This window comes from Kribbella sp. NPDC049174 (assembly GCF_043197365.1).
GTDB lineage: Bacteria > Actinomycetota > Actinomycetes > Propionibacteriales > Kribbellaceae > Kribbella.
In genome coordinates, this window is sequence record NZ_JBICSZ010000003.1 from 788,593 (window position 1) to 842,278 (window position 53,686).

59 protein-coding genes (1 of these 59 cut by a window edge) are annotated in these 53,686 nt (G+C 68.4%); 26 read left to right on the plus strand and 33 right to left on the minus strand.

Annotation, left to right across the window (positions count from 1 at the left end; genetic code table 11):
* Positions 1-73 carry the end of an SMP-30/gluconolactonase/LRE family protein gene (locus ACGFIF_RS21125; protein ID WP_393156550.1) on the plus strand. It extends 779 nt beyond the left edge of the window, so 73 of the gene's 852 nt are visible here — the last part of the coding sequence; the start codon falls outside the window, past its left edge; it ends in the stop codon at positions 71-73.
* A gap of 1 nt (position 74) precedes the next feature.
* Here ACGFIF_RS21125 and ACGFIF_RS21130 read toward each other — a convergent pair whose 3' ends face one another.
* Together ACGFIF_RS21130 and ACGFIF_RS21135 are read right to left on the minus strand one after the other, a co-directional pair.
* Positions 75-386: a hypothetical protein gene (locus ACGFIF_RS21130; protein WP_393156552.1), complete on the minus strand. Its 312-nt coding sequence runs from the start codon at positions 384-386 to the stop codon at positions 75-77.
* Positions 387-388: 2 nt separating this feature from the next.
* Complete coding sequence (locus ACGFIF_RS21135; RefSeq protein ID WP_393156553.1) at positions 389-1,129, minus strand: hypothetical protein; 741 nt, start codon at positions 1,127-1,129, stop codon at positions 389-391.
* A 123-nt stretch (positions 1,130-1,252) separates the two neighbouring features.
* Between ACGFIF_RS21135 and ACGFIF_RS21140 the strand changes: the two genes are divergently transcribed.
* The 4 genes from ACGFIF_RS21140 to ACGFIF_RS21155 all read left to right on the plus strand — a co-directional run bounded on the left by ACGFIF_RS21140 (position 1,253) and on the right by ACGFIF_RS21155 (position 4,478).
* On the plus strand, positions 1,253-2,116 hold the full coding sequence (locus ACGFIF_RS21140) for an alpha/beta fold hydrolase (RefSeq protein ID WP_393156554.1): 864 nt from the start codon (positions 1,253-1,255) through the stop codon (positions 2,114-2,116).
* Between the two features lie 337 nt (positions 2,117-2,453).
* Complete coding sequence (locus ACGFIF_RS21145; protein WP_132210208.1) at positions 2,454-2,825, plus strand: FKBP-type peptidyl-prolyl cis-trans isomerase; 372 nt, start codon at positions 2,454-2,456, stop codon at positions 2,823-2,825.
* 262 nt (positions 2,826-3,087) lie between these two features.
* Positions 3,088-3,705, plus strand: coding sequence for a hypothetical protein (locus tag ACGFIF_RS21150; RefSeq protein WP_393156555.1), 618 nt, complete (start codon positions 3,088-3,090; stop codon positions 3,703-3,705).
* Between the two features lie 44 nt (positions 3,706-3,749).
* Positions 3,750-4,478 carry an MBL fold metallo-hydrolase gene (locus ACGFIF_RS21155; RefSeq protein ID WP_393156557.1) on the plus strand — a complete coding sequence of 243 codons (729 nt, stop codon included), beginning with the start codon at positions 3,750-3,752 and terminating at the stop codon, positions 4,476-4,478.
* On the opposite strand, the gene ACGFIF_RS21160 is transcribed toward ACGFIF_RS21155, so the two are convergent.
* From ACGFIF_RS21160 to ACGFIF_RS21170, 3 genes are read right to left on the minus strand one after another with little or no spacing between them, the layout of a single operon-like run.
* Positions 4,475-5,458, minus strand: coding sequence for an ABC transporter ATP-binding protein (locus ACGFIF_RS21160; protein ID WP_393156559.1), 984 nt, complete (start codon positions 5,456-5,458; stop codon positions 4,475-4,477). The genes ACGFIF_RS21155 and ACGFIF_RS21160 overlap by 4 nt on opposite strands.
* Positions 5,459-5,473: 15 nt before the next feature.
* Positions 5,474-6,517 carry a FecCD family ABC transporter permease gene (locus tag ACGFIF_RS21165; RefSeq protein ID WP_393156560.1) on the minus strand — a complete coding sequence of 348 codons (1,044 nt, stop codon included), beginning with the start codon at positions 6,515-6,517 and terminating at the stop codon, positions 5,474-5,476.
* Positions 6,517-7,587: a FecCD family ABC transporter permease gene (locus tag ACGFIF_RS21170; RefSeq protein WP_393156562.1), complete on the minus strand. Its 1,071-nt coding sequence runs from the start codon at positions 7,585-7,587 to the stop codon at positions 6,517-6,519. The genes ACGFIF_RS21165 and ACGFIF_RS21170 overlap by 1 nt, the downstream gene beginning before the upstream one ends.
* A 110-nt stretch (positions 7,588-7,697) precedes the next feature.
* Here ACGFIF_RS21170 and ACGFIF_RS21175 point away from each other — a divergent pair, with 110 nt between their 5' ends.
* On the plus strand, positions 7,698-8,525 hold the full coding sequence (locus ACGFIF_RS21175) for a siderophore-interacting protein (RefSeq protein ID WP_393156563.1): 828 nt from the start codon (positions 7,698-7,700) through the stop codon (positions 8,523-8,525).
* A 56-nt stretch (positions 8,526-8,581) separates the two neighbouring features.
* On the opposite strand, the gene ACGFIF_RS21180 is transcribed toward ACGFIF_RS21175, so the two are convergent.
* Both ACGFIF_RS21180 and ACGFIF_RS21185 read right to left on the minus strand, forming a co-directional pair.
* Positions 8,582-9,781: an alginate lyase family protein gene (locus ACGFIF_RS21180; protein WP_393156565.1), complete on the minus strand. Its 1,200-nt coding sequence runs from the start codon at positions 9,779-9,781 to the stop codon at positions 8,582-8,584.
* Positions 9,782-10,069: 288 nt separating this feature from the next.
* Complete coding sequence (locus ACGFIF_RS21185) at positions 10,070-10,660, minus strand: TetR/AcrR family transcriptional regulator (RefSeq protein WP_393156566.1); 591 nt, start codon at positions 10,658-10,660, stop codon at positions 10,070-10,072.
* An 86-nt stretch (positions 10,661-10,746) separates the two neighbouring features.
* Here ACGFIF_RS21185 and ACGFIF_RS21190 point away from each other — a divergent pair, with 86 nt between their 5' ends.
* Positions 10,747-11,448 carry an SDR family oxidoreductase gene (locus tag ACGFIF_RS21190; protein WP_393156567.1) on the plus strand — a complete coding sequence of 234 codons (702 nt, stop codon included), beginning with the start codon at positions 10,747-10,749 and terminating at the stop codon, positions 11,446-11,448.
* A gap of 51 nt (positions 11,449-11,499) precedes the next feature.
* The gene (locus ACGFIF_RS21195) at positions 11,500-12,399 is read left to right on the plus strand and encodes an SAM-dependent methyltransferase (protein WP_393156569.1); all 900 of its coding nucleotides are present in this window, start codon (positions 11,500-11,502) and stop codon (positions 12,397-12,399) included.
* 1 nt (position 12,400) lies between these two features.
* On the opposite strand, the gene ACGFIF_RS21200 is transcribed toward ACGFIF_RS21195, so the two are convergent.
* Together ACGFIF_RS21200 and ACGFIF_RS21205 are read right to left on the minus strand one after the other, a co-directional pair.
* Positions 12,401-13,012 (minus strand): DJ-1/PfpI family protein, encoded by a 612-nt coding sequence (locus ACGFIF_RS21200; protein ID WP_393156570.1) that lies wholly within the window; start codon positions 13,010-13,012, stop codon positions 12,401-12,403.
* A gap of 78 nt (positions 13,013-13,090) precedes the next feature.
* Positions 13,091-13,411, minus strand: a complete 321-nt coding sequence (locus ACGFIF_RS21205; RefSeq protein WP_393156572.1) for a DUF1330 domain-containing protein — start codon at positions 13,409-13,411, stop codon at positions 13,091-13,093.
* 113 nt (positions 13,412-13,524) lie between these two features.
* Between ACGFIF_RS21205 and ACGFIF_RS21210 the strand changes: the two genes are divergently transcribed.
* Complete coding sequence (locus ACGFIF_RS21210) at positions 13,525-15,645, plus strand: serine/threonine-protein kinase (RefSeq protein WP_393156573.1); 2,121 nt, start codon at positions 13,525-13,527, stop codon at positions 15,643-15,645.
* Positions 15,646-15,657: 12 nt separating this feature from the next.
* Here ACGFIF_RS21210 and ACGFIF_RS21215 read toward each other — a convergent pair whose 3' ends face one another.
* The 4 genes from ACGFIF_RS21215 to ACGFIF_RS21230 form a co-directional block, all read right to left on the minus strand.
* Positions 15,658-16,065 (minus strand): PIN domain-containing protein, encoded by a 408-nt coding sequence (locus ACGFIF_RS21215; protein WP_393156574.1) that lies wholly within the window; start codon positions 16,063-16,065, stop codon positions 15,658-15,660.
* Complete coding sequence (locus ACGFIF_RS21220; RefSeq protein ID WP_393156576.1) at positions 16,062-16,343, minus strand: hypothetical protein; 282 nt, start codon at positions 16,341-16,343, stop codon at positions 16,062-16,064. The genes ACGFIF_RS21215 and ACGFIF_RS21220 overlap by 4 nt, the downstream gene beginning before the upstream one ends.
* A gap of 77 nt (positions 16,344-16,420) precedes the next feature.
* On the minus strand, positions 16,421-17,701 hold the full coding sequence (locus ACGFIF_RS21225; RefSeq protein ID WP_393156577.1) for an adenylosuccinate synthase: 1,281 nt from the start codon (positions 17,699-17,701) through the stop codon (positions 16,421-16,423).
* A 398-nt stretch (positions 17,702-18,099) separates the two neighbouring features.
* Complete coding sequence (locus tag ACGFIF_RS21230) at positions 18,100-19,053, minus strand: diacylglycerol/lipid kinase family protein (RefSeq protein WP_393156579.1); 954 nt, start codon at positions 19,051-19,053, stop codon at positions 18,100-18,102.
* A 75-nt stretch (positions 19,054-19,128) separates the two neighbouring features.
* Here ACGFIF_RS21230 and ACGFIF_RS21235 point away from each other — a divergent pair, with 75 nt between their 5' ends.
* Positions 19,129-19,938 (plus strand): DUF1206 domain-containing protein, encoded by an 810-nt coding sequence (locus ACGFIF_RS21235; RefSeq protein ID WP_393156581.1) that lies wholly within the window; start codon positions 19,129-19,131, stop codon positions 19,936-19,938.
* On the opposite strand, the gene ACGFIF_RS21240 is transcribed toward ACGFIF_RS21235, so the two are convergent.
* The 3 genes from ACGFIF_RS21240 to ACGFIF_RS21250 form a co-directional block, all read right to left on the minus strand.
* The gene (locus ACGFIF_RS21240; RefSeq protein ID WP_393156583.1) at positions 19,923-20,630 is read right to left on the minus strand and encodes a phosphatase PAP2 family protein; all 708 of its coding nucleotides are present in this window, start codon (positions 20,628-20,630) and stop codon (positions 19,923-19,925) included. The two genes, ACGFIF_RS21235 and ACGFIF_RS21240, sit on opposite strands and share 16 nt — an antisense overlap.
* Positions 20,630-21,325 (minus strand): phosphatase PAP2 family protein, encoded by a 696-nt coding sequence (locus ACGFIF_RS21245; RefSeq protein ID WP_393156585.1) that lies wholly within the window; start codon positions 21,323-21,325, stop codon positions 20,630-20,632. The genes ACGFIF_RS21240 and ACGFIF_RS21245 overlap by 1 nt, the downstream gene beginning before the upstream one ends.
* A gap of 200 nt (positions 21,326-21,525) precedes the next feature.
* Entirely contained in the window at positions 21,526-22,011 is a 486-nt protein-coding gene (locus tag ACGFIF_RS21250) for a VOC family protein (protein ID WP_393156586.1), read from the minus strand.
* Positions 22,012-22,068: 57 nt separating this feature from the next.
* Here ACGFIF_RS21250 and ACGFIF_RS21255 point away from each other — a divergent pair, with 57 nt between their 5' ends.
* Positions 22,069-22,884, plus strand: coding sequence for a DUF6597 domain-containing transcriptional factor (locus ACGFIF_RS21255; protein ID WP_393156588.1), 816 nt, complete (start codon positions 22,069-22,071; stop codon positions 22,882-22,884).
* Here the strand turns inward: ACGFIF_RS21255 and ACGFIF_RS21260 are convergent.
* The 3 genes from ACGFIF_RS21260 to ACGFIF_RS21270 all read right to left on the minus strand — a co-directional run bounded on the left by ACGFIF_RS21260 (position 22,871) and on the right by ACGFIF_RS21270 (position 25,427).
* Entirely contained in the window at positions 22,871-24,076 is a 1,206-nt protein-coding gene (locus ACGFIF_RS21260; protein ID WP_393156589.1) for an MFS transporter, read from the minus strand. The two genes, ACGFIF_RS21255 and ACGFIF_RS21260, sit on opposite strands and share 14 nt — an antisense overlap.
* Positions 24,077-24,229: 153 nt before the next feature.
* Complete coding sequence (locus ACGFIF_RS21265) at positions 24,230-24,976, minus strand: 2-phosphosulfolactate phosphatase (protein ID WP_393156591.1); 747 nt, start codon at positions 24,974-24,976, stop codon at positions 24,230-24,232.
* A 43-nt stretch (positions 24,977-25,019) separates the two neighbouring features.
* Positions 25,020-25,427 (minus strand): DUF3151 domain-containing protein, encoded by a 408-nt coding sequence (locus tag ACGFIF_RS21270; protein WP_393156592.1) that lies wholly within the window; start codon positions 25,425-25,427, stop codon positions 25,020-25,022.
* Positions 25,428-25,572: 145 nt separating this feature from the next.
* Between ACGFIF_RS21270 and ACGFIF_RS21275 the strand changes: the two genes are divergently transcribed.
* Positions 25,573-26,022 (plus strand): HNH endonuclease, encoded by a 450-nt coding sequence (locus ACGFIF_RS21275; RefSeq protein ID WP_393156594.1) that lies wholly within the window; start codon positions 25,573-25,575, stop codon positions 26,020-26,022.
* A gap of 78 nt (positions 26,023-26,100) precedes the next feature.
* A complete protein-coding gene (locus tag ACGFIF_RS21280; RefSeq protein WP_393156595.1) occupies positions 26,101-27,075 on the plus strand; it encodes a type IV toxin-antitoxin system AbiEi family antitoxin domain-containing protein in 975 nt (324 codons plus the stop codon).
* Between the two features lie 66 nt (positions 27,076-27,141).
* Here ACGFIF_RS21280 and fbaA read toward each other — a convergent pair whose 3' ends face one another.
* Together fbaA and ACGFIF_RS21290 are read right to left on the minus strand one after the other, a co-directional pair.
* Positions 27,142-28,167: a class II fructose-bisphosphate aldolase gene (fbaA, locus tag ACGFIF_RS21285; protein ID WP_393156597.1), complete on the minus strand. Its 1,026-nt coding sequence runs from the start codon at positions 28,165-28,167 to the stop codon at positions 27,142-27,144.
* Positions 28,168-28,350: 183 nt separating this feature from the next.
* The gene (locus ACGFIF_RS21290; protein WP_132156117.1) at positions 28,351-29,070 is read right to left on the minus strand and encodes a GntR family transcriptional regulator; all 720 of its coding nucleotides are present in this window, start codon (positions 29,068-29,070) and stop codon (positions 28,351-28,353) included.
* Positions 29,071-29,209: 139 nt separating this feature from the next.
* Here ACGFIF_RS21290 and ACGFIF_RS21295 point away from each other — a divergent pair, with 139 nt between their 5' ends.
* The 4 genes from ACGFIF_RS21295 to ACGFIF_RS21310 all read left to right on the plus strand — a co-directional run bounded on the left by ACGFIF_RS21295 (position 29,210) and on the right by ACGFIF_RS21310 (position 32,341).
* A complete protein-coding gene (locus ACGFIF_RS21295; protein WP_393156599.1) occupies positions 29,210-30,229 on the plus strand; it encodes an SIS domain-containing protein in 1,020 nt (339 codons plus the stop codon).
* Between the two features lie 118 nt (positions 30,230-30,347).
* Positions 30,348-30,767 (plus strand): VOC family protein, encoded by a 420-nt coding sequence (locus ACGFIF_RS21300; protein ID WP_393156600.1) that lies wholly within the window; start codon positions 30,348-30,350, stop codon positions 30,765-30,767.
* 50 nt (positions 30,768-30,817) lie between these two features.
* Entirely contained in the window at positions 30,818-31,255 is a 438-nt protein-coding gene (locus tag ACGFIF_RS21305) for a MerR family transcriptional regulator (protein WP_393156601.1), read from the plus strand.
* Between the two features lie 108 nt (positions 31,256-31,363).
* Positions 31,364-32,341 (plus strand): aldo/keto reductase, encoded by a 978-nt coding sequence (locus tag ACGFIF_RS21310; RefSeq protein WP_393156602.1) that lies wholly within the window; start codon positions 31,364-31,366, stop codon positions 32,339-32,341.
* 62 nt (positions 32,342-32,403) lie between these two features.
* On the opposite strand, the gene ACGFIF_RS21315 is transcribed toward ACGFIF_RS21310, so the two are convergent.
* Entirely contained in the window at positions 32,404-33,186 is a 783-nt protein-coding gene (locus ACGFIF_RS21315; RefSeq protein ID WP_393156604.1) for an IclR family transcriptional regulator C-terminal domain-containing protein, read from the minus strand.
* 61 nt (positions 33,187-33,247) lie between these two features.
* Here ACGFIF_RS21315 and ACGFIF_RS21320 point away from each other — a divergent pair, with 61 nt between their 5' ends.
* Genes ACGFIF_RS21320 through ACGFIF_RS21345 form a run of 6 tightly spaced genes read left to right on the plus strand, consistent with a single transcriptional unit; the run spans position 33,248 to position 39,642 of the window.
* A complete protein-coding gene (locus ACGFIF_RS21320; RefSeq protein WP_393156606.1) occupies positions 33,248-34,078 on the plus strand; it encodes a CoA transferase subunit A in 831 nt (276 codons plus the stop codon).
* Complete coding sequence (locus ACGFIF_RS21325) at positions 34,071-34,826, plus strand: CoA-transferase subunit beta (RefSeq protein WP_393156608.1); 756 nt, start codon at positions 34,071-34,073, stop codon at positions 34,824-34,826. Before ACGFIF_RS21320 ends, ACGFIF_RS21325 begins: the two co-directional genes overlap by 8 nt.
* Positions 34,819-35,847 carry a maleylacetate reductase gene (locus ACGFIF_RS21330; protein WP_393156609.1) on the plus strand — a complete coding sequence of 343 codons (1,029 nt, stop codon included), beginning with the start codon at positions 34,819-34,821 and terminating at the stop codon, positions 35,845-35,847. Before ACGFIF_RS21325 ends, ACGFIF_RS21330 begins: the two co-directional genes overlap by 8 nt.
* Entirely contained in the window at positions 35,844-37,034 is a 1,191-nt protein-coding gene (locus ACGFIF_RS21335; RefSeq protein ID WP_393156610.1) for a thiolase family protein, read from the plus strand. The genes ACGFIF_RS21330 and ACGFIF_RS21335 overlap by 4 nt, the downstream gene beginning before the upstream one ends.
* Positions 37,031-37,915, plus strand: a complete 885-nt coding sequence (locus ACGFIF_RS21340; RefSeq protein ID WP_393156612.1) for an intradiol ring-cleavage dioxygenase — start codon at positions 37,031-37,033, stop codon at positions 37,913-37,915. Before ACGFIF_RS21335 ends, ACGFIF_RS21340 begins: the two co-directional genes overlap by 4 nt.
* Entirely contained in the window at positions 37,912-39,642 is a 1,731-nt protein-coding gene (locus ACGFIF_RS21345; protein WP_393156613.1) for an FAD-dependent oxidoreductase, read from the plus strand. The genes ACGFIF_RS21340 and ACGFIF_RS21345 overlap by 4 nt, the downstream gene beginning before the upstream one ends.
* Here ACGFIF_RS21345 and ACGFIF_RS21350 read toward each other — a convergent pair.
* From ACGFIF_RS21350 to ACGFIF_RS21360, 3 genes are all read right to left on the minus strand, one after another.
* Positions 39,631-39,819 (minus strand): hypothetical protein, encoded by a 189-nt coding sequence (locus ACGFIF_RS21350; RefSeq protein WP_393156614.1) that lies wholly within the window; start codon positions 39,817-39,819, stop codon positions 39,631-39,633. The two genes, ACGFIF_RS21345 and ACGFIF_RS21350, sit on opposite strands and share 12 nt — an antisense overlap.
* A 129-nt stretch (positions 39,820-39,948) precedes the next feature.
* The gene (locus ACGFIF_RS21355; RefSeq protein ID WP_393156615.1) at positions 39,949-41,142 is read right to left on the minus strand and encodes an alpha-amylase family protein; all 1,194 of its coding nucleotides are present in this window, start codon (positions 41,140-41,142) and stop codon (positions 39,949-39,951) included.
* Positions 41,139-41,759 (minus strand): TrmH family RNA methyltransferase, encoded by a 621-nt coding sequence (locus ACGFIF_RS21360; RefSeq protein ID WP_393156815.1) that lies wholly within the window; start codon positions 41,757-41,759, stop codon positions 41,139-41,141. Before ACGFIF_RS21360 ends, ACGFIF_RS21355 begins: the two co-directional genes overlap by 4 nt.
* Positions 41,760-41,831: 72 nt before the next feature.
* Here ACGFIF_RS21360 and ACGFIF_RS21365 point away from each other — a divergent pair, with 72 nt between their 5' ends.
* Positions 41,832-42,521, plus strand: coding sequence for a DedA family protein (locus tag ACGFIF_RS21365; RefSeq protein ID WP_393156616.1), 690 nt, complete (start codon positions 41,832-41,834; stop codon positions 42,519-42,521).
* Here the strand turns inward: ACGFIF_RS21365 and ACGFIF_RS21370 are convergent.
* From ACGFIF_RS21370 to pyrE, 6 genes are all read right to left on the minus strand, one after another.
* The gene (locus ACGFIF_RS21370; RefSeq protein WP_393156617.1) at positions 42,506-43,747 is read right to left on the minus strand and encodes a hypothetical protein; all 1,242 of its coding nucleotides are present in this window, start codon (positions 43,745-43,747) and stop codon (positions 42,506-42,508) included. The two genes, ACGFIF_RS21365 and ACGFIF_RS21370, sit on opposite strands and share 16 nt — an antisense overlap.
* Before the next feature lie 25 nt (positions 43,748-43,772).
* Complete coding sequence (locus ACGFIF_RS21375; RefSeq protein ID WP_393156619.1) at positions 43,773-44,162, minus strand: hypothetical protein; 390 nt, start codon at positions 44,160-44,162, stop codon at positions 43,773-43,775.
* A 142-nt stretch (positions 44,163-44,304) separates the two neighbouring features.
* Positions 44,305-47,289 (minus strand): BTAD domain-containing putative transcriptional regulator, encoded by a 2,985-nt coding sequence (locus ACGFIF_RS21380; RefSeq protein WP_393156621.1) that lies wholly within the window; start codon positions 47,287-47,289, stop codon positions 44,305-44,307.
* 217 nt (positions 47,290-47,506) lie between these two features.
* On the minus strand, positions 47,507-48,340 hold the full coding sequence (locus ACGFIF_RS21385) for a LemA family protein (RefSeq protein WP_393156622.1): 834 nt from the start codon (positions 48,338-48,340) through the stop codon (positions 47,507-47,509).
* A gap of 67 nt (positions 48,341-48,407) precedes the next feature.
* Complete coding sequence (locus tag ACGFIF_RS21390) at positions 48,408-49,124, minus strand: hypothetical protein (protein WP_393156624.1); 717 nt, start codon at positions 49,122-49,124, stop codon at positions 48,408-48,410.
* Positions 49,124-49,669, minus strand: a complete 546-nt coding sequence (pyrE, locus tag ACGFIF_RS21395) for an orotate phosphoribosyltransferase (protein WP_393156625.1) — start codon at positions 49,667-49,669, stop codon at positions 49,124-49,126. The genes ACGFIF_RS21390 and pyrE overlap by 1 nt, the downstream gene beginning before the upstream one ends.
* A gap of 159 nt (positions 49,670-49,828) precedes the next feature.
* On the opposite strand from pyrE, the gene tdh reads away from it, so the two are divergent.
* Both tdh and ACGFIF_RS21405 read left to right on the plus strand, forming a co-directional pair.
* Positions 49,829-50,878, plus strand: coding sequence for an L-threonine 3-dehydrogenase (tdh, locus tag ACGFIF_RS21400; RefSeq protein ID WP_393156627.1), 1,050 nt, complete (start codon positions 49,829-49,831; stop codon positions 50,876-50,878).
* Positions 50,878-52,062 carry a glycine C-acetyltransferase gene (locus ACGFIF_RS21405; protein WP_393156629.1) on the plus strand — a complete coding sequence of 395 codons (1,185 nt, stop codon included), beginning with the start codon at positions 50,878-50,880 and terminating at the stop codon, positions 52,060-52,062. Before tdh ends, ACGFIF_RS21405 begins: the two co-directional genes overlap by 1 nt.
* A gap of 3 nt (positions 52,063-52,065) precedes the next feature.
* Here the strand turns inward: ACGFIF_RS21405 and ACGFIF_RS21410 are convergent, their stop codons facing one another.
* Positions 52,066-52,533 carry a hypothetical protein gene (locus ACGFIF_RS21410; protein WP_393156631.1) on the minus strand — a complete coding sequence of 156 codons (468 nt, stop codon included), beginning with the start codon at positions 52,531-52,533 and terminating at the stop codon, positions 52,066-52,068.
* 446 nt (positions 52,534-52,979) lie between these two features.
* Complete coding sequence (locus ACGFIF_RS21415) at positions 52,980-53,519, minus strand: hypothetical protein (RefSeq protein WP_393156632.1); 540 nt, start codon at positions 53,517-53,519, stop codon at positions 52,980-52,982.
* Positions 53,520-53,686: the final 167 nt, after the last annotated feature.

Consider the following 53,686-nt stretch of genomic DNA (forward strand, 5'->3'; position numbering starts at 1 on the left):
CCGCCTCCTCGCCACCCCCACCGGCCGCCTCCTCACCCACAAAGCCCCCACCCCAAAGGCAGGCTGGCCGTGACCTAGTCGCCGCGGTGGCGGGGCGGCAGTTGGCGACGTTTGTGGGCCCAGATGATGGCTGCGGCAGTGCTCAGCAGGGCGATCGCCAGGCCGGCTGCCGCGCCTGATCCGGGGGCGTCGAAGAGATGGCCGATGAAGGCTCCGAGAGCGCCGAAGGTGATCGAGGCGGCTATCCCGAGGGACGCGGCGTCGCCACCTTCGCTCAGGTCGCGGAGGCGCTTGTCCAACGGCGTACGGCGACTGGACAGCATCAGCACCTGCGTACTGACAATTGCCGCCAGCAACAACAAGAGCAGGTAGCCGACGGTGCCCATGGCTAATAGTGCCAGTAGTAGCGAGCGTTGGCGTTCCAGGTGACCGGGACTGTGGTTCGGTTGGTGAAGGCCATGCCGAGGCCTCGGGCTAGCTCGACGGTGCGGGAGAGCTGGAGGGAGTACGGGTGCTGGTTGTCGTCCCACCACTGCTCGAACTGGGTGATGCAGGTCTGGCCGGTGAAGTACGGGTTGGAGCAGGGGTGCGGCGGGAGCCACCTCTGGAGGTGGCGGAACTTGACGGTGGTGGAGCCGTTCGGCGGCTTGATGGTGCCGGTGGCGTCCAGGCAGTAGCCGGTGGTGGGGATGTTCCACTGGACGTAGTGCTGGCGGCCGTTGGCTGACGGGATGTCCTTCATGTCGGCGCAGTTGGCGTCGCCGATCTGCTCCGAGGTGACGCGCTGGATCTGGGTGAGCGGGCGACCCGCCCCGTCGTTGTAGCCGTCCAGCAGGACCCAGTCGCCGTCGTGGATGAAGCGCTCGGCGGACTTCGGCGGCCAGGCCTTCGGGTCGCCCCAGGAGATGTCGGACTCGGTGGCGCTGAGCGGCGTCCAGGCCCACTGCCCGGCTGCGAACTGGCCTGCCCAGTACTGGCCTGCCGCCTTCTCGAACATGAGGGAGTACTGGCCGTAGTCCTCCGTGTCAGCCTTCGCACCGGAGGTGTCGGCTGATGCGGTCGCGGCGAGGCCGGCCACGGTCAGGACCGCCGCGAGGGTTGCCGCGAGCAACGCCGGTTTCGTCCGCATGGAGTTCGAGATTAATGCCGATTGGGTGCAGGTTGAGGTCCTGGTCCGTTCCACCTGAGCCGGTCTAGGCTCACGATCACGAGTCCCGCCGAGGGGGATGGGACGCTCAAAGAGGAGCTGTTCATGCCGGAGCCAGTCACCAGCACGATCGACGTACCCGGGGCGACACTGACGTACGACGTACGCGGCGAGCTCAGCAATCAGCCCGTGCTGTTGCTGATCGGGTCACCGATGGGGGCGAGCGGCTTCCCGACCCTGGCGTCGCACTTCACCGATCGGACGATCGTCACGTACGACCCCCGCGGGGTGGAGCGGAGTGTCCGCAGCGACGACGACGCCGAACTTTCCCCGGACGACCACGCCGCCGACCTGGTCACGCTGATCGAGACGCTCGACGCCGGACCGGTCGACCTCTTCGCCAGCAGCGGCGGTGCGGTCAACGCGTTGGCTCTGCTCGCTCAGCGACCCGACCTGGTCAACACCGTGGTCGCGCACGAGCCGCCGCTGGCGGGGATCCTGCCGGACGCCAAGGCGGCGACGGCGGCGGTCGAGGACATCTATCAGACGTACCAGCGTGACGGCATGGGCGCCGGGATGGCCAAGTTCATCGCGATCACCAGCTTCAAGGGCGAGGTGCCGGACGACTACACCGAGCAGCCGGCGCCCGATCCGGCGATGTTCGGCCTCCCGACCGAGGACGACGGCTCCCGCGGCGATGCCCTGATCGCGCAGAACCTCCGGGGCTGTACGTCGTACCAACCCGACTTCGATGCCCTCGCGAAGGCGAAGGACCGACTGGTGATCGCCGTCGGCGAAGAGTCTGTCGACGAGCTCGCCCACCGCGGCGGCCTGGTGGCCGCCGAACGCCTCGGCCTGACTCCAGTCATCTTCCCCAGCAATCACGGCGGCTTCCTCGGCAACGAGTACGGCATGCCCGGCAAACCAGAGGAGTTCGCCACCAAACTCCGCGAGGTCCTCCCCCGCTAGCCACCGCGGCCGGCTCATGCTGGTGCCGGTCCAGGAGCACCCACCGGCTCGGGCCTCCGCGGGCACGGGCCTCTGGCCAGCTCGGGCTCCGACGGTGCGGGGACCGACGGTAGTCGCGGGGCGCCGTACCTCACTCCACCGGGTACGGCGCCACGCCACCACCGACCTCACAGACGCCGCTCCGGGTTGCGCCTCTTTGCACGCCCCGCGTCCGCTCCGGGTCACGACCGTTGCAGCCCCGTGCCCGTGCCGGTCGTCCTCCGGCAATCGGACGCGACCGGCGCGGTGGGACGGCCCTGGGAGGAACTCGGGTGGGACGTCTGATTAGCTGGGGGGCATGACTGACAAGCCAGAGATCGACTTTCCGGACGGACCGCCGCCGGCGGAGCTGGAAATCACGGACATCACCGTCGGTGACGGCGATGAGGCCAAGGCCGGCTCGCGGGTGAACGTGCACTACGTGGGTGTCGCCCACTCGACCGGCGAGGAGTTCGACGCGTCGTACAACCGGGGCGCGCCGCTGGCCTTCCAGCTCGGCGTCGGCCAGGTCATCCAGGGCTGGGACACCGGCGTTCAGGGGATGAAGGTCGGCGGCCGGCGCAAGCTGGTCATCCCGCCGCACCTGGGGTACGGCGACCGCGGCGCGGGCGGCGCGATCAAGCCCGGCGAGACCCTGATCTTCGTCGTGGACCTGGTCAGCGTCAGCTGACCGATTAGCGTCGGGTGACACTTCGTCCTCGACCCCGGGTCAGCGTCGGCTAACTCTTCTTCGTTGATCTGGGTCGGCGCCAGACCGCAGTACTGCTCGACCGCACGGCTCTCGCTGAGCGCACCATCGATCCGCTCAGCGCGAGCCGCGGCGGGTATCTGTCCCGGGACCCCCGCGATCCGCCACAATGGCGAGCATCGCGGGGGTCCTTCCCGTAGTTGTACTCATCCGCCTCGCCCAGCGGCCGGTTTGACTGGGAGGCATGACGACGATGGTTGCCACCACGGTTCCCACCGCACGGGTGAACTGGGTGCGGTACGCCGCCCTGGCCGCGAAGATCCTGCTCTTCGCTTTGTTGCTGACGGCCCTGATCTGGCCGGACCTGAGCGGTATCAAGGGCAAGGCGTCGACCGCGCGGCTGATCGTCTACCCGCTTGGCGCGATGGTGCTGCCGCTGTGGTGGTGGGCGTACGGCCGGACGCGCAGCAAACTGCACCGCGGCTTCCCCTGGCACGCCGACCTGCTGATGACCCTGCCCTGGCTGATCGACCTGATCGGCAACCGGCTCAACCTCTTCGACACGGTGACCTGGTGGGACGACGCGATGCATTTCATCCTCTGGGGCCTGCTCACCGCCGGCGTCCTGCTGGCTTTCGCACCCCCAGGCCTCTCGCGCGGGCTCACGGCTTTCGTCGCACTCGGGTTCGGCGCGACCGCCGCGGTGGTGTGGGAGATCGGTGAGTACTTCGCCTTCATCCGCTCCTCCCCCGAACTCCAAACCGCCTACACCGACACCCTCGGCGACCTCGGCCTCGGCACCCTGGGTGCCCTCCTCGCCGGCCTGATCCTCTACCAGACCCGCCGCACTGCGCGCGGGTAAGCACCGGCCGGAGTCTGGACCCAGCCGTGTGCGACGGTGCTTGGGTGGATGTCACGGTGGTGGGGAGCGGTGATGCGTTTGGGTCAGGTGGGCGGTTTCAGACCTGTATCGCGGTGGCGGTGGACGACGTACCGCGCGTGCTGGTCGACTGCGGCGCGACGAGCCTGACCGCGCTGCGCGGACAACAGTTCGATCCCAACGAGATCGAGACGATCGTCATCACACATCTGCACGGCGATCACTTCGGCGGGCTGCCGTTCTTCATCCTCGATGGGCAGTTCCGTCGGCGCAGCCGCGACCTGACGGTTGTCGGTCCGCCAGGCACGCGCGAACGCCTCACCACCGCGATGGAGACGCTCTACCCCGGGTCATCCCAAGTCCAGCGCCGCTTCGAGGTGCACGTACTCGAGCACGCGGACGGCCAGTCGCGTGAGCTCGGCGATCTCCGCATCACGCCGTACGAGGTCCGCCACGCGTCCGGCGCTCCGGCGTACGCCGTACAACTGCAAACACCCGCTGGTTCGCTGGCCTGTTCAGGCGACACCGAGTGGACCGAGGCGCTCCTCGACGCAGCCGACGACGTGGACCTCTTCCTCTGCGAGGGCTACAGCCCGACACCCATCCGCTGGCACCTGGACCTCGAGACGCTCGCCCAACACCGCAACCGCTTCACCTGCCGCGACCTGGTCCTCACCCACTTGTCCCCCACAGCCCTGGCCGCCGACCTCACCAACTGGAAGGTCGCGTACGACGGCCTGCGACTGACCGTCTAGCGGTCGCTCGGGCGACAGATGCCGTTGGCAGCAGCACTTGCGGCCAAGGCTTGAGCAGCCGGGCTGACACCAACCGAGGCCGCACCCGACGCAGCACCGGAGCCCGCAGCACCGCCGGACCCAGAGGCCGAGGCAACAGTGGCGTTGGCGTTGGGCAGGTCTTGGGGCCGGTCAGTCCGGGTGGTGTGGCGGCCGAGCGGGACGACCATCGGGGTACCTGCGACCGGGTCAGGGATGACCTTCACGGCCAGGCCGAAGATGTCTTGGACGACTTCCTCGGTGATGACCTCGCGCGGGTTGCCCTCGCAGACGATCGCGCCGTCCTTCATCGCGATCAGGTGATCCCCGAACCGGCAGGCCTGGTTGAGATCGTGCAGCACCAGCACGATCGTCCGCTCCTGCTGCTTGTTCAGGTCGACCAGCAGATCGAGTACTTCGAACTGGTGCGTCAGATCGAGGAACGTCGTCGGCTCGTCCAGCAGCAGGATGTCGGTCTCCTGCGCGAGCGCCATCGCGATCCACACCCGCTGCCGCTGTCCGCCGGAGAGCTCGTCGATCGGCCGCTCGGCGATCGAGAGCACGTCAGTCGACGTCATCGCGGCCGCGACCGCTTCGTCGTCGGTCTTGGTCCACTGCCGGATCCACCGCGTGCGCGGGTAACGCCCGCGCCCGACCAGGTCGGCGACCGTGATCCCCTCCGGCGCGGTCGGTGACTGCGGCAACAGACCCAGCTTGGTGGCGACCTCGCGGGTCGGGATCGACTGGATGCTCCTGCCGTCCAGCAGGACGGTGCCGCGCGAGGGCTTGAGCAGCCGGGCCAGCGTCTTCAGCAGGGTCGACTTGCCGCACGCGTTGGCGCCGACGATGACCGTGATCTTCCCGGTCGGGATCCGCACCGACAGGTCGTGGATGATCTCCCGCTGGTCGTAGCCGACCGCGAGGCCGTCAGCAGCCAAGCTGTGCAAGATCTCGGAATCCACAGAGTTCTCCATCTCTCAGCCACCACTCCCGACTCGGTTGGCCCGGGCCAGCAGGAAGATCAGGTACGGCGCTCCGACCAAGCCGGTCACCACCCCGACCGGCAACTGCGTATCGCCGAACGCGTGCTGCGCGATCAGATCCGACAACGCCACCACCAGCGCCCCGATCAAAGCGGACGCGATCATCGCCGGCCCGGGCGACCGGGTCAGCCGTCGCGCGATCGGCGGCCCGACGAACGCGACGAACCCAATCGGCCCGGCCGCGGCCGTCGCGACCGCCGCGAGCAGTACGCCGATCACGATCAGCCCCAGCCGTGAGCTCTCCACCCGCAACCCGAGCCCGTACGCCGTCTCGTCGCCGAGCTGCAGGATCCGCAGCCGGTGAATCAGGAACACCATCAGCGGAGTCAGCACCGCCAGGGTGATCCCCATCGACCGGACGTTCGACCAGTCCCGCCCGTTCAGGCTGCCGGTCAGCCAGATCAGCGCCTGCTGGGCGATCTCGACCCGTGCCTTGGTCAACAGGTACGACGTGATGCTGGTGGCGATCGCACCGATCCCGATCCCGATCAGGATCAGCCGGTAACTCGACACCCCTTGTCGCCAGGCCAGCACGTACATGAGGAACGCGGTCAGCACCGCCCCGGCGATCGCGAAGATCGACACCGCGACCCCGGTCAGGCCCAGCGTGATGATCGCGAACACGGCGAACGCGCTGGCGCCGTACGTGACTCCGATGATGTCGGGGCTGGCGAGCGGGTTGCGGGCGATGCTCTGGAAGATCGCGCCGGACATGCCCAGCGCGGCACCGACCATCAGGCCGGTGAGTGCCCTGGGCAACCGCAGCCGGTTGACGATGAAGTCGGTCGCCCGGTCGCCGCCGCCGAACAGCGTCTTCACCACGTCGATGACCGGGATCTTGAAGTCGCCGAGTGACAGCGACACACAGAAGGCCGCGAACACGAGCACGGCGAGTACCACGATCACGGCGAGCGAACGAGCCTGCCGGACCGCCCGGGCCCGGGTGATGATCTGAACTGCCTCAGCCGTCGTCGCCATCAGAGGTCCGCCAGCTTCCGCCGCCGGACCAGCGCGATGAAGAACGGCGCACCGATCACCGCGGTGACGATCCCGACCTGCAGTTCACCGGGCTGGGCGACGACCCGGCCGAGGACGTCGGCGCCGAGCAGCAGGATCGGGGCGAGCACCATCGAGTACGGCAGGATCCAGCGATAGTCCGGACCGGTCACGAGCCGCGCCACGTGCGGAATCGTCAGTCCGATGAAACCGATCGGTCCCGCGGCCGCGGTGGCAGCTCCACAGAGCAGTACGACGACCACCGCGACGAACAATCTGGCCAGCCCGACCCGCTGGCCGAGCGACTTGGCCACCTCGTCACCCAGTGAGAGAGCGTTGAGCACCCGTCCGGAGACCAGCGCGAGCACGATCCCGATCAGGATGAACGGCGCGACCTGCGTCGCGATGTCCGACCCGCGACCGGCCAGCGATCCGACCGCCCAGAACCGGAACTGGTCGAAGGTGTCGACGTCACCGATCAGCAGCGCCGTGGTGAGTGATCCGAGCATCGCCGTCATCGCCGCACCGGCCAGCGCCAGTTTCACCGGGGTCACCCCCTCACGGCCGAGCGACCCGAGCAGATACACCGCGATCGATGCGGCGGCCGCGCCGGCAAACGCCAGCCAGACGTACGACGTCAGGCTGGACATGCTGAACCAATAGATGCCTGCGACAACGAAAAGGGCGGCGCCGCCGTTGACTCCGAGGATGCCGGGGTCGGCCAGCGGGTTCCGGGTGACACCCTGCATCAGTGCGCCGGACAGCCCCAGCGCGGCGCCGACCAGCAGACCGATCACGGTCCGCGGTACGCGCAGTGAGCGGATGATCACGTGATCGGTATCCGCGTCGTTGTAGTGGCGTAAGGCATCGAACACGGTCGACAGCGGGATCTGCTTCGAACCCACCGCGATGCTGAGCAACGTCATCAGCACCAGCACGGCGATACAGCCGAAGAGCCCGAGGAACAGCGTGACCCGCCGGGTCCGCCGCGGGCGCGACGGGGCAGCGACGTCCGGACCTGTGGATTCGGCCACAGCAGTGGGCGGGGGCATTGGACTTTGGGATCCTCTTAGGTAAGGCTAACCTCTAGACGCCTCAGAATAACCCGGCCATCCACGGGTCCGCATCTGAGCCTCCCCTGCAAGGTTTATGGAGAAACAGCATGACGACTGTGCTCGAGCGGCCGATCGTGTTCGACTCGGCCCTGGCCACCGTGGCGGCGGTCGACGACCTCAGCCCGCACCTGCGTCGCGTGACCTTCGTCGCACCGCGGATCGCGGAGGCGGTGACGGCCGGACCGGACCAGCGGATCAAGGTGCTGCTCTCGCCGCCCGACGGTAGTGAGCTCAAGCTCCCGGCCGGCCCGGACTGGTACACCGAGTGGTGCGCGCAGCCGGCCGAGGAGCGTTTCATCATGCGGACGTACACGATCCGGGCGCTCCGTCCCGAGGTCGCCGAGATGGACATCGAGTTCGTCCTGCACGGCGTCAACGGACCCGCCTCGGCCTGGGTGAGCGAGGCACAGGTGGGCGACCAGCTCGGCCTGATCCTGCCGTTCGCGGTCGACACCTCCAGCACCAAGGGCCTGCTGCACTCCGGCGTTGGCTACGTCCCGCCGGCCACCAGCATCCGCCGGGTGCTCGTCGCCGACGAGACCGCCTTGCCCGCGCTCGCCGGGATCCTCGAGCAACTGCCGGCCACCGCCCACGCGAACGTCTTCGTCGAGGTTCCGGATCTCCGCGACATACGTCCCCTGCCGACGCCGGGCACCGCCGACATCACCTGGATCGCGCCCACCTCCGACGGCCCGAAGTCGTTGCTCGAGGCACTCAAAGCCGCCGATCTCCCGTACGGCGCCGACTACGCCTGGGTGGCCGGCGAGTCGTCGATGATCAAGTCGGTACGCCGCCATCTGGTCAACGCGGCCGGGATGCCGAAGAGCGCGATCTCCTTCCAGGGCTACTGGAAACGCGGCGAAGCGCAGATCTGACCGACTAACCGACGTACTGCGGCCGGGGAGCTCCACGCTCCCCAGCCGCAGGTTTGTCAGGACGGGTTCTCGGCGTGAGTCAGGGTCTCCCAAGCCACGAAGAGGTTGTTGGAGCCGGCCGGTCGGCGGAACTCCGTCAGGGCCTGGGTGTTCGTCATCGCGATCCCGAGCCGTGTGTGCAGGGCGTTGTAGCCGACTTCGGTGATCGGGCCGAGCCCGCGATGGATCGAGCCGTCGCACAGCCAGGACGGGACCGGCTCGAGGTTGCGTTCCCAGCGGGACTGGAAGCCGAGCGCGTGCCGCAGCCGCTCACCGAACTCCGGGTAGAGGTCGATGCCCTGGATCCGCGATGTCTCCAGCACGTGCGAGATCGACGAGATGCCGTACCCGGTGTGGGTGAAGTCGCGGCAGGTCTCCTGCGTCAGCCCGTTGACGAAGGTGTCCTGGCCCTGCCAGTACGCGATGATCTTCTCGCGGGTGTTGAGGTTCTGGCTCGGCTTCGTCTTCGGCAGCGGGCCGTCCGACTCGAGGTAGACGAAGGCCGGGACCCGGACCCGGTAGAGCGAGATCGCCTTGTCGTACACGGTCTTGTCGTCGAGGAACACGCCGATGCCCTGGATCGCCTCGGTCATGCTCAACTCCCAGTTCCCGTTGGAGTTCGAGCCGTTGATGATCTCGGGCAGGTAGACGTTGCGCAGCATGGTGGCGAACCGGCCGGCGTTCGGCCAGTTTCCGTACGCATGCTTGATGATCTCGGCCGCCTTCGGCCACGACGAGGCCGACCACGCGGTCTGCAGCGGCGCGTTGCTGTTGGTGTGGTCGCGGATGGTCGCCGACCAGGCGTCCATCAGCTGGATCGCCTTCTGTGCATAGCGATCGTCGCGGGTGATGTACCACAGCAGCGCGTCGGTGTACGCCGCGATCGCATCCTCACGCTCGTCGGTGCAGCCGTAGTTCGGGTTCGAGTACGAGCCGCATTCGACCACCGCACGCGGCGTCGGCGTCCGGGTCAGCGACCCGTACTTGCTGTTCTTCGCCTGGTTGAAGGCGTTCGTCCACGGTTGCGCACCGGCCTGCACCTTGGCCCGGACGAAGTCCAGCTGCGCCCGGCTCACCCCCACACCGGGATGAGTGAACACGGCCGGCGCTTGCGGAACCATCACCGCTGCCTTCGGGGCGGCGACTGCTGGGCTGCTGAGGGCCCCGGCAACCAGCGCGGCACACGCGGCAGCCAAGACCAAGGGGTTCTTTCGCATGGGCGGATGTCCTGTTCTTCGGGGCGGTAGGACACTGCGATCCCCCGAGTGCCCAAGGCACTAGCGCAGGGTCTTTGCGAAAGTTTGACGACGGACGGTGAGCACGTCAATATCCAGCAGGTACGAAATTCACAATGGAACAACCCGTGAGTTTGTCCCATTTCCTGCGGAACAAAGTCAGGTCCTGTCCCATGAACGACGCCAGTTCCTGACCGTCGGACCCGCAGCCATGGCCGCCCGGCACTACCCTCTGTAGCGAGCGCGCCAGCTCCGGCGACCCGGGCGGCTTCAGCGCGCGTGGGTCGCCAACTCGCCGGAGCGGACACCCGCCGCGTCCAGCAGCGCGGCCGCGGTGGTGACGCCGATACCGCCCAAGGTCTGAGCGCGGACGACGGCGCGGGCGCTGGCGCCGTCGAAGATCATCGTCAGCTGGATCGCGAGCGTGCCCGGATCCTCCGCACCCGCCTTGACCAGCTCCCGATGGAAGAAGTCGGTCAGCTGCTGCTTGAAGTGCCGGGCGACCACCGAGCCCGGGTGCTCCGGGTTCTTCAGCTCGACCGCCGTACTCACATAGGGACAGCCGAGGTAATTGCCCTCCGCAACCATCCGGTCCTGCCGCTCGAACACCGCGAGGATCCGGTCCCGGGCCGGCCGGTCGTCGTCCGTGCCCGGGTACAGCAGTGTCTGGTACGACGGGCCGCGGCTGGCCAGGCTCTCCGCGATCAACTCGTCCTTGGAGCGGAACAGCTGGTACATCGACTTCTTCGACACCCCGGCCGCTTTGCAGAGCGCGTCCACACCGATGTTGACGCCGTCGCGGTAGAAGAGTTCACCCGCGGCGTCCAGGAGCCGCTCGCGGGGTGTCGCCGAGGTGGTCATGCAACGAGCGTACCGGTTGGATTTGCATAAGGAAACCGATCGGTTTACGCTGTGGAAACAGATCGGTTTCTAGCACAGGAGTTCAGATGACCACACTCGAAGGCGCCGTCGTCCTCGTCACCGGCGGGCAGCGCGGGATCGGCAAGGCGATCGTCGAGGACCTGCTGGACCGGGGAGTCGCGAAGGTCTACGCCACCGCCCGCGACCCCAAGCCGAGCAGCGATCCCCGCGTCGTACCGCTGCCGCTCGAGATCGCCGACCAGGCCTCGATCGACGCGCTGGTCGCGGCCGTGCCGGACGTCACCATCCTCATCAACAACGCCGGCGCGAGCTCGCCGGACACCTACCTGGACACCCCGATCGAGGACGTCCGCGCTGTCTTCGAGGCCAACTTCTTCGGTCCGCTCAACCTGACCCAGGCGCTGGTCCCGGTGATCGAGCGCAACGGCGGCGGCCACATCCTGAACGCGCACTCGGCGCTGTCCTGGGTCGCCCTGCACGGCGCCTACGCGGCGACGAAAGCCGCGTTCTGGCTGCAGTCCAACGCCATCCGGCTCGAGCTGCTCGGTCGCGGCATCGGCGTCACCGGCCTGCACATGGGGTACGTCGACACCGACATGGTGACCGCGGTCACCGCACCCAAGTCCCGCCCGGAGGACATCGCCAAGCAGGCCCTCGACGGCATCGAGGCCGGAGCGCACGAGGTGCTCGCCGACGACACCGCCCGCGGCGCCAAGGCCGGCGTGTCCCAGGACCTCACCGCCACCTATCCGCAACTCGTCAACTGATCGACACGCGGCCGACAACTTTCGGTAAGGACTCTGCGTAAACTGGAAGCGATGATCGACGTCCTCGCCGTAATCCGCCCCGAAGATGCCGTCACCGATTTCCTGTCCGTCCTGGACCCGTCTCACGGCCGTGAGGTCCACCTGCTTGCCGCCGAGCGCGGCGCCTACCTGAAGCTGCCCGCCGGTGTTCCGCTGGAAGGGCGTCTCGCGGCGATCGCGGCACTGCACGCCAGTTCCGGCGAGAGCGACAAGCCGTTCTCTCCGGCGACCGCGGCCGCCGCGATCGTCCGCGAAGCCGGCGCCATTCCGTTCACGGTCTGGACCCACCACCCGTCGGACACCCGGACCATCCACGGCCGTTGGGCCCTCGACATCGCGGCGGCGGTCGGGGGCCCGGTCCGGCAAACCCTGCCGGTCGGCGCGCCCGTTGTTCTCGATCCGGTCGAGGTCGCGGCGTCGCCGTACGAGCAGGAACGCGTGGACTCGACGGTCGAGTGGGTACGGCGGCACCTGGATCCGATCGCGGGCCGGGTGATCGAGGTGGGAGCGCACGAAGGTGCGTTGACCCGACGACTGCTGGCTGACGGGTACTCCGTCGACGCGACCGAGCCGAACGAACTCCTCCTCGAGCGACTGCGCTCGAACGTCGCGGGCGACGTACGCATCCATCCGCACAGCTTCGAGGATCTGGCCACCACGGCCCGGCTGACCGGGTCGGCGTACCTGCTGATCGAGGTCCTGTACTACGGCCAGGACCTCAGCCTGCTCGATCGGTTCCCGACCGACCACCTGTTCGTCGCGATGGAAGCCGGTGAGCTGGCCCGGCAGGTCTGGCCGCCCGCGTGGTCGGTCGAGGAGGAGATCGAGCTCGTCGCGCCACGGCTCGAAGAGCTCGCCAGCGCGCTTCTGCGCAAACGCGGCAGCCGCGGCGTTCTCCTCCGGCGCCGCTGACTCAGTTGCCTGCAGCAACCTTCCGGCTGGCGTAGAGGTCGCGGTCGCGGGTGTACTCGATCGTGGCGGCGATGCCGTCGGCGACCTCGGCGGAGTACTCGCGCTCGACGATGTGCAGGGCCAGGTCGATACCGGCGGTGATGCCGCCGGCGGTGACCAGATCGCCGTCGTCGACGACCCGGTTCTTCTTCACGTCCGCACCGAACTCCTCCAGCTCGGCCCAGGCGTTGCGGTTCGTGGTCACCGCCCGCCCCTTCACCAGACCGGCTTCGGCCAGCAACATCGACCCGGTGCAGACGGAGCTGATGAAGCGGAGCTGCGGCGCGAGCTCGGCGATCCGTGCCGTCATCACACCGCGCCGCGCCTCACCCCAGGAACCCTTCTCGGCCCGGTTCAGCCAGCCGCCACCCGGTACGAACAGCGCGTCCGGCGTGCCGAGTCCTTCCGGCGCCTTGAACTGCAGGCCGTTCAGCCCGGTCACCTCGAGCGGCCCGTCCAGCCCGACCAACGCCAGCTCCAGCTCCGTCCGCTTGGCCGCGTGACTCCACACCTCGAACGGACCCATCAGATCCATCTCGTCCAGCCCGTCGAACACCAGCATCTCGATTCGCATGGCTTCAACCCAACCGGCCTGTGCGCTGGACCACCAGTGACCGACCGGACGCCGTTCGCAAGGATCTGGCCACCCGAATCAGCCCAGTACGTCGGTGGCCTTGTGGGTGCGGTCGACACCTTCGACGAGCATCGCGACGCCGTCGGAGTTGTCGGTCCGCAGGTGCAGGATCTCGCGGTACGCCGGTGAGTCGTACCAGCCGCGGGCGTGGTCGTAGTCGGGGAACTCGATCACGATCAGCGCGCCGTCCCAGGTGCCCTCGATGTACTCCGGCTGCCCGCCGTGCACGATGAAGTGACCGTCGTACGGCGCCAGCGTCGCGTCGATGCGTTCGAGGTACTCCGTGATGCCCGCGCCGAGGCGGACGTTGCGCAGGTTGGCGATCGCGTAATGCTTCATGGCTGGGGCTCCTCTGTTCGGGTGCCCCCAGCCTCCGGCACTGGGTGAATCCAGACGATTACCTCAGACGTCATCACGGCCGATTGGTCTGCTGCCGACGTACCGTAGATGGCATGTCAGTGACAGGGGGTCCTCCTTCCTCACCGGTGGAGGAGGTGGAGGAGCGGGTCGGGCCGTACCGGTTGATCCGGCGGCTCGGTCAGGGCGGCATGGGTGTCGTCTACCTGGCCGAAGGATCCGAGCACCAGGAGGTCGCGCTCAAGGTGCTGCGGCCGCACGTCGCGCACGACCCGATCGCACGCGCCCGGTTGCAGCGCGAAGCGACCACACTGCAGAAAGTGAGCCACCCCGGTGTGGCCGGCATCCTCGACCACGACCTGGAAGGCGACCAGCCGTACTTGGTGACGCGGTTCGTGCCAGGCCGACCGCTGGACGAGCAGGTGGACGAGCGGGGACCGCTGACACCGCGGAAGTGGTTGCCTGTGGCCGGGTGCCTGGCAGAGTCGCTGCAGGCGATCCACCAGGCCGGGGTGATCCACCGCGACCTCAAGCCGGGCAACGTGATGATGTGCAACGGCAGGCCGGTGATGATCGACTTCGGCATCGCCCAGGCCGCTGACGACCTGCGACTCACCCAGACCGGTCTGGTCATCGGTACGCCGGGCTACCTGGCACCCGAGCTCATCGAGGGCGAGACGGTGTCGGAGTCGGCCGACTGGTGGGGCTGGGCGGCCACTGTGACGTTCGCGGCGACTGGCCGGCGCCCGTTCGGCAAGGGACCGTTCGAGGCCGTGCTGCACCGGGTGCACACCGGTCAGGCCGACCTCGACGGGCTGGACCCGCGGCTGAAGTCACTGCTCGCCGCGGCGCTCGCTCCGGACCGGCGCGACCGCCCGACCCAGGACGAGATCATGACCGGGCTCAACCGGTACGCCGAGGGTCGGGACGCGTTGCCACCGCGTGAGAAGCCCACGGTGCTGGTCGCTCCGCCGACCATTCAGCTCAACCCGCCAACGGCTCAGATGACCCGGGTCATGCCGGAGGAGAACGGCTCAGATTCAGGCTCAGGCTCGGGGGAGCCATCGCCGGCAGAGGTGGCGCAGCTCGTTCCCTCGGTCATCCCGCCGCTGGCTGCCTTCGCACCGATCCGGGACAAGATCCGCGACGCTGCGGCGGCTCGCAAGGCTGCGGCCGCCGCTGGTGCTGGCGCTGGTGCGGCAGGTGCTGGCGCGGCTGGTGCTGGCGCTGCGCTTGGTGGCGCCGGGGCCGCGGTGGGCGCTGGTGGGGCACTTGGCCCGGCCGGTTATGCCGCCGGCAGTCACCCTGCGACCTACAGCCCGGCGCCGAACGCGGCTGCACCTGCTGCGATGCCGCTGCCGTACCAGGCCTCTCCCGGCTACGGTCAGCCGACTTCGCCGTACCAGAGTCAACTGCCTGCGCCGTACCAGAGCCCGACTCCGGCGCCGTACCAGGCTCAGCCGCCCGCGCCGTATCAGCAGGCCCAGCCGCCGCAGCAACAGGAGCGCAGGGACGGCTCGCCGTACCAGGCGAATCCGTACGACGGGAAGCCGCAGCGGGCTCCCGCCACCGGCAAGCGCACTGCTGTGGTCGTGGGCCTCATGGTGGCGCTGACCGGTCTCGTCGCGCTCTACCCGGGTCTTGGCTCACTCGTGGCAGTCGTGCTGTTCGTGATCGCGCGTACTGTCGACCGCTCCAGCACCGCACTGATGCGACGTCGTCAGATGCGCGGCCGATCCGGTCGCTCCGACGGTGTGGTCGCCGCAGCCTCCACACCACTGCAGCTCGTCATGGCGGCTCTGATCACCCTGCCGTGCCTGATCCTGCCGCTCCTGACCGGAGTCGTCGTCGGAGGCATCGTCACCGGAGTACTCGCCACCGCCCAGGGCCTCGAATGGCAGCCACTCTCAGCCGTCGGCTTCGGCAGTGCGGCACTCACCGCCCTCTTCTTCGCCTGGTGGGGCCCCGGCGGTACGTCGCTCCGCCGCGGAGCCCACATCGCCGCCCGCAACGCGTTCCGCCCCCACTGGCTGTCGGCAACAGTCGCCGCCGCACTCCTGGCCCTAGGCGCCGCCGCCTTCTACAGCGCCACCCAGGGCGACGGCTCCACCTGGGCCCGCACCCCGATCCAAACCCCCGACCTCAACAACCGCCCCACCCTCGACGACCTCCGAGAAGCCCCCTTCATCCGAGACCTCCCCTTCATCGGCCGCTGAAGGCGAGCCTGGTCAGAGCGAGATGATCGGCACCTTCCACCGGGTGTTGCCGCGCCACGCACCAGTACGCGCCGCCTCTGCCAGATGCGCGATGTCCCCGCGATCCGAGGTCACACAGGTTGCCGCCGACTCGAAGCAGCACGCCACGACCTGCGCATCAACGACGTCGGCGCGATCGGCGACGGCCAGCAACTCACCGACCCTGGTCGCAAGGTCCTGAGTGAGTGGTACGACGTCGCACCCGTCGATGAGCCGCCGAAGGCCGCGCTGCTTGTGACCTCGCCAGACCTGGGCCAGCGCCGCAGCGGGAACGCTCGGCTCAATGCCGCGCATCAGCGCTCGTAGGTGAATCGCCCACAGCCGGGGGTCGTCTCGCTCGGCGGCGATCAGCGCACCGGCGTCATAGACCAACTGCGTCACGCGTTCGAACTCCCACCCGAGTCCGCCACCTCGTCGTCAGCCGCTTCACGCTGAGCGTCCGCCAGTGCTCGGTCCGCCCAATCGAGCTGGTCCGCGGTCAGTGCGCCGTGCTCGGACTCCCAGTCCGACACTGCCTGCAAACCTCGGTACAGCCGCTCGCTCTTGGCCACCAACTCGTTCACGTAGGCCGAGGGTGTCGTCTCCGCCTCGCGAGCTCGCCGTTCGACGGCTGCCCAGAGGTCCTCGTCGAAGGACAGGGTCTTCTTCTTCACCGCCATACCGTCATGGTATGACCGCGGTATGACCAAAGCAAACCACCCGGGTGAAGCTACCCAGGTGGTCGGCTTGGGTGCTGTCAGAGCTGGACGATTTGGGAGCGTTCGGGGCCTACGCCGATGGCGGAGATGCGGGCGCCGCTGAGGGACTCGACGGCGCGGACGTAGGTTTGGGCTTCCTTCGGGAGGTCTTCGAAGCTGCGGCAGCCGGTGATGTCGTCGGACCAGCCGTCGAACTCCTCGTAGACCGGGGTGGCGTGGTGGAAGTCGGTCTGGGTCATCGGCATCTCGTCGTGCCGGACGCCGCCGACGTCGTACGCGACGCAGACCGGGATCGTCTCGCGACCGGTCAGGGTGTCCAGCTTGGTGAGGACGAAGTCGGAGACGCCGTTGACACGGGCGGCGTACCGGGCGATGACCGCGTCGTACCAGCCACACCGGCGCGGCCGGCCGGTCGTCGTACCGAACTCCGCGCCCTGCTGGCGCAGCCACTCACCGTCCGCGTCCAGCAGCTCGGTCGGGAACGGGCCCTCGCCGACGCGAGTCGTGTAGGCCTTGACGACCGCCATCACGCGGTCGATGCGGGTCGGCGGGATGCCGGAGCCCGTGCAGGCGCCCGCGGAGATCGCGTTGGAGGAGGTGACGAAGGGGTAGGTGCCGTGGTCGACGTCCAGCAGGGTCGCCTGGCCGGCCTCCATCAGCACGGTCTTGCCTTCGTCGAGCGCCTTGTTCAGCAGCAGGCTCGTGTCGGCCACCATCGGCCGGAGGCGTTCGGCGTACCCGAGCAGCTCGTCCATCACCTCGGCGATCTCGACCGCGCGGCGGTTGTAGACCTTCACCAGCAGCTGGTTCTTCTGCTCCAGCGCGCCGGTCACCTTCTGCTCGAGGATCTTCTCGTCGTACAGGTCCTGGACCCGGATACCGATCCGGTTCATCTTGTCCGCGTACGTCGGCCCGATCCCGCGACCCGTGGTCCCGATCCGGCGACTGCCGAGGAACCGCTCGGTCACCTTGTCCAGGGTCCGGTTGTACGGCGGAATCAGATGAGCGCTCGCGCTGACCACGAGCCGGGACGTGTCGACGCCACGGGCCTGCAGTGCGTCGAGCTCCTCGAACAGCACACTGAGGTCGACCACGACCCCGTTGCCGATCACCGGGGTGACACCCGGGGTGAGGATCCCGCTCGGCAGCAGGTGCAGTGCGTACTTCTCGGTCCCGATCACGACCGTGTGACCGGCGTTGTTGCCGCCGTTGAACTTCACCACATAGTCGATGACCTCGCCCGTGTTGCCGAGCAGATCGGTCGCCTTGCCTTTGCCCTCATCGCCCCACTGGGCGCCGACGAGCACGATTGCGGGCATCTCAGCCCTCCTCTTCACGCGCCGGCCGACCGCCTCACGACTCCACGACAGCCCGACGCTGGAAACGGTGAAGCCCGGAGACGTTCACCGGACATTCATCCGGCAACGCATCCAGGCTCTTGCGACCAAAGCCTACCGGAACCGGGTCCACCCGGACGTTCACCGTCCACAGGCCTGAAACGGTCACTTGAAGTAGGTGTTTCATCACCTAACGGGTTGCCATTTTCCGTGATCGCATGCACACTCTTAGTCAGCGGCCCGCCGAAACTGCCGCAGGGGACGGTTCCGGCGGGCCGCTGTCTCGTTCTCTGACGAGAACAGTCTCGTTTCCGAGGCGCAGTCTCTCCATCCTCGCGGGCGACGACTGTCCCTTTCCCCGTCGGTAGTTCGTCGTGCCGTCAGGCGCTGTCTCGTCCGACGCGTACCACCAGGCAGGCCGGCTGCACCACGAAGCGCAGCCGGCCTGCCTCGGTGAGCACGTCACCGTCGACCTCGCACAGCTGTGGCGGGTCGACTCGCACCGTGAGGTCACGGCCCCGATCACGCTGGAGCGACGGTCCGTCGCCCCGGTCGGCCAGCACCCGCGTGGCCACCCCGATCCACTCGGTCAGGCTCTCGGGGCTGACCGTCGCCACGTCCAGCCGGGCATCATCGACCTCGGCATCGGGCAGCAGCACCATGCCGCCGGTGAGCTCGCCGCAGTTGCCGACCACGACCGTGCGGGCCTGGCCGGTGGCCGCGGTGCGCCCATCCACCACCAGGTCGAGCGCGAACGGGTCGTCGGTCAGGTGCGTGCCGCCGCTGGCGACGTACGCCGCCCAGCCGGCCTTGTCCTTCACGCCCTCGGGCGCGTCATTCATGATCTGGGCGTCGAAACCGACCCCAGCCATGACGGTGAAGCAGTGGACGTTGTCCGCGCCAGTGCGCAGGTCACCAGCGCGCTGGCTCTCGTCTGGCTCGACGACCAACCATCCGACGTCGATCGTGCGGTCCTGGCCGGAGAAGGCCGCGGCGGCCGCGGCGGCCAGGGAGTCGATCGGGAGGCCGAGGTTGCGGGCCAACAGGTTCCCGGTACCGCCTGGAAGGAGACCCAGCGCGACGCCGGTGCCGACGAGCTCCTGCGCCACCGCCCGGACGGTCCCGTCGCCCCCGAGGGCGCACACCAGACCGGCGCCGCCGCGAACGGCCTCGCGCGTCTGGCCGAAGCCGGGATCGTCCTCGGTCGTCTCGACCAGCGTCGGCGCCTCGAGGCCCGCCGCGGCAGCCGCCTCCTGGAGAACCTCGCGCACGTCGGCGAGGTCGACCTTCGTCGGGTTGACGACGACGACGACCTCAGGACCCTTAGCCTCCACCCGCGTACTGTTGCACGGCGCCTGCGTGGCTTACCAGCGGCGGTGGCTGGGTACACGTAGGCGAGGGAGAACATCATGAACAGCAGCGGTAATCGGCCCGGCGGGGGAAGCGACTCGGCGAAGAAGGCCGCAGCCAGGGCCGGTGACAGTCCCGTGGTCGAGTGGGGGGCTCGCCTCGGCTACGGCGCCAGCGGCGTCCTGCACCTGCTGCTCGCATACCTGACCGTACAGATCGCTCGCGGCGGCGGCGGAGAGGAGGCGAGCCAGTCGGGGGCGCTGGCGACACTCGCCGAGGAGCCGTTGGGACAGGGCCTGCTCTGGGTGATCGCGGCTGGGTTCACCCTGCTCGCCCTCTGGCAGCTCACCGAGCTCGTCACCCGGCGCGAGGCGTCCGACAAGGCGAAGGCCGGCGGCAAGCTCGTGCTGTACAGCGCGCTCGCCTGGATGTCCTTCACGTTCGCCTCGGGCGGTCGTACGTCGAGCAACCAGCAGACCAAGGAATTCACGGTAACCCTGATGGAGGCACCGGGTGGCCGGGTGCTCGTCGGTCTGGTCGGCGCCGCCATCATCGGCATCGCCGCCTACCACGTGGACAAGGGCTGGCGGGAACGGTTCCTCGGGGACCTGCAGGAGCACCCGGGTCGGTGGGTGGTCATCGCCGCCAAGGTCGGCTACATCGGCAAGGGCATCGCGCTCGCGGCCGTGGGCATCCTCTTCATCACGGCCGCGATCCAGCAGCGGGCGGGCAAGGTCACCGGCCTGGACGGGGCGCTCCGATCGATGCTGGACCTGCCCGCCGGCACGTTCATCCTGCTCGGCGTCGCGCTCGGCCTGGCGGCGTACGGCGTGTACTCCTTCGCGCGTGCCCGCTACGCGCGCGTTTGATCCTCCGCCTTGCCGCGACGCAGCCAGCACCAGGCGAGCAGGGCCGCGACCAAGCCGTTGACGATGGCCACCACCACGTCGCTGACGAGGTGCATGCCCCGGTAGAGCCGCGCCGTCGCGACGAGGAACGGGATCGCCAGGCACACGCCGACCACTACGCTGCGGAGCACCGGGTTCGTGATCCGCAGGGCCATCAGCCCGAGCGTGAAGTACAGCGCGGTCGCGGCACCGGTGTGCCCGCTCGGGAAGCTGGAGGTCGGCGCCGAGTTGTCCAGCTTCTCGACGTCGGGGCGCTCACGGGGGATGAGGAGCTGGGTGAAGAAGAAGACCAACCCCTGCAGGCTGATCGCGATGAGCGGCACGACCGCGAACCACCACTGCTTGGTCCGCCGCCAGACCAGGACGACCACGACCAGGCACACGCCGATGATGCTGACCGTCGCGCCCGTCCACGAGAAGAAGAGCGTGACCGCGTCACCGAACGCCATGCGTGACGACTCCAAGCTCTTGCTGACGCTGCCCTCGGAGACGCCCAGCTCGTTCAGCGGGCCGTCGGTGAGGAGCCAGCCCATCCCGACCACGACCAGCCACCACACCACGAGAGGGGCGAGTGCGCGGACCACCAGGTCACGGCCCGCCTCCTTGGCGGTGGGTCGGGACGTGTCGTCCTGCCAGCGGGTGAGGAACGCCATCAGTCTGCACCTTTCGTCGTGCTGTCGGTGGGGGTTGGCGGCCTCCAGCCCACATAGCCCGCGTACGACGCGGCCGTCAGGCCGCACCCGAGCAGCACACCGGCCGTGACGTCGGACAGGAAGTGGGCGCCCGCAAAGAGCCTGTCGGCACACGTCACGATCACCCACACCGCACCGAGGCCGATCAGCAGCCTCCGGATGCCGGTACCCACGAGGGGCCAGATCAGCAGGACGACCACGGTCACGACGATGGCGTTGTTGGTGGCGTGACCGGAGGGGAAGGAGAAGCCGGCATGCTGGGCGATCGGGTCGTCGATCTCGGGACGGGCACGGCGGACGAGAAGCTTGAGCACGCCCGCGATGGCCCAGCCGGCAGCCATCGTCGCCAGCGCCCACCAGGCCCGCGTCCGCAGGTGCTTGCCGAACCAGACGTAGAGGCTCACCGGCAGGCCCAGGACCAGGTACATCACCCAGGGCTGGCTGATCGCCTCCCACGTCTCGACGAACGACCGGAACCGTGGGTGGACGCGCGTGTAGTCGGTTGCGGCGAAGATGATGTCCTCGTCGAGGGTCACCAGCGGGTCGTACTTGGTGCGGACGAGAAACGCGAGCATCGCCAGCGGGACGGCGAAGACCACCGCGTAGACGACCGCCCGCGTCAGTCGGCGCCAGGGGGAGACGGCGGCGGGGTCCATGACGGCATCCTTGCACTGCCGGTGTCCTGAGCTCGCAGGTCGGCGCGCCCTTCACCCCTTTGACATGGCAGACAAGATGAAGGCCCGTGGATGTGAGTGCATGCCGAGAGAGCGGAGCGTGACGGCCCGCTGTTGGCCGCCGGCAGCCGCTCCCTCGGACGTTTACGTGGGCTGATCGTGATCCACTTGGCCTAGACCGCCTACTGCAGCTCCTCCGGGTTGGAGGCCAGCCATTCCTTCACCCGCCGGTCCGCCTCCTCCCGTGACACGTCCTCGACCTTCGTCAGGATCGCCCACCGGTGCCCGAACGGGTCGATCACCGTCCCGAACCGGTCTCCGGTCATGAACGTCTGCACCTCCTCGACCGGCTTCGCCCCGGCCGCGACCGCCTTCGCGAACGTCGCGTCCACGTCCGGCACGTAGTGCACCAGCGACGAGTGCACCCACTCACCGTTCGGCGCCCGCAGCCCGATCTGCTGCATCTGGTCGCTCAACTGCAGCATCGAGTTCCCGAACTTCAGCTCCGCCTGACCGACCCGCCCGTCCGGCAGGTCCTGCCGGCTGATCACCTCGGCCCCGAACACCGACTGGTAGAACTCGATCGCCTTCGGTCCGTCCGGTACGGCGAGGTACGGGGTCAGCGAGTGATAACCGTCGGGGATGGGGTTTACCGTGTTCGTCGTCATGACAGTTAGTCAACGCGTCCACGACGCACCGGTCTTGTAAGAAAGCGACAGGCAGATTTGAGCACGCCGGAGAGCGAGAAGGGCATCCTGCATCCGCGGGAGCAGGCCCGGCACCGGACGCTGAGCCGGCTCGCCGCCGGGCCCGACGTCGGCCGGTTCGTCGAGTGGTACTGGATCGTCGAGTGGGACCTGGACGAGCCGTACACGGCCGAGGTGCTGCCGTTCCCGAGTGTCAACGTGACGTTCGAGCAGCCGGGCGGCGCGTTCGTGAACGGGGTCTGCACGCGCAAGTTCGAGCGGGAGCTGATCGGCCGGGGCCGAGCATTCGGGGTCAAGTTCTGGGCCGGTGGGTTCGGTGCGGTGACCGGGCTGGACGTAGCGTCGTTCCGGGACCAGGTGCTGCCGTTGACCGCGGTGTTCCCGGACGGCGATCGGCTCGCGGACCTGATGTTCGCGGCCGATTCCGACGTACGGCGCCGGGCCGTGTTCGAGGCCTTCTTGCGCGACCAGCTCGCGCCCCCGGACCCGTCGTACGAGCTGGTCCGGGAGATCGTCAAGGCGATGGCGGCGGATCGTTCGGTGGCCCGGGTGGACCAGATCACCGAGCAGTTCGGCGTCCCGATCCGCACGCTGCAACGGCTCTTCCGGCGGTACGTCGGTGTCGGCCCGAAATGGGTCCTCCGACGCTACCGGCTCCACGACGGCGCCGAGCTGCTGGCGCAGGGCGAGGTCTCCGAGCTGGCCGAACTGTCGGCATCACTCGGGTACTTCGACCAGGCCCACTTCTCCAAGGAGTTCAAGCAGCAGATCGGTCTCACCCCCGCCGAGTACGCAGCCCGCGCCGCCGCGGAACGCCAAATCACCTACCGCTGACCCTGACCACGAGTGCCATCGCCGTCGCGACCAACGTGGCCAGCAGAGCGACTGCGAAGCCGTAGTGAGCGTCGCTCGTGTCGACCACTCGGCCGGCGAAGGCGGCGCCCAGGGCGATGCCTGCCGCACTGCCTGAGTTCAGCCAGGTGAAGGCCTGCGTGAGTACGGCGGACTCCACCTCCGACTCGGCCAGCACAGCGGACAGGGTCTGGAACGGAGCGATGGCCAGGCCGGGCAGTGCCAACGCAATTCCAATAGCCAGAGGGGTTTCGACGACTAGTAGCGGGATCGTGCTGATGGTGAGAGCCGCCAGTACGACGACGAACTGGTTGCGCGCCGGCATCCGCCAACGCCTAGCACCGTAGGCGAATCCGGCGACCAGCCCGACCAGACTGGTGATGCTGTAGAGCGGTCCGGCCAGTGACGGCGTACCGCGGTGGACGGCGTACGCGGTGACCGCGACCTGCATGCTGCCGAAGAAGATGCCGATACCGATGTTCGTGCCCACCAGCGCCAGGAAACCCTTGCGCAGCAGACGATCCGGGTCCTTGGTGCGATCACGCTTGGCCGGCGGTGGCGCCGTACGGCGTTGCACGGCCAAGGAGAATCCACCAGTCAGCACCAGGCTGGTGGCCAGCGCCATACCAACCACCGGGCTGGCGGTCGCGCTGACTGTGCCGATGAGCGCGGGCCCGACCATGAAGGCGATTCCGACACCCAAGGCCTCCAGTGCGAAGGCAGACGAGAGCAGTGGCGTGCCGCGAAGCGCATGCGACCAGCGAGCTCCGGTCTGTGCGCCCACCTGCGGGATTGACCCACCTGCCAGGACTCCCGCTGTGATGAGCGCCCACAGTGGCGCCTGTGAGACAGTCACGCCGATCAGGAGAGCGACGGCTGCCGCGTGTGCCAGCAGTGTGATCGGCAGCATGCGAGTTTGGCCGAAGCGGTCGATGAGTCGGGCGACCTGTGGACCCGCCAGAGCCTCTGCGACTGCGAAGCCACCGGTCACACTGCCCGCGGCAGCGTAGGAGCCGGTGGATCCGTGGACCAGCCAGACGATGCCCAGACTGGTCATGGCGAGACCGATGCGAGCCGGTGCGGCCGCCAGGTAGAACTTCCACGCACCGGGAGTACGCAGTACCGCTGCGTAGTTGGTTGTGGGCGTGCTGATCCGTCCGGTGAGTGCCGGCACGGTGAGACCTTCCGCTACCCGCTGGGGCGGGGACCGACCGTGGGCGTCCAGCTTCACCGGTCTGTCCGAGTCCGCCTACAACCGTCCATGTTCGGCAGGAAGCGGGGACGCGCGCCGCCTGCCGGCTCTGTCAACGGGCAGAAACCTCGAGGTTCAGGTTGACGCGCTCAGTTTACCGTCTTGCAGAACCGGCACGGACCGGCTGCTGTCCACCTCTGCCGCGATCGCCACGTCCTCCGGGAAGCCGTACTGCGTGAGTTCGCGACCGCCGGCGCACTCGTGGAGCAGGTCTGGGAGGTCGTCCTGTGCGTCCTTGAAGGCCGCGGCGGCCGCTCGTGCCTCCGGGGAGAAGCCGTCGACGTCGAGAGCGGCGAGGAACCCGCCCGCACCCCAGAGGTCCTCGACAGCCGGCCGGAGCGACCCGTCCTTCCAGCGCTCCCCCGCTGCGATCGCCACCACAGTGAGCTGGGGGTCTTCGGCCAGCCGCTTGCTGACCCACTCAGCGGCGGCAGCTCTGTTACGCAGTGAGACGGCGATGACAGTCGACCCGGTCTCACTGAGCTGCTGACAGATGGTCGAGCCGTTGGGCGACGGCAGTACCAACCGCTCGATCCCCTGGGCCTGACGGATCGTGACCGGCGACAGGCTCACCTCGCCCGGGCCCGCTTCGGACCTTCCAACTGCCAGCACGGCGTCGTACTGCTTCGCGTAGGCGACAGCGCTCTCGTCGCGCCATCGGTAGGGGTAGACCTCGATACCGCGGTCCGCTGCGACCGTCACAGCCGTTGTGAAGGACAGGACGTCCACCACAGCCGTGATGCTGCCGGGCACAGCGGCTGCTCCGGTGGCGGCCCAATCGAAGCCGACCCGGAATCCGTCTTGCGCGTAGGGGCTCGTCACCCGACGGATCATGCCGCCGGGCGACCAGCCCCACAACCACGTTTCAGCTCAGCGCATCCGCCGCCGTCGGCGACGAGTCACGCAGGAACGTCGCGCAGCGTTCGGCCTCGTCCTTCTCCTCGATGATCGCGGCCGCCTTGCCCAGCACGGCCAGGCAGCGCAGGAACCCGCGGTTGGGCTCGTGCTCCCACGGGACCGGGCCGTGACCCTTCCAGCCGTTGCGGCGGAGCAGGTCCAGACCGCGGTGGTAGCCGGTCCGGGCGAACGCGTACGCCTCGATCGTCCGGCCGTCCGCCAGCGCCGCCTCGGCCAGCTGACTCCAGGCCAGGGACGACGTCGGGAACTTGGCCGCGACGTCCACCGCAGCGGCCCCGGCGGCGAGTTCCGCCGCGGCCGGGTCTACGGGGAGTAGTGTCTCGGGTGGACCTGAGAGCAGATTGTTCAATTCCATAAGCACATCTTCGCCGATCACGCAGCCGAACCGGCACGTGACCGTCTGGCGAAATCCGTTGACCGTTCACCGATCGGCCACGGATGCTTGAGACCCTGCGTGATAGCCGCCGTGGTTCCCAGCTACGGCCGGAAGGAGGCACCGGATGAGCGTCATAGTCCTGAACGCGTCATACGAGCCGCTGCACACCGTGTCGATCCAGCACGCCATCCGGATGCTGGTCCGCGAGGTTGCGGTGGTGGAAGAGGCGCACGGCGAACGGACCATCGGCCCTTTTCCGGTTCCACGGGTGCTGCGCCTGGTCCGGTACGTCGTCACGCATTGGCGCTACGCGGCCGGCCGGATGAAGTACAGCAAGCACGGAGTGTTGCGGCGGGACAAGTTCCGGTGTGCGTACTGCGGTCTGGAGAACGCCGACACCATGGACCACGTCCAACCCAGATCCAGGGGCGGCCGCACCGAGTGGCTGAACGCCGTGGCCGCCCATGCCTCCTGTAATGAGCGGAAGGGCAACCGCACCCCCAGTGAGGCCAACATGCCGCTCCTCTGGCAACCCTGGGTTCCAACCCGCGCAGAGCTCGTCATACAAACATGACGGGCTTTTTTCATGCCCGCTGTCCACAGTTTTGAAGTCGGGCTGAGATCGCGAGGCTGATCACGGCACTTTCTAGGCATGAACCCTCAACTCGCCGTGATGGCCACCATCCGCGGCGGGGTGTTCACCCGTGCCGACGCGCGCGCCTGTGGCTACCCCGACCCGGACATCGACTCTCTGCTGGACACTGGCGGCTGGCGCCGGATCCGGCCGGGCACGTATGCCGCGCACCGGGCGCTCACGCTCGTCACCGCTGAGGTCCTGCACCTGCGGAAGGTGTACCGCGTGCTCCGCTCCGGCGGCCCAGCCGTCTTCGCGAGCCACCAGTCGGCGGCAGCACTCCATGCCCTGCCGCTCTGGGGTCTGGACCTGTCCCGTGTGCACGTGACCGCCCCGCACGGGCGAGGCGGCTGCGTGGGTGGAGTGCACCGGCACATCCGTGATCCCGTTGGCCCTGGCATCCAGGTCTGGAACAAGTTGCGGATGGTCTCACCGGCCCGCGCCGTCGTCGAGGTAGCCGCGACCGCGCCCATCAGCCCGGCCGTCGCCCTGACCGAAGCCGCGCTGTACGGCGGCCTGGTCACCAGACGTTCCCTGAAACGCGCAGCCCAGGATCACGGCAACGAACGCGCACTTCAGGTGATGGCTCGCGCCTGCACGGAATCGGCATCGGTCGCCGAATCGCGGCTGCGCTTCATGCTCGCCGAAGCCGGCCTGCCCAGCCCATCACCATCCTCGGCCCCGGACCCAGACCTCCCGGAGTCAGTCGGTCCGGACACCGGCATCCTGTGGTTTCCCGAGGAGCGCACGGTGCTGGAGTTCGAGCCGCGTTACCCGTTCTGGTGCGACGACTTTGCCCCGGACGAGATCGACCCGACCGTCCCCGCGGCACCCGTCGATCCGTCCGCGCCAAGTCCGGTCGAGCACTGCTGGATCTCCTGGTCCGACCTTGACCACCCGTCACGCGTCGTCGACCGCATCCGATCCACCTTCGCCCGCGCCTCCCGCCGTACCGGAGTTAGACACTTCGACCTCGCCCGTGCCCGGATGTGAGCGAGGGGCCCACCGCAAACAGCGGTGAGCCCCTCGAGACCCCAGCTCTGTCAGGAGAAACAGATGTCAGGCGTTCAGCGACGTACCCGTGGAGCGGAGGCTCTCGCAGGCCTCGGCGACGCGCTCGGCCATGCCGGCCTCGGCCAGCTTGCCCCAGGCGCGCGGGTCGTAGGCCTTCTTGTTGCCGACCTCACCGTCCACCTTCAGCACACCGTCGTAGTTGCTGAACATGTGGCCCGCGGCCGGCCGGGTGAACGCGTACTGCGTATCGGTGTCGACGTTCATCTTGATCACGCCGTTGTCGACCGCGGCGCGGATCTCCTCCAGCGTCGACCCGGAGCCGCCGTGGAAGACGAGGTCGAACGGGCGCTCCTTGCCGACCTTGGCGCCGACCTGGTCCTGGATCTCCTTGAGAATTTCCGGCCGCAGCTTGACCGCACCCGGCTTGTAGACGCCGTGCACGTTGCCGAAGGTCAGCGCGGTGATGTAGCGGCCGTTCTCACCGGTGCCGAGCGCCTCGACCGTGGCCAGGCCGTCCTCGACGGTGGTGTAGAGCTTCTCGTTGATCTCGTTGGCGACACCGTCCTCCTCGCCGCCGACGACACCCACCTCGATCTCGAGCACGATCTTCGCCGCGGCCGACCTGGCCAGCAGGTCCTTGGCGATCTCGAGGTTCTCCTGCAGCGGCACGGCCGAGCCGTCCCACATGTGCGACTGGAACAGCGGGTTCTCGCCGCGGGCGACCCGCTCGGCGGAGATCTCCAGCAGCGGCCGGACGAAGCCGTCCAGCTTGTCCTTCGGGCAGTGGTCGGTGTGCAGCGCGATGTTCACCGGGAAGTTCTTGGCGACCTCGTGCGCGTACGCCGCCAGCGCGACCGAACCGGTCACCATGTTCTTCACGGTCGACCCGGACAGGTACTCGGCGCCGCCGGTGGAGACCTGGACGATGCCGTCCGAGCCCGCCTCGGCGAAACCGCGGATCGCGGCGATCAGCGTCTGCGAGGAGCTGACGTTGATGGCCGGGTAGGCGAAGCGGTTCTGCTTGGCCTTGTCCAGCATCTCGGCGTAGACCTCAGGGGTGGCAATAGGCATGTCTCGCGGTACTCCTCACAACACAGTTCTTGTGGGTTGAGCTCCAGTATCACCGGCGGGCACTTCGTCGTACCCGGCGGCCCGCCTGCCGGACCGGCCAGGCGGCCGGGGAGCATTCGGCAGGGTTGCAGACCAGTTGATGAACAGGACCGGTCCAGTTCGTTGCGACCTGATGACGTCGGCTCAGGCCGAGCCGGACCTCGGGCCGCGCGGGGTCAGGGCCATGTGCAGCCGGTAGCGGTCGGCCCGGTAGGCCGACCAGGACAGTTCGACGACCTTGCGGCCGGCGAAGGTGGTGCGCTCGAGGACCAGCAGGGGTGCCCGCCTGGCCACGCCGAGAACCCGGGCGACATGACCATCGGCGTTGTCCGCCCGGACGGTCTGCTCGCCGGAGGTGACGACGACGTCGTACTCGCTGGCGAAGACGTCGTACAGGGTGCCGAGCTCACGGCCGAGCAGGCCGGGGAAGAGCGCCGACGGGTAGTAGCCGACCTCGTAGGCCATCGGCGAGGCGTCGGCGGTGCGGAGCCGTTCGACCCGGATCACCTTGGTGCCCTTGGCGACCCGGAGTCCCTTGGCCGTCTCGTCGGACGCCTCGATCTCGGTGGCCGACAGCACCACCGTGCCCGGTTCGAGGCCGCGGGCGCGCATCTCCCGGGAGAACGAGGTGAGGTGCAACTGGGAGTCGACCTGCGGTCCGGTGACGAAGGTTCCCTTGCCGTGCACGCGTTCCAGCGCACCGGACTCGACCAGGTCGCTGATCGCCTGCCGGACGGTCACCCGGGAGACGTTCAGCTTGTCCACCAGGGCGCGTTCGGAGGGGATCGGGTCCCCGGGGTGCAGTTCGACATCGATCAGCCGTTCCAGTACCGATCGGACCTGGGCCCGCTTGGTCGCCACCATCGAATCTCGATCCTCCAGACCTGGGCGGGTCTCGGGGGTGCCCCGGGACGCCGCTCACTGCTATCGTGCGCAGCATACCTGTTAAGACCAGATAGGACCAGTGATCGTAGTGGTGTCTGTCCCCGCCCAGGAAACCCAGATGGCGCGCGAGATCGCCGAGCAGCCGGCGGCGCTGGCGGCCACGTTCGAGCACGTTCTGCCACTGCGGCACGACATCACGCGACTGGCCGCGGGGCGCCGGCACGTGATCTTCGTGGCCCGGGGATCGTCCGACAACGCGGGTGTCTACGGCCGCTATCTGACCGAGATCCACGCCGGCCGGCAGGCCTCCCTGGCCGCCCCCTCGGTGGCCACCCTGTACGGCGCGAACCTCGACCTGTCGAACTCGCTGGTCGTCGCGGTCAGCCAGTCGGGTGCGACCCAGGAGATCGTCGACACCGCCGAGTGGGCCAAGCGCAACGGCGCAGCGATCGTCGGCATCACCAACGACGGCAACAGCCCGCTGGCGTCGACGGCCGACGTCGCGCTGATCACGCAGGCCGGCCAGGAACTCGCCGTACCGGCCACCAAGACCTACACCACGCAGCTCGCGGCGATCACCGTCGCCGTCGACGCGCTGGCACAGAAGCCGGGCACCCTGGACGGCGACATCGCCCGCGTCCCGGACGCCGCCGCGAAGATGCTCGAGGGCTCGGTCGAGGAGGCCGCCGACCTGCTCGCGGGTGCGCACGACGTACTGGCCAGCGGTCGCGGGCTGACCTTCGGTACGACGCTCGAGGTCGCGCTCAAGCTGGAGGAGACCTGCCTCCAGCCGGTCCGCGGTCTCTCGTACGCCGACCTGAAGCACGGCCCGATCGCGGTCGTCGACGCGGACCTCGTCACCATCCTGGTCGCAGCCGGCGATGGTCCTGCCCTCCCGGGCATGATCGAACTGGCCGGCCTCGTCCGCGAGAAGGGCAGCAAGATCCTCGGCATCGGCGGCGACTCCACCTTCGCCTCCCGCTGCGACGTCAACCTGGCCGGCCCCGACCTCCCCGAAACCCTGGCCCCCCTGGCCCTGGTCATCCCTGCCCAACGGGCCATCGAGTCCCTGGCCCGGAAGTTGGGCCTGAACCCCGACGCCCCCCGAGGCCTCCGCAAGGTCACGCAGACCGACTAGCACGCCGCCCGGCCCAGCACGACCTCCGAGGGTCGTCGGTAAAAGTGCTCATTTGGTGAGCAGTTTGGGTGGAAAGGTGGTGGTCATCAACCGGGAACGCCAAGGAAGGACCACCGAGATGTTGCGAGGATTTGCCACCGTCAGCTTCTACGCCGGCGACATGCACGCCGCGCGGGCGTGGTACACCGAACTGCTGGGCATCGAGCCGTACTTCGCCGTGCCGGACTTCGAGAACCCGGGCTACCTCGAGTACCGCTTCGGCGACCTCCAGTGCGAACTGGGCATCATCGACGCGAAGTACGCGCGGCACCAGGTCACCGACGGCCCCGCCGGCGCGATCATCCACTGGCACGTCGACGACCTCGAAGCCACCTTCGAGCGGCTTCTCTCCCTCGGCGCCACCGAGATCGAACCCATCACCGAACGAGGCAGCAACACCGGCTTCCGCACCGCCGCGGTCGCCGACCCGTTCGGCAACATCATCGGCATCATGACCAACCCCCACTACCTGCAGATCCTGGCCGAACTGAAGGGCTGATCGAAAAGAGCCTTGACTTGGAGTGCACTCCAGGAGGAAGTCTGGAGGGCGTGAACGATCAAGCACCGGGCGAGGAAACCTGCGGGGTCGACGAGCTCATCCCGGACGTCGACGAACCGCTCACCGTCGGGCAAGTCGCCGCACTGACCGGCTTGTCCGCCGACACGCTGCGCTGGTACGAGCGTGTCGGCCTGCTGGAAGGCGTCGCTCGCGACGCCTCCGGCCGCCGGCAGTACATGCAGGTCGACCTGCGCCGGCTGGCGCTCCTGATGCGACTGCGCGCAACCGGCATGCCGGTCAGCGAGATGCTGCGCTATGCCGAACTCGCGCGGGCCGGCGCAGTCACCGATCCGGAGCGCAGACAACTGCTGGAGGCGCATCGCGATCGGGTCCTGAACCACATCGCCGACCTGCACCGCGATCTGGACGTGATCAACCGGAAGATCGCGGGATACCGGCGCTCGCAGGCATCCGCAGTACCGGCGTAGTCCGGGGACTGGTCGCGGACGACCAGAGCTTAGGTCGTGTCACGCACGGCTTGACGTCGAGCGCTTCTGAGCCTGACGTCGACAATCCACCATCTGAGGGAGCACTCCATGCTGTACCGAACCATTGGCAATCGCCGGACCGTCAGCGCGTTGTGCCTTGGCACGATGAACTTCGGCGGTACGACGGACCGCGAGACAGCGACCGCGATCCTCGACCGTTTCGTCGCCGCCGGCGGGACGTTCATCGACACCGCCAACAACTACGGCCAATGGACCGGCGACGCCGGCGAGAGCGAGGAACTCATCGGCCGCTGGATGCGTTCTCGCGGCAACCGCGACCAACTGGTCGTCGCGACGAAGTGCGGCGCCAAGACGACCGTTCCCGGCAACCCGGACGACGAACACTGGGAAGGACTCGGCGCGGCAGTCATCGAGTCCGCCGTCAAGGACAGTCTCACCCGGCTGGGCGTCGACCGCATCGACCTGTACTACGCGCATATCGACAACCGGTCCACCCCACTGGAAGAGACCGTCGGCGCGTTCGGACGACTCGCCGCCGAGGGCGTCGTCGACCTGATCGGTTGCAGCAACATCACCAGCTGGCGGTTGGAACGTGCTCGGCAACTCGCCGCCGATCAGGGCGTCGCGCAGTACTCGGTCGTTCAGCAGCGTTACACCTACCTGTGGCCCAGCCCGTTGGCGCAGGACGGGCTCCAACGTCTCGGCAGCCCGCATCTCCCGAACGCCGGGGTAGAGCATTTCGACTACCTCAACGAGCATCGCGACCTGACGCTGGTGGCCTACAGCCCGCTGCTGGCCGGCTCGTACAGCCATCCCGAGCGTCCATTTCCGGCTGAGCGCGGGTATGCGCATCCGACCGCCTACATGCGTTTCGAGGTGTTGCGCCAGGTCGCGCAGGAACTGGGCGCGACACCTAACCAGGTCGTGCTGGCGTGGATGCTGCATCAGGATCCGGTCGTCATCCCGCTCTTCGGAGCCTCGTCCGTCAGTCAGCTCGATGAGGCGTTGGATGCCGTCGAGATCCGCTTGGACGCCGAGCAGATGGACCGACTGAACAAGGCCTAGGGGTGGCCGCGGTGGGGTTGGGGCGGCGCGGAGCTCCAAGGCCTCACCGGCACGCGGTGGGGTTAGAGGTGGCCTCGGTGGGTGAGTGCGGTGGTGATCTGGTCGGCGGTGGCCCGCAGATGCGGGAGGACCCCGGTGCGCAGGGAGCTCGGGGTGGAGCGGGAGGCGTGGGCGGAGACGTTGAGGGCGGCGATGGTGCGGCCTCGGGAGTTGCGGATGGGGGCCGCGATGGAGCGGAGGCCCAGCTCTAGTTCCTGGTCGACCAGGGCGTAACCGTCCGACCGGGCTCGGGTGATGACGTCGCGGAGTTCGTCCGGCGAAGTGACAGTGCGGTCGGTCAGCGGCTCGGCCTTGACCGAGGACAGGTAGGCGGTGAGCTCGTCGTCGGGGAGGCCGGCGAGGAGGACACGGCCCATGGAGGTCGCGTACGCCGGCAGCCGGGCGCCGACCCCGAGGGCGACGGTCATGATCCGGCTGGTCGGGACGCGAGCGACGTACACGATGTCCGGTAGGTCGAGGGTGGCGATCGAGCAGGACTCGCGGGTCTTCGCGCTGAGCTCCTCCATGAACGGTCCGGCGAGCTCGCCGAAGTCCAGCGACGACAGGTAGGCCCAGCCGAGGGCGAGCACGCGCGGCGTCAGCGAGAACCGCCGGCCATCGCTGCTGACATACCCGAGCTCCGACAGGGTGAGCAGGATCCGCCGGGCCGTCGCAGGGGTGATCCCGACGTCGCGGGCCACCTCGCTGAGCGTCAGTGAAGGTGCGTCCGCCGAGAACGCGCGGATCACCGCGAGCCCGCGGTCGAGCCCTTGCAGGAACGTGCCTGTGGACGCCTCACCGGCCATCGGCTAACCTTTTCGTTGAAAGAAGAATTTTTCGCTCAGCGAAATCCTAGCGGAGCAGCGCATGCCAAGTCCAGTTCCACTCGGCGAAGCGATCGCGGCCCACGTGCACGACGGCGACACTGTGGCGCTCGAAGGCTTCACCCACCTGATCCCGTTCGCCGCCGCCCACGAGATCGCCCGGCAGGGCCGTCGGCATCTGACGCTGGTCCGAATGACGCCCGACCTCGTCTACGACCAGCTGATCGGGCTGGGCGTCGCGGACGAGTTGGTCTTCTCGTACGGCGGCAATCCGGGCGTCGGCTCACTCCACCGGCTCCGGGACGCGGTGGAGAAGCACTGGCCGCATCGCCTCACCGTCCACGAACACAGCCACGCCGGGCTCGCCAACGCGTACGGCGCCGGCGCGGCGAGACTGCCGTTCGCCGTACTGCGGGGATATCGCGGGACGGATCTCGAGGAGCAGCAGTCCATCATCAGCCGGGTCACCTGCCCGTTCACCGGTGAGGAACTGGCCGCGGTGAAGGCGGTGAACCCGGACGTGACCGTGATCCACGCGCAGGTGGCGGACCGCGACGGCAACGTCATGCTCTGGGGAATCACCGGCGTGCAGCGTGAGGCGGTGCTGGCGGCGAAGCGGGCCATCGTCACGGTGGAAGAGGTCGTGGACGAGTTCCCGGAGCGGACCGGCGCGGTGGTGCTGCCGAACTGGGTGCTGTCCGCGGTGTGCGTCGTACCGGGTGGGGCGTGGCCGTCGTACGCCGCTGGGTACTCCGTGCGCGACAACGACTTCTACAAGCAGTGGGACTCGGTGTCGCGGGACCGCAACGCGTTCCTCGCTTGGGCGCAGGAGAACGGCCTACCGGCGGCGCAGGAGGTGAACGCACATGCCTGAGAGCTGGGACAGCGCGGACATGATGAACATTGCGGCGGCACGCGAGCTGCACGACGGGGACGTGTGCCTGGTCGGCGTCGGTCCGCCCAACCTGGCGGCGAATCTGGCCCGGCGGACGCATGCGCCGAACTGCCGGCTGGTCTACGAGTCGGGTGCGATCGACGCCAAGCCGCGCAGGCTGCCGTTGTCGATCGGGGACGACGATCTGGCCGCGACGGCGACCGCGGTGGTGTCGGTGCCGGAGATGTTCAACTACTGGGTCGGCGCCGGGCGGATCGATGTCGGGTTCCTCGGAGCCGCGCAGATCGATCGGTACGGCAACATCAACACGACCGTGATCGGTGACCACGCCGATCCCAAGACCCGGCTTCCTGGCGCAGGCGGTGCACCGGAGATCGCGGCCGCGGCCGGGCGGGTGATCGTCATCGTCAAGCAGTCGCCGCGGACCTTCGTCGAGCAGGTCGACTTCGTCACCTCCGTCGGCTACGGACCGACCGGACGCGAGCGTGAGGCCATGGGCGCGGGTCCGACCCTCGTCATCACCGATCACGGCGTACTCGAGCCGGACCCCGAGACCAACGAGCTGACCCTGACCAGACTGCATCCGGGTGTGACCGTCGATCAGGCGCGGCAGGCCACAGGCTGGCAGCTCAAGGTTGCCGACAGCATCAAACAGGTCGACCCACCGACCGAGGTCGAACTCACTGCCCTGCACGGTCTGCGCAACCGGGAGCCGGCCGATGTCTGAGTTCATTCACACGTTCCTGCCGGGCCGGGTGGTTTTCGGGCCGGGCACGCTCGACCAGGTCGCCGCGGAAGCGGAGCTGCTCGGCGTACGCCGGGTGCTGCTGATAGCAACCAATTCGGCCCGGGACGCGGCGGATGTGGTCGAGGCCGAACTGAACGACCGGTTCGCCGGCCGGATCGACGGCGTGACGCAGCACGTGCCGACCGAGGTCGCGACCGCGGCACGCGCCAAGGCACAGGAGACCAGCACCGACGGACTGGTCGCGATCGGCGGCGGGTCGGCGATCGGGCTGGCGAAGGCGGTCGCGTTGACGAGCGGGCTGCCGATCGTCGCCGTACCGACGACGTACGCGGGCTCGGAGATGACACCGGTCTGGGGTGAGACAGCAGGCGGTAGCAAGACGACGGGGACAGACCTCAAGGTGTTGCCGAGGACCGTGGTCTACGACCCCGTGCTGAGCCAGCACCTCCCGAAGAAGGTCACGGCCGCGAGCGTCGCCAACGCGATGGCGCATTGTGTGGAAGCCATCTGGACACCCAAGGCCGATCCGATCACCGAGACGACCGCAGTCGAAGGCGTACGAGCGCTGGCCGCCGGATTGCGCCAAGTCCTCCAGGCGCGCACCGATTTAGATGCCCGAAGCAACCTTCTGTACGGCGCCTGCCTCGGCGGATCGGCTCTGGCCACCGCCGGAACCGGCCTGCACCACAAGCTCTGTCACCTGCTCGGCGGCACCTACAACCTCCCCCACGCGGAGACCCACGCCGCCGTACTCCCCCAGGTCACCCGGATCAAGGCACCTGCCGTCCCGCAGGCCAAAGCCCGCCTGGAGGACGCGCTCCAGACCGACGACCTGGCGACCGGCTTGTTCGACCTGTTCACCGAAGCCGGCATCCCAACCAACCTGAAAGACCTCGGCCTCACTCAGGAGCAGGCAAGGGAAGCAGCCCGCGCCTTCGATGCCGACGAGATCCTCACCCGCGCCTGGGCAGGAACCAGGCCCGAAGGAGTGACCCGATGAGACCCGCCTACATCCTGGACGCGGTCCGCACCCCGGTCGGCAAGCTGGGCGGTGCGCTTGCCTCAGCCCGCCCGGACGACCTCGCCGCCGCAACGCTCAAAGAACTCGCCGCCCGCACAAACGTTGACCCGGCCGAGCTCGACGACATCTTCCTCGGCAACGCGAACGGCGCCGGCGAGGAGAACCGCGACGTCGCCAGAATGGCCGCGTTGCTGGCCGGCTTCCCCACCAGCGTCCCCGGTACGACGGTCAATCGCCTCTGCGGATCCGGACTCGAAGCCGCGATCCAGGCGGCCCGGGCGATCGAGACCGACGACGCCGACCTGGTCATCGCCGGCGGAGTCGAGTCGATGAGCCGCGCACCCTGGGTGCTGCCGAAACCGGATCGCGCCTTCCCGCACGGCAGCCTGACCGCGGAGTCGACGTCACTCGGCTGGCGGCTGGTCAACCCGAAGATGCCGACGGAGTGGACGATCTCCCTCGGCGAGGCGACCGAGCGCTTGGCCGACCTCCACAACATCACACGAGAGGCCCAGGACCTGTTCGCACTGGAGAGCCACGAGAAGGCGGCCAAAGCCTGGGCAGCCGGCGCCTTCGACGCGGAACTCGTGCCGTGGGAGCACCTCGGCATCGACGGACCGCCACTCACCCGCGACGAGTCCATCCGCGACGGCGGCACGCCGGAAATCATGGCGCGACTCAAGCCGGCCTTCAGACCGGACGGCACCGTCACCGCTGGCAACGCGTCCACGCTGAACGACGGCGCATCGGCCGTACTGATCGCATCAGAGGAGACAGCCAACCGCCTGGACCTCACGCCGATGGCGCGGATCGTCAGTCGAGCGGTCCATGCGGTGGATCCGCAGTACTTCGGAATCGGACCGGTCGAGGCGTCACGCAAGGCGCTGCGCAAAGCAGGCATCGGATGGCACGACCTGACCCTGGTCGAGCTCAACGAGGCGTACGCCGCCCAGAGTCTGGCGTGCCTCAGTCAATGGCCTGAGCTCGACCGCGACACAGTGAACGTGAACGGCGGAGCGATCGCCCTCGGCCATCCGCTCGGCAGTTCCGGTACCCGCATTCTCACCACCCTCGCCCACGAGCTCAGACGGCGCGGCGGTGGCTACGGGCTGGCCACGCTGTGCATCGGCGTGGGCCAGGGCCTGGCGATGGTGATCGAGGCATGAGGAGCAACCAGATGGATCTGCACGGCGACGACCTGACCGCGGCGGTGGTGGCCAGCTTCGACCACAGCACCGACCCGCGCACCAAGACCGTCATGAGCGCCCTGGTGCGTCATCTGCACGCGTTCGCGCGGGAGGTGAATCTGACCGAGGACGAGTACTTCACCGCGATCGACTTCCTCACCCGGACCGGGCAGATCTCGACCGGTACCCGACAGGAGTTCGTGCTGCTGGCCGACGTACTCGGGCTGTCGATGCTGACCGTCGGCCTCGGCAACCCGAAACCACCGGGTGCCACCGAGTCGACCGTGTTCGGCCCGTTCTTCGTCGAAGGATCGCCGGAAGTGGCCCAAGGCGGCGACATCGCGAACGGTGCGCCGGGACAGCCCTGTCTGGTGTCGGGGCGCGTCCTGAACACCAAGGGCGAGCCGATCCCCAAAGCCCTCGTCGAGACCTGGCAGGCCGATGAGGAAGGCTTCTACGACGTACAGAAGGAGCTCGACGGCCCGCAGAACCGCGGCCATCTGACGACCGATGCCGACGGCAACTATACGTTCTGGGCGGTGAAGCCGGTCGCCTATCCGATACCCGACGACGGCCCCGTCGGCGAACTGCTCCGGGCCGGCGGCCGCGGCCCGATGCGCCCGGCGCACATCCACTTCATGGTCACCGCACCCGGGTACGCCCGCCTGATCACGCACGTGTTCGCGGCCGGCGACGAGTACCTCGCGAACGACGCGGTCTTCGGCGTCAAGGACTCCCTGATCGCCGACTTCACCGAACATCCGGCCGGCACCCCTGCCCCGGATGGCAAGACACCTGATCAGCCGTACTACACCGTCCACTACGACCTGGTGCTCGCCACCACCGAGGAGACGCAGTGATCACCACAGACGTGCTCATCGTGGGCAGTGGCCCCGCCGGCGGAGCCGCCTCGCTGTTCCTGTCCACGTACGGCGTCGACAACGTCGTACTGACCAGATACGGCTGGACGGCGAACACGCCGCGCGCCCACATCACCAACCAGCGCACGATCGAACTGATGCGTGACATGGGCATCGAGGACCAGGTGCTGGACAAGGGCACCGAGCACGCGCTGATGGGTGAGACCGCGTTCTGCACCAGCCTGGCCGGTGAGGAGATCGGCCGGATCCGCACCTGGGGTACGCATCCGCGCCGGCTGGCCGACTACACCGAGGCGAGTCCGACGCTGCCGTGCGACCTGCCGCAGACGCTCTTCGAGCCGATTCTGCTCAGTACGGCGGCCAGTCGTGGCGCGCGGCTGCGGTTCAACACGGAGTACCTCTCACTCGAACAGGACGACGACGGGGTCACCGCGACCGTCCGCGACCGGCTGAGTGACACGACGTACCAGATCCGCGCCAAGTACCTGATCGGCGCGGACGGCGGCCGCAGCAAGGTTGCCCAGGACATCGACCTGCCGATGGCCGGCGCGATGGACATCGAGGGCTCGATGAACATCGTCTTCGAGGCCGACCTCTCCCGGTACGTCGCTCATCGCCCGAGCGTCCTGTACTGGGTCCTGCAGCCCGGCGCGCAAATCGGCGGGATCGGCGCCGGCCTGGTCAGGATGGTCCGGCCGTGGAACGAGTGGCTGATCGTCTGGGGTTACGACATCCACCAGCCGGCGCCGGAGGTCGACGAGGTGATGGCGACCGAGATCGTGCACAACCTGGTCGGCGACGACACCATCGACGTGAAGCTGAAGAGTACGTCGGTCTGGAGCGTCAACCACATGTACGCCGAGCAGGCCTCCAAAGGCCGGGTCTTCTGCATGGGCGACGCGATCCACCGGCATCCGCCGAGCAACGGGCTCGGCTCGAACACGTCGATCCAGGACGCGTACAACCTTTCCTGGAAGCTCGCGCTGGTGCTCCGCGGCCAAGCCTCGCCGGCGCTGTTGCAAACCTACGACGAGGAGCGGGTGCCGATCGCCCGGCAGATCGTGGAGCGGGCGAACAAGAGCCGCACGCAGTTCGGCCAGATCTTCCGTGCGCTCGGGATGACACCGGACGCCCCGCCCGGCCGGACGATCGAGTCACGCAAGGACGACACCCCGGCGGGCGCCGAGCAACGCGAGGAACTGCGGACCGCGATCGAGCTGAAGGACTACGAGTTCAACGCCCACGGTGTCGAACTCGGCCAGCGGTACCGGTCGGCCGCGGTGATCGGTGACGGCACGGCGGAACCGTCGTACGACAAGGATCCGGAGCTGTACTACCACCCGACGACCTGGCCGGGTGCGCGGATCCCGCACTGCTGGCTGACCCGCGGCTCGGAGACCGTCAGCACCCTCGACGTCGTCGGCAAGGGCCGCTTCACCCTGCTCACCGGCATCGGTGGCGAGGCGTGGGTGAAGGCCGCTCAGACTGTCTCTGAGCATCTCGGCGTACCGATCGAACCGTTCGTGATCGGGCCGGGCCGGGAGCTCGACGACCTGTACGGCGACTGGTCGCGGGCGCGGGAGATCCCCGACGAAGGGTGTCTCCTGGTCCGCCCGGACGCGCACATCGCCTACCGGCAGTTCGAGCTCCCCGACGATGCCACCGAGGCGCTCCAGCAGGCCCTGTCCACACTCCTAGGCCGCTGACGACTGGTGTGCCTCATGCAGGATCCGGTCGAGGATCGCCGAGATCTCGGCGGTCTCGGCGTCCAGCAGGGTGATCAGCGCAACCCGGGACATCTCCGTGCGCGCCTCCAGAGCCGCCGCGCTCAAGGCGCGCACGGTCCCCAGCTCGTAGATCAATTCGTCCCACAGAGAACTCATCAACTACCCCCTATTCCCGTCACAAACCCAGTACGACATGCACGATGCACGCCGCCCCGCCCGAGTTGGGGCTGACTTTGGTCGAGAAGCCTCACTTACGTCTCAACAACGCGGGAGCCACCGCGGAGGTTACGGACCTGTCAGCAATCTCCAGCTGTGCGCCGGAACCTCGACCTCGTGGAGTTGCTGAGCAGCGTCGGAGATGTTGAGCAGCAGGACCAGTTCCGAGCCGCCTCCCGTCGACCGGAGCACGATCGTCTCGTCGGTCAGTTGCTCGACCTTCGTCCGGGCCCGGGTCAGCCAGGCGTTGCGCCGCCGTACGCCGATCAAACGCTGATGCAGCTCGTACGTCGGGAGGCCGAGCGGAGACAGCTCCGCAGGTGTGTCCGGGAACTCCGGGCGGATCGCGTCGTCGCCACCGGCCCGGTCCTCCTTCAGACCGCGGAACGCCTGCTCGTCGCCGTAGTAGACACTCGGTACGCCGGCGACCGCGAAGAGGATCGCGAGCGCGTGACCGAGGTGCCGCTCGTCCTTCAGCTGGGTCGCGATCCGGGTCACGTCGTGGTTGCCGACGAACGTCTGCGGTACGAACGTGTCCAGCAGCGCGTCGTGCCGGCCGAGGGCGTAGTCGAGCTCGAAGAAGTTGCCGTCGTTCAGTGAGCTCCAGATCGCCTTCCACAACTCGTACTGCGTGACGGAGTCGAGCCCGCTCTCGGCGACGTACCCGGCGTAATCACCGTGAATGACCTCGCCGAAGAACCAGGCCTCCGGGTACTCAGCCCGCGGCAGCACTGCCCGCCAGAACTCCGGTGGTACGGCGTACGCCACATCGAGCCGCCACGCGTCGACACCACGACCCAGCCAATGCGAGAGAACGTCCTTCACGTACTGCGCGACCGCCGGCTGACTGTGATCCAGTGCGACCAGGTGCTCGTGCCCTTCGAACGTGTCGAGCGACCCGTCGTCGCGTCGGCGGAACCACTCCGACGGCGCGTCGAACGACCGGGCGACGTGGTTGAACACCCCGTCGAGCGCGATCCGCAACCCACGCTCGTGAGCCTTGGTGACGAGCCGGTCGAAGTCGGCGTCGTCCCCGAGCCGCGGGTCGATACGGAAGTAGTCCACGGTGTCGTAGCCGTGCGTCTCGGAGGCGAACACCGGGCCCAGCAGCAGGCCGGAACAACCAAGTTCGATGGCGTAGTCCAGCCAGTTCTCCAGCCTGGACAGCCTGTGCACGACTCCAGCCCCAGCGGTCTTGTCCGCACCGGCGAAGCCGAGCGGATAGACCTGCCACCAGATCGCGTGGTCAGCCCACGGGCTCATGGCTTCTGTCCGAAGGTATGGCGGCGGATCCAGGCGTGCAGCGCGATCGCGGCCGCGGCACTGGCATTGATGGAGCGGGTGGAGCCGAACTGGGCGATGGACAGCACATCGGTGCAGATCGCGTGCGCATCGGCGGTCAGGCCCGGTCCCTCCTGACCGAAGAGCAGTACGCAGGCCGCGGGCAATTCGTACGTCTCCAGTGGGACCGAGCCGGGCAGATTGTCGATCCCGATCACAGGCAGTCCGTGCTCGGCGGCGTACGACGCCAGATCCTCGAGCTGCGGGTGGTGGCGGACGTGCTGGTAACGGTCGGTGACCATCGCGCCACGGCGGTTCCACTTCCGGTTGCCGACGATGTGGACCTCGGCGGCGAGGAAGGCGTTCGCAGTCCGGACGACCGAGCCGATGTTCAGGTCGTGCTGCCAGTTCTCGATCGCGACGTGGAACGGGTTCCGCTGCCGGTCCAGGTCCGCGACGATCGCCTCGAGCTTCCAGTACCGGTACTTGTCGACCACGTTCCGTCGATCACCGGTCGCGAGCAGTTCCGGATCCAGCCGGGGATCGTCCGGCCATTCGCCCTGCCACGGACCCACGCCGACCTCGTTCGGTCCGACCATGTCGGCACCGATCCGGTCCCGGTTCTCCTCGTCGATAAGCTCACGCACAGGTTTGGACGCTACCCTGTCCGCGTGCTTCCTCTTGTCGCGATGCTGATGCCGAACTGGATGGACCCGGAATACCTGCTGACCTGGCTGGGTGACTGGGCCCTCTGGGGCACGGCCGCGGTCGTGTTCATCGAGTGCGGGTTGCTGTTCCCGATCCTGCCCGGTGACTCACTGCTGTTCGCCGTCGGCCTGTTCATCGCGCACGGCACGATCGACGTACCGCTCTGGCTGGCCTGCGTGATCCTGACCGTCGCTGCATTCCTCGGCAACGTGTCCGGCTACTACATCGGCCGGGTGCTCGGGACGACGTTGTTCACCAACCCGAACGCGCGGTTCCTGAAACCGAAGTACATCGAGGAGACGCACGCGTTCTTCGAGAAGTACGGCCCGCGCGCGCTGGTGCTGGCCCGGTTCGTCCCGATCGTGCGCACCTTCATCACGATCGTGGCCGGCGCGGGCAAGATGGACCCGAAGAAGTTCTTCGTCTGGACCGGTGTCGGCGCCGTCCTCTGGGCCACCGGACTGACCTTGCTCGGCCACGCGCTCGGGCAGGTCAAGTTCATCCACGAGCACCTCGAGTCGGCCATCCTGCTGATCGTCCTGATCTCCGTGGTGCCGATGTTCGTCGAGTGGTTCCTGGCCAAGCGCCGCGCCCGGACCGCAGCGGCCGTCGCCCCGAAGCACGCGGCCACCACGAATCACCTCAACGACTGAACCTCGCGCAGCCGGGCCAGGCACAGCTCGAGCGGAACCGACGGCACCCCCTGGCCGAGCGTCTCGAACCGCTCCCCGGCCAGTAGGCGCTGGACGTCGTCCGGCCTGATCCGAGCGTGCTTGGTGACGAACTGCCGCTCGGACACGTCGATCCGTACGTCGAGATCGCGCAACGCGGCGTGGATCCGGGAGAAGCCGTAGAACTCGGGTTTGGCACCCTTCTCCAGCCAGCGGCCGTACCCGAGCACGGTCGTCTCGATGCGGACCTCCCGCATCGCCGCGCTGACCAGGCCGAGTTCCTCCCGCAACTCGCGCTCCATCCCGGCCGCCACGACGTCGGTCAGCCGGTCCCGCCCCTCGACGTCCAGCGGCTCCAGACTTCCGGAACCGCTCGGCGCCACCAGCCCCGCGGACGAGCGCGAGGCCACGCCCTGGTGAACCAGCAGCATCCAGCCGTCCGAGGTCAGCGCGACCGTGGAGACGCCGACCTGGTTGCCGAGTTCGGTGTCGCTCAGCGGGATCAGCCGTCCGTCGTCGGCGATCAGACGACGGGTGATGTCGGCCACCACCCGGCCGAGTCCCCGGCTCAGCCATTGCTGACCGGCCAGGTAGTTCGACGCCATCATGTCGAAGTACCGGACCGGCTGCAGGTGGACCGGGCCGCCGGACAGATCGGGATCGTCGCGGAGCCCGATGTTCAGTCCGTCGAACGCCGGGGCCGCCGTACGGGACCGCTGGGACCGGGCCAGCGCGATCACGGCCGGCTTGATCGCCGCCAGGTCGGGCGGGAGCGCGTACTGACGCGAGTCGAGGACGACGGGCCGGTCCAGGCTCTGGTCGACCGACGGGCTGGTGACGACGCGGCCCTGCGAACAGCGGACCAGTTCCCAGTCGCCGTCCGGGACGACGTCGGGGATCGGCCGGTGGATCGAGTAGAGGTCCCGGAGCTCCTGGCGGACCTTGAGCCAGTCACTGACCAGCGGGATCAGGCCGACGATCGCGAGCACGATCGCGATGACTCCGGTGCCGAGGGTTTCCACGCCGAGTGCGAGCACACCGATGAGGGACAACGCCGTACCGGCAACCACCGCCCAGTTCTTCGCCAGCAGGAGTCGCGCCCAGCCCCATGAGGCCGAGAACCGGTGCTGCAACCACAGCCGGGCGCCATGGCGAATCGGCTGAGCCGGGGCGGACTGGGCTGGCGTGACCGCGTCGAGTTCTCCCACGCGGCAATTATCGGGTTTGGTTGGTCTACTGACCGAACGGGAAGTGGGCCTCGGACCAGACCCAGTCGGTGCTGAGGTCGGAGAGTGCGGCGACTTCCACCGGGCCGCTGAGGAGCGGGCCGACCACCTGACCGGAACCGAGTGAACAGGCCACCCGGATCCGGTCTGCCGCCTGGTACCAGACCAGCGCCCCCCGTGGCGCCGCCCCCTCCTGGAGCAGGGCGTGATGGTCGAGCCACCGCACTGCGTCGGACGGATCGTGCCAGCCGCTGTCCTGGGCATAGCCGAAGGCCATCCGCTGGAACTTCAACGGCCAGTCCTGCCAGGCCGTCGACCCCACCCGTTCCAGCTGCCAGTTCAGCGCCGCCTCGGTGTCCCGCGGGTTCGCCACCCGCGCCGCGATCCGGCGCTCCACAACAACCTCCCCCCAGGCCATAGCTGTCTTTCCCCCGTTCCCCGAAACTGCAGGGCCCCCGAAACCGCCAGGCCTGTTGCCGTGGCAGGACAAATCCTGTCCGACCGGAATACACCCGCCGTACATTCGCAACCGGCGAAGATCAGCCGGCCGCGGTGGTGGTGTCGAAGGTGGCGACCGCGCGGCGGCACTCGGCGGCGCGGGCGTCGTTCCCGGCCTGCTGCCAGACCCGTGCGGCGCGGTCGAGGGTACGGCGGGCCGAGTCGAGGTTCCCGGTGGACAGGTAGAGCTGCCCGAGGTGCTGGGCCGCCTGACCCTCGACGCTCCGGTCGCCGAGCCGGTGACCGATGTCGATCGAGTCGAGCAGCATCTTCCGCGCGGCCGCCACCTCGCCGCGCTCCATCAGCGTCTGCCCGAGGTCGGCCCGCGTGTACGCCGCGCAGTGGTCGTCACCCATGCCGTTGAAGATCGCCAGTGCCGTCCGCAGCTGCCGAACGGCCTGGTCGTACCGCCCTTGGCGGGACCGCAGCGCCGCGATCCGGCGCCGTACCTTCGCCTCCCGGTGGCTGTCGACCCGCCGGACGGCGAGCAGGAAAGCCTCAGCCAGATAGCGGCCCGAGGTCACCGTGTCGTCGCGGGCCAGCCAGATGTTCGCGATCGCGGTCCGGGCCAGCGCCTCGGCGTTCGCGTTACCGACCTCGACGAACGCCTCGACCGCCTTCTCGTACTGCTTCAGCCCTTCGTCTCGCCGGCCGCGCTCGCGCAGCCAGGTGCCGAGCCCGACCGCGGCGATGCCCTGCCCGAGCCGGTCCCCGACCTCTGCCGACAGCTGTGCCGCCGCGTCCAGATGCCGCCAGGCCGCGTCCCAGTCGTCCTGGTAGAGCGCGAGCTGGCCGAGGTTGCGGTGCATGATCGCCTCACCGCGCCGGTCCCCGCAGGCCATCGCACTGAGCAGACCCTGCTGGTGCGAGGTGTTCCAGTCGTCGAAACCGGCCCGCATGTCCAGGTACGGCCCCCACGCGGACGCGATCCGCCAGGCCTGATCGTGCAACCCGTTCTGCGCGGCCGCCCGGATCGCGGGCACGAACGTACTGCGCTCGCTGTCGAACCACGCGATCGCATCGGTCTCGGTGAACGGCGACGGATCCGGCGCGGTCAGCGGCCCGGTGTGCTCCATGACGCCGAAGTACTCGAAGGCGAGCGCGGCGTTGGCCCGGCGCATCTTGTTCAGGATCGCGTCCAGCACGGTGGTCACGTCCCGGACTGCCTGCGCCTTCTGCTCGTCGTCACCGACCCCGAGCGCATGCAACCGGAGCAGATCGTGGACCCGATAGCGCGCCGTACCGCGGTGGTCGACCGAGCTGATCCGGACCAGGTTGGCCTCGATCAGGCTGTCCAGACTGCGTCGTACGGCGGCCGGCGACGCGACCGCCTCGAGCGCACGGGCCGAGAACACCCCGACCGCGAAGTGGCCGATCAACCGGTACAGCCGGGCATCCTCCGGACTGAGCGCGTCGTAGCTGAGATCCGCACTCGTGCGGACGGCGAGCTCGCCGATACTCAGCTCGTCCAGCCGCGAGGTCTCGTCGCGCAACCGCCGGGCGAGCTCACGCGGGCTCAGGTCCGGCCGCTGGGCCAGCCGGCTGCCGACGATCCTGATTGCCAGCGGCAGGTTCCCGCAGGCGGCCAGGATCTCCTCGGCCGCCGGCGAGGAGCGTTCGACGCGACCAGGGCCCGCCACCTGCTCGAGCAGGTCAGCGGCCTCGTTGTCGCCGAAGGTGTCCAGCGCCAAGCTGTCCGCACCGGCCAGGTCCATCAGCCGGTTGCGGCTGGTGACGACGACCGCCGATGCGCCTGTACCCGGCATCAGCGGCGTCACCTGACTCGCCGTGGCGACGTCGTCGAGAAGGATCAGCACCCGGCGGCTGGCCAGCTCGGACCGCAGCATCGCCGAACGCCGCTCCGGGTCGGTCGGGATCGCGTAGTCGGGCAGGTTGAGGCTGAGCAGCAGATCGGTGAGTGCCGCGGCCGGATCCCGGGGCTGCGTCGCACCGTGCATGTCCAGATAGATCTGCCCGTCCGGGAACGACTCCCGGACCAGATGCCCCAGCCGGACCGCGAGCGAGGTCTTCCCGGTGCCCGGCGCGCCCGAGATGACCGCGATCGGCGGACGCACCGGATCGCGGCCGCAGACGAGATCGCGCAACTGGTCCAGGAGGTGCTGCCGACCGCTGAAGTCGGGCAGATCGAGCGGCAGTTGACTCGGCGGTCGCTGCGGATCGGTCAGCTCCGGCGCCGACATCGGGCCTGCCGGTACGGCGTCCGGCCCTTGGCGTTCCGTCGTACGCGCGGCGGGGATCCCAGGGTTCGGCCAGTTGGCCGAGCGGCCGTTCTCGGCACGGGCACCGGCCGCCTCGAGCTCGGGGCCGGGCTTGATGTCGAGCTCGTCAGCGAGGGTCTGCACTGCCTTGGCGTACGCGGCTCGGGCCTCACCGACCCGTCCGGCCGCCAGGAGCGCGTCGACGAGTCGCCGCCACATCTGCTCGTCGTACGGGTCTTCGGTGAGGCGCGCACTGAGCAAGACCGCCGCACCACTCGCGTCGCCGTGCTCCAGCCGGAGATCGAGGAGTACGTCGACCAGGCCGCGGTGCTGCGCCTCGAGACGGGCCAGCGAGCCCTCCCACGCAGCCGGGATCGACAGGTCCTCCAACGGGCGGCCGCGCCAGAGTGAGTAGGCCCGGGACAGCACCTGCATCGCCTGGCGGCTGTCACCGGCGTCGCGGAGGTGGCCGCCTTCCGCGAGCAGTGATTCGAACAGGCTGGCGTCGAGCTCGTCGACACCGACCTCGATGCTGTAGCCGGCGGCCGAGGTGTCGATCGGCGCGGGAAGCCCGGCCTCTTGCAGGACGCCGCGGAGAGCTCGCACGTAGGTGCGGATGTTCGCCGTCGCGGAGCGGGGCGGACTGTTCTCCCAGAGGGCGTCGGCGATCAGATCGGTCGAGACGAACCGGTTGGGGTGGAGCAGCAACGTCGCCAGCAACTGACGCGGTTTGGCGGCCCGGAGCGGCTGGCCCTGGACGTGGATCAGGCGCAGAGGTCCGAGGATTCCGTACCTCAGACTGTCCACCTGATTCGCCTCTCCACTCTTGAACCGACCTATCGTGGCATCCGGCTGTACCCGGCGTGAAGGCCGATGTACGCCGGATGTATCTCAGTGCGGCACTGTTGACACAGGTACCGGGGGGAGGGCAGGCCCGGGCGTGGCGACTTGACCGCCGTCACAACCGGGCCTGGCACTGGTGGGGGTTCGGGGTCGGGGGTCCTGGACCACGGGAAACCGGTGCCTACTGGCCACCGGTGAACGGCGGCTGTCCGTCCTGCGGGCTGGGGGAACTCGCAGGCGGGCCGCCCACCGGTGGCTGGCCCTGCGGCTGGCCTTGGTACGGCGGCTGGCCCTGATACTGACCTGGTTGGTTCTGGTAGCCCGGGAACTGCTGCTGCCCCTGATAGTTGCCCTGGTCACCCGGAATCTGCGGGTGGATCTGCCCCGACGACTGCGGCCCGGCCTGCATCTGCGGCGGCGCCTGCTCACCGGCCACCGAGCCGATGGTGCCGAACGAGACCTGCGGGACCGAGCGCACCTGCTCGTCGTTGACCTCGAAGTAGCCGGCCTTCTCGAACTTGAAGCCGTTCGCGATCAGGTTCGACGGGAACGCCTCGACCCGGGTGTTGTAGTCGCCCACGTTGGCGTTGAAGAACCGCCGGCCGGCCGCGATCCGGTCCTCGGTGTCGGTCAGCTCGCGCTGCAGGTTGAGGAAGTTCTGGTTCGACTGCAGCTGCGGGTACGCCTCGACCGAGATCATCATCTGACGCAGCGCACCGGACAGCTCGCTCTCCGCCGCCGCCCGCTGCTCCGGCGGGGCACCCTGCACGTTGACCGCCTGGGTGCGCAGCCGGGCGACCTCCTCGAACACGTGCCGCTCGTGCGCGGCGTACGCCCGGACGGTCTCGACCAGGTTCGGGATCAGGTCGTAGCGGCGGTGCAGTTCGACGTCGATCTGCCGCCAGGACTCCTGGATCAGGTTCCGCTGCTTGACGAACCGGTTGTACGACACGATCAGCGTGATTCCCAGAATCACGACGACCGCGACGATCGCGATGATGACGAAGGTCAGCATTCCCCTGCTCCCGAGTGTTGGCGATGCTCAGGTGCGACTCTACGGGTCGCCGGGGCCGCTGTCGGGTCTAGAAGTTCTGCGGCGGCTGCACGCGCGGGTCGACGCCGGCGTAGTCGCGCCAGACGTACGGCGGGACCTGCTCGACCACCTGTTGCAGCAGGGACAGGCGGTTCATCACCTCGGCCGGGTTGTGCGCACCCTTGTCCCAGCCGACCAGCGAGTTGCCCTCGACCCGCCAGCCGATCTCGCCGCGGGCCAGCAGCAGCTCCATCATCCGCGGCGTCACCACCGCGTGCCCGAACCGCTCGTCGTCCGCCTTCACCCGGAAGGCCCGGTTGAACTGATCGCTCTCGAACTGGATGTCGCGGAACCCGAACGCGTTCGCCACCGCCCCGCCGAAGATGCCCTCATGGGTGACCTCCAGGTGCGGAAGCGCACCGGGCAACTGCAGAACGACCACGCCGAACTTGTGCGTGGTCGTCGTACGACGGCCTTTCGAGTCGGTCGAGTGCGTCTGGTAGCTGTAGTCGAAGGCAACCATCTGGTGGCCGTTGAACGCACCGGTCAGCACATTCGTCGCTCGCCGGTTGTCACCGGTCCGGAACGGCGTACCCGCCCATTGGTTGGCCAGGCCGTTGTTGGCCTGCACGTACGACCAGCCGTTCTGCGCGGCGAAGCCGGCGAACAACTCGCGGCGCTTCTTCGCCGCCATGTAGTTGAAGTAGAAGATCCCGACCCCGACGACCAGGGCGATCAGGATCAACAGGACCGGACTGATGTCCATCAGCCGAGACCCAGGTCCTCGAGACCGAACACGGACCGGTACTCCAGCCCTTCCGACTCGACCTTCTCCTGCGCCCCGGTGGATCGGTCCACGATCACCGCGACCGCGACCACCTCTGCACCGGCCTCACGCAACGCCTCGACCGCGGTCAGCACCGAACCGCCGGTGGTGGACGTGTCCTCGACCGCGAGCACCCGACGGCCCTTCACGTCCGGGCCCTCGATCCGCCGCTGCAGGCCGTGGGTCTTCTCGGCCTTGCGGACGACGAACGCGTCGAGCGTCCGGCCCTGTTGCGCGGCCGCGTGCAGCATCGACATCGCCACCGGGTCCGCACCGAGGGTCAGTCCGCCGACCGCGTCGTACTCGAGATCCTTGGTCAGCTCGAGCATCGCGGGGCCGATCAGCGGGGCCGCGGCCGCGTCCAGCGTGATCCGGCGCAGGTCGACGTAGTAGTCGGCCTCCTTCCCCGACGCCAGCGTCACCCGGCCGTGCACGATGGCCTTGGTTTTCACCTGCTCCAGCAGACCGTCCCGATCGAAGCTCATGGCGGACAAGCCTAGATCACCGCGCAGTTCACGCTTTCGTGCGGACCGTGGGCGGATCAGTATGCAGATGAACTGCAAAGGCTGTGTACGACGTGTCGATGGACGCCGGTGGTTGCCCGGGACGACGATGTGGACGATCGTCGAAGGTGGAGGTGTGCCGTGAGGGCACTGGTGAAGGCCGAGGCGAAGCCCGGTCTGTGGTTGCAGGACGTCCCGGAGCCGAAGATCGAGGCCGACGAGGTCCTGATCAAGGTGCTCCGGACCGGGTTGTGCGGCACCGACCTGCACATCCAGAGCTGGGACCACTGGGCGCAGAAGAACGTGCCGGTGCCGATGGTGACCGGGCACGAGTTCTGCGGTGAGGTGGTCGAGATCGGCGTCGGCGTTCGCGACGTCGCTGTCGGTGACCTGGTCAGCGGCGAGGGTCACCTGGTCTGCGGCCGCTGCCGCAACTGCCGGGCCGGCCGCCGCCACCTGTGCATCAAGACCCGCGGCCTCGGAGTCCACGTACCGGGCGCCTTCGCCGAGTACGTCGCTCTGCCCGCGAGCAACGCCTGGGTCCACAAGGATCCGCTCGACCTGGATGTCGCCGCGATCTTCGATCCGTTCGGCAACGCCGTACACACCGCACTGTCGTTCCCGCTGGTCGGTGAGGACGTGCTGATCACCGGCGCCGGGCCGATCGGCGTGATGGCCGCGGCGGTCGCACTACACGCCGGTGCGCGCAACGTGGTGATCACCGATCTGTCGGAGTACCGGCTGGACCTGGCCCGCAAGATCGGCGTCACCCGCGCGGTGAACGTGGGCGAGGAGTCGATCGCCGACGCCCAGCAGAGCCTCGGTATGCGGGAGGGGTTCGACGTCGGGATGGAGATGTCCGGGCAGCCGGCCGCGCTGCGGGACATGCTCGCGAACATGACCCACGGCGGCCGGATCGCGATGCTCGGGCTGCCGTCGGACGAGATCGCGATCGACTGGAGCACCGTGGTGCTCAACATGCTGACGATCAAGGGCATCTACGGCCGGGAGATGTTCGAGACCTGGTACTCGATGTCGGTGATGCTGGAACGCGGCCTGGACCTGACCCCGGTGATCACCCACCGGTTCGGGTACGGCGACTTCGAGCAGGCCTTCGACGTCGCCCGGCAAGGGCACTGCGGCAAGGTGATCATGGACTGGACGGCTGAATCTCTGGAGGAGAAGCACTGATGTTCGGGCGGATGCGGGACGACCTGACGGCGACCATCGGCGAGATCCGGGACGCCGGGCTGTACAAGTCCGAGCGGGTGATCACCTCACCCCAGCAGTCGCTGATCTCCGTTGCTTCCGGCAAGGAGGTGCTCAACTTCTGCGCCAACAACTACCTCGGTCTGGCCGATCACCCCGAGGTGATCGCGGCCGCTCGCGCCGCCCTGGACCAGTGGGGCTTCGGGATGGCCTCGGTGCGCTTCATCTGTGGCACGCAGCAGATCCACAAGGACCTGGAAGGGGCACTGAGCAACTTCCTCGGCGCCGAGGACACCATCCTCTACAGCTCCTGCTTCGACGCGAACGGCGGCCTGTTCGAGACCCTGCTCGGCGCCGAGGACGCGATCATCTCCGACGAGCTCAACCACGCCAGCATCATCGACGGCATCCGGCTGTCGAAGGCCAAGCGCTACCGCTACAAGAACCGCGACATGGCCGACCTGGAGGCGCAACTCAAGGACGCGGCCGACGCCCGCTACCGACTGATCGCCACCGACGGCGTCTTTTCGATGGACGGGTACGTCGCTCCGCTCGACGAGATCTGCGACCTGGCCGACCGGTACGACGCCCTCGTCATGGTCGACGACTCGCACGCGGTCGGTTTCGTCGGCCCGGACGGTGCCGGCACTCCGTCCCTGTTCGGCGTCAAGGACCGCGTCGACGTACTCACCGGCACGCTCGGCAAGGCCCTCGGCGGTGCCTCGGGCGGCTACGTCTCCGGCCGCCGCGAGATCGTCGAGCTGCTGCGGCAGCGCTCCCGCCCCTACCTCTTCTCCAACTCGCTGGCCCCGTCCGTCACCGCGGCGTCCCTGAAGGCCCTCGAGCTGATCGGCGGATCGACCGCGCTCCGCGACAAACTCAAGGCCAACACGGCACTCTTCCGCACCAAGATGACCGAGGCGGGCTTCGACGTCCTCCCCGGCGACCACCCCATCTCCCCGGTCATGATCGGCGACGCCGCCGAAGCCGGCCGCCTGGCCGACAAACTCCTCGACCTCGGCGTCTACGTCATCGGCTTCTCCTACCCGGTCGTCCCCCACGGCAAGGCCCGCATCCGCGTCCAACTCTCCGCAGCCCACTCCACCGAAGACGTCGAACGCGCCATCGCCGCCTTCATCGAGGCCCGCGCGGCACTCGCCGGGTAGCTGTCAGAGTTCGGGGGCCGGTGGGCCAAGGACCTGCTCGAGTTGGGCGGCAACAGCGTCCAAGTCCTGGGCCATCGTGTCCGGGCGGCCGGATTCCAGCGTTTCCCGGATACTGCTCCGTGCTGCCCGTACGGCGTCTCGCAGGGACACCGCCCGAAGTTGCGCGGCGTCGTCCGGTGCCGACGGCTCGAGCGCCGTCAGGCGATCCTCCACCGCGGCGACCCGGCTCTCCGCGATGTTCCAGCCGCCGGAGGCTTCCGCGGGCGAAGCCTGCCCGCGGAGTTCCGGGATGAGCACGCGGGCGAACCACGCCACCTCGTCCTCGGCGGATGCGAGGTCGGCCCGCCATTCCCGGCGGTGGCTCGCCCGGACAAGCAGCGGGATGCCGATGGCGAGCGCGAGCAGTGCCGCGCCCAGCACCCACCACAACCAGGTGGGCGCACCGTCCGACTCGGCCGAGGTTGGCTGCACCGACGGCGACATCGTCGGCGACGGGGCAGCTGTGGGCGCCGCCTGGGTCGGCGCGGTGGTCTCCGCACGTTCCGATGACTGGGTGGAGGTCGGTTCCGGTGCCTGCTGGGTCGGCGACGGGGCTGCCTGGGGTACCGAAGACCGGGTGGGGCTCGGTTCTGGCGCCGGCTGGCTCTCCGATGATCTGGTGGGACTTGGGGCCGGCGCGCTCTCGGTCGGGGAGGTGCCCTCTTCGCGTTCCGGCGAACGGGTGCGAGTCTGTTCCTCCGCAGGCTCGGAGGTGGACGGGCTCTCCTCCCGGTCCGGCGAGCGGGTGGGGTCCGGGAGCGTCGCCGTCGGAGACGCCAGCGAGCGCGTCGAAGTCGCAGACGGCCGGTCAAGGGAACCGGTGTCTCCGCAGGAACTGAGGAGCAGGGCCGCGACAACCAGACCAGCGGCTCGCACCATCAGCTGTCGTCGGTGCTCGCGGCGCGGGCGTCGCGTTCGATCTCGGCGGTGTCGGCCTTGAGTTCCTTCGTCTCGGTCTTCTTGGCCCGCTTCATCGCCTTCTCGACCTTGGCGCCCATGTCCGACACTCCGACGACCACGAGGCCTACCTGGCCGGCGTCGAGGTGCTCGCCGAGTTCCTTGAGGTCGTCGCGGCTCATCCCGGCCGCGGCATGTCCGGCCACCGCGCCCAGGACCGCGCCGCCGGCCGTCGTGGCCGCGAGCAGCCCGCCGCCGATCGCGGCGAACGGGAACAGCGCGACGACCAGGCCGGTCGCCAGGCCCACTCCGCCACCCAGCACGCCGCCGGCCCGTGTCGGCGTCTCGTGCTTGCGGGCGATCTTCACCTTCCCGTCTTCACGGCGCTCGACGATGGCCGCGTCGTACGAGTCGATCAGACCGGCCTTGGTGTGCAGGTCCTTGACGAGCTGGTAGTCCGCCTCTGCGTCGGCCAGTTCGTCGTACACCCCGACGTACGCGATAAACGTGTCAATGGCCATTTCTCTCGTCCTCTCTCCCTCTCAGAGGAACATCGCACCCTCGGCCCCACCTCGGACTCATCCACGTAGGGCGATATTCGGACGCTCGGGCTAGGGTGAGCCGGTTCGGTCTGGGTGAGGGAGCATCGTGCGTCGAGTGCTGGCAGTTGTTGGTGTCGTCGGGTTGT

What these genes read in the sequence shown, in the direction of transcription:
- ACGFIF_RS21180 (WP_393156565.1), bottom strand. Translation starts at nt 9,781, where the DNA reads ATGCGAAAGAACCCCTTGGTCTTGGCTGCCGCGTGTGCCGCGCTGGTT.
- ACGFIF_RS21290 (WP_132156117.1), bottom strand. Translation starts at nt 29,070, where the DNA reads ATGGTGGCGACCAAGCGGGCCCAGGTCCGATCGGTACTGGAACGGCTG.
- ACGFIF_RS21295 (WP_393156599.1), top strand. Translation starts at nt 29,210, where the DNA reads ATGGCGCGCGAGATCGCCGAGCAGCCGGCGGCGCTGGCGGCCACGTTC.
- ACGFIF_RS21415 (WP_393156632.1), bottom strand. Translation starts at nt 53,519, where the DNA reads ATGGCCATTGACACGTTTATCGCGTACGTCGGGGTGTACGACGAACTG.
- ACGFIF_RS21310 (WP_393156602.1), top strand. Translation starts at nt 31,364, where the DNA reads ATGCTGTACCGAACCATTGGCAATCGCCGGACCGTCAGCGCGTTGTGC.
- ACGFIF_RS21320 (WP_393156606.1), top strand. Translation starts at nt 33,248, where the DNA reads ATGCCAAGTCCAGTTCCACTCGGCGAAGCGATCGCGGCCCACGTGCAC.
- ACGFIF_RS21245 (WP_393156585.1), bottom strand. Translation starts at nt 21,325, where the DNA reads ATGGACCCCGCCGCCGTCTCCCCCTGGCGCCGACTGACGCGGGCGGTC.
- ACGFIF_RS21185 (WP_393156566.1), bottom strand. Translation starts at nt 10,660, where the DNA reads ATGACCACCTCGGCGACACCCCGCGAGCGGCTCCTGGACGCCGCGGGT.
- ACGFIF_RS21205 (WP_393156572.1), bottom strand. Translation starts at nt 13,411, where the DNA reads ATGAAGCATTACGCGATCGCCAACCTGCGCAACGTCCGCCTCGGCGCG.
- ACGFIF_RS21240 (WP_393156583.1), bottom strand. Translation starts at nt 20,630, where the DNA reads ATGGCGTTCCTCACCCGCTGGCAGGACGACACGTCCCGACCCACCGCC.
- ACGFIF_RS21175 (WP_393156563.1), top strand. Translation starts at nt 7,698, where the DNA reads ATGACGACTGTGCTCGAGCGGCCGATCGTGTTCGACTCGGCCCTGGCC.
- ACGFIF_RS21145 (WP_132210208.1), top strand. Translation starts at nt 2,454, where the DNA reads ATGACTGACAAGCCAGAGATCGACTTTCCGGACGGACCGCCGCCGGCG.
- ACGFIF_RS21165 (WP_393156560.1), bottom strand. Translation starts at nt 6,517, where the DNA reads ATGGCGACGACGGCTGAGGCAGTTCAGATCATCACCCGGGCCCGGGCG.
- ACGFIF_RS21300 (WP_393156600.1), top strand. Translation starts at nt 30,348, where the DNA reads ATGTTGCGAGGATTTGCCACCGTCAGCTTCTACGCCGGCGACATGCAC.
- ACGFIF_RS21270 (WP_393156592.1), bottom strand. Translation starts at nt 25,427, where the DNA reads ATGGAATTGAACAATCTGCTCTCAGGTCCACCCGAGACACTACTCCCC.
- ACGFIF_RS21135 (WP_393156553.1), bottom strand. Translation starts at nt 1,129, where the DNA reads ATGCGGACGAAACCGGCGTTGCTCGCGGCAACCCTCGCGGCGGTCCTG.
- ACGFIF_RS21150 (WP_393156555.1), top strand. Translation starts at nt 3,088, where the DNA reads ATGACGACGATGGTTGCCACCACGGTTCCCACCGCACGGGTGAACTGG.
- ACGFIF_RS21385 (WP_393156622.1), bottom strand. Translation starts at nt 48,340, where the DNA reads ATGCTGACCTTCGTCATCATCGCGATCGTCGCGGTCGTCGTGATTCTG.
- ACGFIF_RS21335 (WP_393156610.1), top strand. Translation starts at nt 35,844, where the DNA reads ATGAGACCCGCCTACATCCTGGACGCGGTCCGCACCCCGGTCGGCAAG.
- ACGFIF_RS21210 (WP_393156573.1), top strand. Translation starts at nt 13,525, where the DNA reads ATGTCAGTGACAGGGGGTCCTCCTTCCTCACCGGTGGAGGAGGTGGAG.
- ACGFIF_RS21235 (WP_393156581.1), top strand. Translation starts at nt 19,129, where the DNA reads ATGAACAGCAGCGGTAATCGGCCCGGCGGGGGAAGCGACTCGGCGAAG.
- ACGFIF_RS21130 (WP_393156552.1), bottom strand. Translation starts at nt 386, where the DNA reads ATGGGCACCGTCGGCTACCTGCTCTTGTTGTTGCTGGCGGCAATTGTC.
- ACGFIF_RS21250 (WP_393156586.1), bottom strand. Translation starts at nt 22,011, where the DNA reads ATGACGACGAACACGGTAAACCCCATCCCCGACGGTTATCACTCGCTG.
- ACGFIF_RS21405 (WP_393156629.1), top strand. Translation starts at nt 50,878, where the DNA reads ATGTTCGGGCGGATGCGGGACGACCTGACGGCGACCATCGGCGAGATC.
- ACGFIF_RS21195 (WP_393156569.1), top strand. Translation starts at nt 11,500, where the DNA reads ATGATCGACGTCCTCGCCGTAATCCGCCCCGAAGATGCCGTCACCGAT.
- ACGFIF_RS21350 (WP_393156614.1), bottom strand. Translation starts at nt 39,819, where the DNA reads ATGAGTTCTCTGTGGGACGAATTGATCTACGAGCTGGGGACCGTGCGC.
- ACGFIF_RS21360 (WP_393156815.1), bottom strand. Translation starts at nt 41,759, where the DNA reads ATGGTCGGACCGAACGAGGTCGGCGTGGGTCCGTGGCAGGGCGAATGG.
- ACGFIF_RS21340 (WP_393156612.1), top strand. Translation starts at nt 37,031, where the DNA reads ATGAGGAGCAACCAGATGGATCTGCACGGCGACGACCTGACCGCGGCG.
- fbaA (WP_393156597.1), bottom strand. Translation starts at nt 28,167, where the DNA reads ATGCCTATTGCCACCCCTGAGGTCTACGCCGAGATGCTGGACAAGGCC.
- ACGFIF_RS21170 (WP_393156562.1), bottom strand. Translation starts at nt 7,587, where the DNA reads ATGCCCCCGCCCACTGCTGTGGCCGAATCCACAGGTCCGGACGTCGCT.
- ACGFIF_RS21220 (WP_393156576.1), bottom strand. Translation starts at nt 16,343, where the DNA reads ATGGCGGTGAAGAAGAAGACCCTGTCCTTCGACGAGGACCTCTGGGCA.
- ACGFIF_RS21200 (WP_393156570.1), bottom strand. Translation starts at nt 13,012, where the DNA reads ATGCGAATCGAGATGCTGGTGTTCGACGGGCTGGACGAGATGGATCTG.
- ACGFIF_RS21225 (WP_393156577.1), bottom strand. Translation starts at nt 17,701, where the DNA reads ATGCCCGCAATCGTGCTCGTCGGCGCCCAGTGGGGCGATGAGGGCAAA.
- ACGFIF_RS21280 (WP_393156595.1), top strand. Translation starts at nt 26,101, where the DNA reads ATGAACCCTCAACTCGCCGTGATGGCCACCATCCGCGGCGGGGTGTTC.
- ACGFIF_RS21275 (WP_393156594.1), top strand. Translation starts at nt 25,573, where the DNA reads ATGAGCGTCATAGTCCTGAACGCGTCATACGAGCCGCTGCACACCGTG.
- pyrE (WP_393156625.1), bottom strand. Translation starts at nt 49,669, where the DNA reads ATGAGCTTCGATCGGGACGGTCTGCTGGAGCAGGTGAAAACCAAGGCC.
- ACGFIF_RS21325 (WP_393156608.1), top strand. Translation starts at nt 34,071, where the DNA reads ATGCCTGAGAGCTGGGACAGCGCGGACATGATGAACATTGCGGCGGCA.
- ACGFIF_RS21190 (WP_393156567.1), top strand. Translation starts at nt 10,747, where the DNA reads ATGACCACACTCGAAGGCGCCGTCGTCCTCGTCACCGGCGGGCAGCGC.
- ACGFIF_RS21140 (WP_393156554.1), top strand. Translation starts at nt 1,253, where the DNA reads ATGCCGGAGCCAGTCACCAGCACGATCGACGTACCCGGGGCGACACTG.
- ACGFIF_RS21355 (WP_393156615.1), bottom strand. Translation starts at nt 41,142, where the DNA reads ATGAGCCCGTGGGCTGACCACGCGATCTGGTGGCAGGTCTATCCGCTC.
- ACGFIF_RS21315 (WP_393156604.1), bottom strand. Translation starts at nt 33,186, where the DNA reads ATGGCCGGTGAGGCGTCCACAGGCACGTTCCTGCAAGGGCTCGACCGC.
- ACGFIF_RS21390 (WP_393156624.1), bottom strand. Translation starts at nt 49,124, where the DNA reads ATGGACATCAGTCCGGTCCTGTTGATCCTGATCGCCCTGGTCGTCGGG.
- ACGFIF_RS21330 (WP_393156609.1), top strand. Translation starts at nt 34,819, where the DNA reads ATGTCTGAGTTCATTCACACGTTCCTGCCGGGCCGGGTGGTTTTCGGG.